Below are 56,981 nucleotides of genomic sequence, written 5' to 3' on the forward strand. Positions count from 1 at the left end.
GGCTCTTGCGTTCGGGGTCCGGTATCGGTCTCGCGACCGCTTGGCGCGGGTTTACCCGACAACCTTGATGTTGGACGCCTGCAGGCCTTTCTTGCCCTGGGTGACCTCAAAGCTTACCTTTTGGCCATCCTGCAGCGTTTTGAAACCTTCAGCCTGGATCTCGGAGAAGTGTGCGAATAGATCATCGCCACCATCTTCCGGAGAGATGAAGCCGTAGCCTTTGGTGTCGTTGAACCATTTGACAGTGCCAGTTGCCATTGCGAATTCCTTAACTTGCGAAGTAGCGTTGCGGGCCGACCGATGGACGACCATGGTACGTGGTTAAGACAAGGGGGGAATGCGCAAGGGACATCGAAGATTCGATTAACAACTGACGACATTCGACTTGCAAACCTACGCAGCGGAGAATGCATTGGCTCAGGAGAGGCGTCGAGTTATCGCCGAGGAGCCTTTCCCGGTATCATCTACCGCATATGCACCATAGATCGAAAACTCGGGGGCGTCCAGAACGTCGACATGTTCGCTGCGGATACCCTGTGATGTCTTGATCGAGAGCATCATGTCGTTGCTTGAGTCGCGCTGGTTTCATTCTGGAGGAGTTATCTCGTGTCCCATACCGCTGTCGCCGCGAACGACACGCATAGTAAGGTCGTAGGCTACTTGTTGTGGATATTCGGCTTTACCGGTTCGCATCGTTTCTACTATGGCAAGCCCATCACCGGCACGATCTGGTTTTTCACTCTAGGCTTGCTGGGCATCGGCTGGTTGATCGACTTCTTTCTGATCCCGCTGATGGATCGTCAGGCGGATCTGCGTTTTCGGTCGGGCCCCACCAGCTACACGCTAGCCTGGATATTGCTGACGTTTCTGGGCATTTTTGGCCTGCACCGCATGTATATGGGGAAATGGCTGACCGGTTTGCTATATCTCGTCACTGGCGGGTTGTTCTTGCTGGGGGTTCTGTACGATTTCTGGACGCTCAATGAACAGATATCGATGAAGCATGCCAAGCGTGGCCTGTTTGGCTGATCGTAAGCGCTCTTCTACTGTTCGAGGGCGTTATCAACCGCTCCCAAGGAGAAATCGCGCATGGAATCGCGCATCAGTTTGACCCAGATGCTGGAAACGCTCGACGATGCCAATGATGGCAAGACCATCCGTTTGCAGGATGTCGTCGAGACGTTTCGCTCACGGGGCTTTGGGCCCCTGATGACGCTGCCTGCATTGCTGGCATTGTTACCCACCGGCGGCGTGCCCGGCGTGCCTACGCTATGTGCCGTTTTCATCGTCTTGATGGCAGTACAACAGTTGCTGGGGCGGCAATCCCCCTGGCTGCCGAGAAAGTTGCGCGAGCGGGGCATCAGCCATGACAAGTTGCACCGTACCGTCAAACGCGTGCGTCCCTGGACGCAGCGTATCGACAAGCTGCTGGCTCAGCGCCTGGAGATATTGCTGCAGCCGGTTGCGCGTCGTCTCATCGCAGTACTGGTCATCGTGCTTGCGCTGGGCATGATCCCCCTGGAATTGCTCCCCTTCGCGGCGGCGATGCCGGCGCTGGCGATCACCGTCATCGGGCTGGGCATGACCGCAGACGATGGCCTGCTGCTGTTGATCGGTCTGCTGTTGACGCTGGGCATAGCCGTATGTGCCTTCTGGCTCTGGTAAGAAGTACGCCACGCGGGGTGTGCCCGGAGCCTCTATTGCGTCTTTCCAGGCTTCTACTGTTCACCACGCTTAGACTCAGGAAACAGGTATGTTCTTTGACGCGCAGTTCTGGCCGTTTCTGGTGGCCATCACACTGCTCACGCTGACACCGGGCGTGGACACGCTGCTGGTCATTCGCAATACCTCGCGCGGGGGCGTGCGCGATGGCATCTTGACCAGTGTTGCGATCTGCTCCGGTCTGTTCGTGCATGCCACCGTCTCGGCGCTAGGCATCTCGCTGATCCTGCTGCAATCGGCATGGGCTTTCAACGCGCTCAAGTTGCTCGGCGCGGGGTACTTGATCTGGCTAGGGCTGAGAAGTCTGGCCAGCGCCCGAGGGGGAGGCCTGCCGGTAGCCGACATGGGCGTGAGCAAGGAGCGAGTAAGCGCTTGGGTGTCCTTGCGTGAAGGCTTTCTCTCTAATGTGCTCAATCCCAAGACGGTGGTGTTCTACATGGCGTTTCTGCCACAGTTCATCGCGCCGGGTGACCCCGCCTTGGTCAAGTCGTTGTGGTTGGCGGGCATACACTTCGTGATCGCCAATATATGGCAGATCGGCATCGTGTTCATGGTGGGAAGCGCCGCCAGATGGCTGGCCAAGCGCTGGGTGTCGCGCATGATGGAAGGGGCTACCGGCACGGTGCTGGTACTCTTCGGCATCAAGCTGGCACTGGCTCAGCGCCCCTGAGAACGTCCGAAATCTTGGTGATGCGCCGACGCCCTCAGGGGCGTCGGCGCTTGCGTTTACGGGTTGCGGGTCAGCAGTGTGGTGTCGTAAATACCTTTACGCTCGGCCTGGGTCAGCAGTGCGACGCCTTGCGAATCGCCTTGTTTGGCGAGGCTCTCGAAGATGACTCGATATGTCAGCACAGCCTGCACATAGGCGCGGGTCTCGCGATACGGAATGCGTTCCACGAACAGGTCGAAATCGCCGGAAGCCTCGCGAAGCCAGCGGTCGACACGATTAGGGCCAGCGTTGTAGGCCGCCGCAGCGGCGAGACGATTGCCCTTGTAACGCTCCATCATGTCGCGGATGTAAGCGCTCCCCAAGCGAATATTGGTGGTCGGTTCGAAGAGCTCGCCGAGGCTTGGCGCGTCGATGTCCAGGTCGCGACTGACATGCGTTGCAGTGCCCGGCATGAGCTGCATCAGTCCGCGTGCGCCGACCGGTGAAACCGCTTGGCGGTTGAAGGAGCTCTCCCGCCGGGAAATCGCCATCAGCAGATAGGGATCGACGCCATTGCGCTGGCCCCACTGATCGAAGTCCGCTTTGTACGCGGGAGGGAAACGCCACGCCAGGGCATCCCATTGCTGAGCCATGATCGCCCCGTGTACGGCCAGATCGTACCAGCCCCTTTCGAGTGCATAGGCATTGAGCGCGGTAGCATCGGAGGCGTTGGCTTGGCCGATGGCGTGGAACCACTCGCTACGCGCCAGCCCCGGTTCGCCGATGCGACGCAGGGCCTCGCTGCGCTGGACACTAGGCCGCATGGCGGCCAGCTCGCCTTGCAGCGGCGTGATGTCCGGCATGTCCATGTTCAAGGCATAAGGCTGGCCGAGCTTGTCGGCGGCTGCGAAGGCAAAGAACCCGCGTTCCTGGGCGGCAAGTTGCCAAGCGGCTTGCGCAGACTCGGTGTCGCCGCGCTGATTGAGTGCGCGGCCCAGCCAGTATTGCCAATGTGCCTTCTGGCGGGTGGCTTCCGACATCGCATCGATCCAGTCGATGACCTCGCCCCAATCCTGATCGGCCAAAGCATTGCGTACCCGCAATTCGAACAGGTCGGCATCCGCAAGACGGGGCAAGGCGTCGTCGGTCCAGCCAAGGTTGTTGTCGACGTCGCGGACCATCGAATAGAACGCCAGATCATGCTCGATCGTTTGGCGCTGCGTGTCGCTCAATGAGAGGTGGGGCGCGATCTTGCGCCAGGCCTCGAGCGCGGCTTCTGTGTCGGCGCGCGTGAAATTGTGCATGGCGGCGGTGAAGAGTGCGCCGCTGCCTTGTCCTTGGGGACCGATATCGGTGGGAATCTCGGTAATGGCCGCATAGTTGCCGCGCAAACGCTCGAGTGCGTCGATACCTGCGTCCCAGTCGCTGTCGAGCTGGTCTTCCAGGTAGTCGACGAGGCGACTCTCGCCGCCTTGCCAGGCCAGTGTCAGCCGTGTCCAGATATCGCCCTCGTCGATATCGCCGCGTTCGCGCAAGGTATCGAACAGCCGGTCGCAGGCATCGGGTTGTGAATGTCCGACCCGCCATAGTTCGCGTCCGCCTTGTGCGGCTTCTTGTGGTCGACGATCGAGCAGGGCGGTGTAGTAATAACATTGCCGGATGGTGCCCGGGGGCTCGCCATCGCTGATGGCCAACAGATCATCGAAGCGGCCGTCGCGGCCGAATGCGGTCTGTGCCTGGCCGCGCATCCAGTTCGAAAGAGGCGAGTCGGCATGCCGCGCGATATAACTTTGTATTTCCACCACCGGGGCGCTCGATAGATGCGCCTTGAGGCGGTGGTACTCCACGTAACCGGCCAGCACATGATCGTCAATGGCGGCGTCATCGATGCGTGACCAGCGATGATCGCGAGCGGCACCGAGGGCGTCTTTCATGGCGCGATCTGCGGCGTCGAGCGCCTGAGTGTCGGATTGTGCCTGGGCGGCGGTGACCTGTAACGCAAGTCCTAGCGAGGCCACCGATAATAGTGACAGCCAGCGTTGGCTAAGCCGCGATGCGAGCATCTTCCATGTCTCCTTGCTTGCCTGGCGAGATAATGATGTGATCATCCTCGCTCAGGGGACACGCCTTGGGTAGTGTTGCCGAATGGCGACACTCATGCATGATGACGCCAGCAGGCACGCAACGCCAAGGAGGCATGCCATGAAGTTCATGCGAGGACTGGCCCGGTGGTCGCGGCTCAAGCAGCGCAGCGGGGCATTGATGCGCATCGCCCGCGCGCTGCGTGTGTTCGTGCCCATGCTGGGTGATGTGACAGCCGGTCGCTATCGTCCTGTGCCCTGGGCGGCCTGCGGTTGGATGACGGCGGCGGTGGCCTATTTAATCATGCCCTTCGATCTCATCCCCGATTTCCTGATGCTCATCGGCGTGGTCGATGACGTCTTCATCGTCGGCTGGTTGCTGACCCGCGTCGACCATTCGCTAGCGCCTTACCGCCGCTGGAAAGGCATCGATCCGCCCGATACCGCACCCTGAGGTTGAGGCCCTTGGCCATCGAGCACCTATGCTGAGTCGCAGGTGCTTGAAAAGTCTCGTGCGGCCCCCATATCGATGCGCATGACGACATCTATCGTCACATTCTTCACCGTTTAACATGCATCCGTTATGGCCACAGGGGAATTTCGACCATGACTACCGCCGCTCAAGCCGAAACAATGGGCTTCCAGACTGAAGTCAAACAGCTCTTGCAGCTGATGATTCACTCCCTGTATTCCAACCGGGAGATCTTCCTGCGCGAGCTGATTTCCAATGCCGCGGATGCCTGCGACAAGTTGCGCTACGAGGCGTTGGACGATGATACGCTGTACGGCGATGACAGTGAGTTGCGCGTCGAGATCGAGCACGATGCTGAAGCAGGCACCGTCACCGTGCGTGACAACGGCATCGGCATGAGCCGCGACGAGGTGATCCAGAATTTGGGCACCATCGCACGCAGTGGCACGGCGGAATTCCTCCAGGAGCTCTCCGGCGAAAAGCAGAAAGATGCCAAGCTGATCGGTCAGTTCGGTGTGGGCTTCTATTCCGGCTTCATCGTCTCCGACGAGATCACCGTGCGCACGCGTCGAGTCGATCAGGAACAGGGTGTGGAATGGCATTCCCGCGGTGAAGGCGAGTTCGATATCGCGGATATCGACAAGCCCGAACGTGGCACCGAAATCGTGCTGCACCTGAAGGAAGATGCCAAGGAATTCGCCGACGCCGAGCGTCTCAAGCATCTCGTACGCACCTACTCCGATCACATCGAAGTGCCGGTGCGCATGCCCAAGGTCGAGAAGGCCCAAGATGAAGAGGGCAACGAGATCGAGGGGAGCGAAACCGTCACCTGGGAAACCGTCAACGAAGCGACCGCGCTGTGGGTGCGGCCCAAGGAAGAAATCAGCGAGGACGAATACAAGGCATTCTACAAGCATGTGGCGCATGACTTCAGCGACCCGTTGACCTGGAGCCACAACAAGGTCGAAGGCACGCTCGAATACACCAGCTTGCTGTACGTGCCGGGTCGCGCGCCATTCGATCTCAATCAGCGCGAGGGCGTGCGTGGGCTCAAGCTCTATGCGCAGCGCGTATTCATCATGGACGACGCCGAGCAGTTCTTGCCGCTCTATCTGCGTTTCATCAAAGGCGTGGTCGACTCCAAGGATCTGTCGCTCAACATCTCGCGTGAATTGCTGCAGAAAGATCCCCAGGTCGACAAGCTCAAGTCCGCCCTGACCAAGCGCTCGCTGGACATGCTCAAGAAGCTGGCCAAGGACGAAGAGGCTTATCAGACGTTCTGGAACGCCTTCGGCAACGTGCTCAAGGAAGGCCCTGCAGAAGACTTCGCCAACCGCGACAAGATTGCCGAGCTGTTGCGTTTCTCCTCCACGCACACCGACAGCGCCACGCAGGATCAGTCGCTTGCCGGCTATGTCAGCCGAATGCAGGAAGGCCAGCAAAAGATCTATTACCTGGTGGCTGACGGCTTCAATGCGGCAAGCCACAGCCCACACTTGGAAATCTTCCGCAAGAAGGGTATCGAGGTGCTGCTGCTGCATGATCGTATCGACGAATGGCTGATGAGCCATCTCAACGAATACGACGGCAAGACCCTGGCCGATATCACCAAGGGCGATCTCGACCTCGACGAGATGGCCGACGAGGAAGAAAAGAAAGCCCAGGAAGAGACGTCCAAGGCCAAGGCGCCGCTGCTCGAGCGCGTCAAGGCCGCGCTGGGTGACGAGGTGCAGGAAGTCCGTGTGACGCATCGCCTGACCGATTCACCGGCGTGTGTCGTGCTTTCCGAGCATGATATGGGCTATCAGATGCGCCGCCTCATGGAAGCGGCCGGACAGCCGTTGCCGGAGGTCAAGCCAATCCTCGAACTCAACCCCGAGCATGGGTTGGTGACACGCCTGGAAAGCGCCGACGATTCTCGGTTCGATGACCTTGCGCGGATCCTGCTCGACCAGGCGATCCTCGCCGAGGGCGGGCATCTCGAAGACCCCGCTACCTATGTCCAGCGCCTCAACAAGCTCTTGAGCAACTGAGCCGCGTTGGCGTTCGCTCACCGGGCCGGCCGCATGGGCCGGCCCGGTGCGTTTTGATGGCGGCAATATTGACTCAACATGGACGTCCGTTGTTGCTAGACTGACGTCTTCATGTTCAAGGAGTCGTCTCATGCCGATTCGACACGACTTGTTCTTTTCTTGGCGGTGGCGTGGCGTTATCGCGGCGACATTGCTGGGGGCGCTTGGCGTGACGGTGACGCCGCTACCCCTGGATGTCCACGCCGCGTCTCCCTCGCGAGACGTGCGGACACTCGAAAGCAACGTCGATACGCCGGCTCTCGATCCCGTCGAGGAGATGCCGGACCTGCGCGACTATGCGGCCGGGCCCGAGCGCAAGACGGCATTTCTCGAACTGCTGGTGCCGCTGGTCGAAGCCGAAAACGCCAAGATCCAGGCCCAGCGTGATTGGTTGCTCGACGCGCGTGAGCGCCAGGATTCGCTGAGTGATGCCGAGCGGTCGCATCTACAGCGATTGTGCGGTAGTTATCAGATCGAATGCGGCACATCCAACACGTTCGAGTACCTTCTCTCCCGTGTCGATACCCTGCCGTTGGAAATGGTGGTCATCCAGGCCGTCGAAGAATCGGGGTGGGGCACGTCGCGCTTCGCTCGCCAAGGCAACAATTTGTTCGGCTTACGTTGCTTCAGCGAGGGCTGCGGCTTGGCCCAGCAAGGGAGTAGCCGCCGTTACCAGCACTTCGATAGCGTCCAGGCGAGCATCGAAGCGTACCTGCATAATTTGAACACGCACCGTGCTTATCTTGCGATGCGTCAAACGCGGGCCGCGGAGAATGAAAAGGGAGAATCCGTCAGCGCCGAGTCACTGATTCGCACGCTGGATAGCTACTCTGTGCGCGACAATTATTTCGACGTGCTGTTGGCGCTGTTGCGCACCAACGCCGAATTGATTCGCGAGCACAGCAGCGACGACGCCGAAGACAGCCCGGCTTGAGGCGTTGTCTCCGCCGTATCTCGACGCCGCCTTCGGGCGGCGTTTTCGATCGTCCGGCACGCTTTTATCGGTCGTTGCCGGACGTGTAAAGTAGGTTCATATGCCCCTTCGCGAGGTCACCATGACACTCGATGCGCTGCGCTTCGACAATGCTTGGGCGCGTCTGCCCAACGACTTCTTTACTCGGGTCAGCCCCGCAACCTGGCGAAACACGCGACTGGTGGATATCAGTCCGCGCGGTTGTCGTGCGCTAGGCCTCGCCCCCGAGCTTTTCAACGACGATTCCCCATCGCGCGAGACGCTGCGACAAGTCTTGGGTGGCGAAACCGTATTACCGGGGATGGACCCTCTGGCGCAGAAATACACCGGCCATCAATTCGGGGTCTATAACCCCGCACTTGGTGATGGGCGCGGGCTGCTGCTGGGAGAAGTGGCGACCGACGACGGCTTCTGGGATCTGCATCTCAAGGGGGCCGGGCAAACGCCGTATTCGCGTTTCGGCGATGGCCGCGCGGTGCTGCGTTCGACGATTCGCGAATATCTCGCCGGTGAGGCCATGGCGGGCCTGGGCATTCCCACGACGCTGGCGCTGGCGTTGTCGATTAACGACGAGAAGGTCCAGCGCGAGCGGGTCGAGCCCGGCGCGACCCTATTGCGCTTGGCACCCAGTCACGTGCGCTTCGGGCACTTCGAATGGCTGTATCAGGCGCGCCGCAACGATGACCTTCAGCGTCTCGTCGAGCATGTCATCACGCGCCATCGCCCGGCCCTGGCGGAAAGTGAGTCGCCGGCGGAGGCGCTGTTCGGCGATACGGTCGCGCGCACGGCTCACTTGATCGCCGCCTGGCAGGCATATGGGTTCGTGCATGCAGTGATGAACACCGACAACATGTCGATTCTGGGATTGACGCTGGATTATGGGCCCTATGCCTTCATGGATCGTTACGAGCCCACTCTGGTGCCCAATCATACCGATACCGGGGGCCGTTACGCCTTCGATCAACAGCCCGGGGTAGGGTTGTGGAATCTCTCGGTGCTGGGTCAGTCACTGACGCCGCTGGCCGACCCGGAAGCGCTGCGAACGCAACTGGCGGAGTACGAACCGGCGCTGCAGCAGGAATATGCGCGCCTGATGCGCGCGCGTCTGGGGCTCGAGCAGGTGCAAGAAGGCGATGCCCAACTGGTTCAGGACTGGCTGACGCTGCTGGCCGATGCCGGTGCCGACTATCATCGCGCCTTTCGCGCCCTGGGTGAATGGGCCGTCGATGACGGTGCATGGTTGCATGAAGAGGTGCCGGCCGACGATCTGGCGGCCTGGCTGTCGCGTTATCAGCAGCGCCTCGAGGATGAATCACGCGATGCCGCGTTGCGCCGTGACGCCATGCACGCGGTCAACCCTCTCTATGTGCCGCGCACACACCTCATTCAGCAGGTTATCGAGGCAGCAGAAGCGGGCGATACGGCGCCGCTGGCTGAATTCCGCACCTTGCTCGACGATCCTTTCACGCCGCAGCCGGGCATGGAGCATTGGGCGGCCGCCCCGGCGCCGGAAGCCTCGGTGATTTGTCTTTCCTGCTCGTCGTAACTTTTATCGTCAGCAATGACGCGACAGCGCCTTCGCACCTCTATCCTTGCACTCGTCATGATATATCAGGCCATAGTCATGACGAGTGTCGTTAGCTCGTGTGCAGTCGTTATACCGCTTTCAATATGCGTGAGACTTAACTAAGCAATAGCACGGATAATGCATTGTTTATGGATGCTATAAGAAATTATGTAGGTGACATAGTTTTAATAATTCCAAGTTAAAACAATGATTTGTGCGTCACTTGAAGTATAAGAGCTATGTTATGCCTGCTATAACCCAGTGATTATGGTTGAAATTTTCTTGTTTTCTGTTGATTTTAAAGACGTTTTTAATTAAAAAAATGAGACTCTTTTATCCGAGATGCATCGAGGTTCCCGGTGCATGACGACGTTATTTGCCTGACTATGTTCCAATGCATCGATATGCCACAAGATTTCATGATGAAGAGCCCTATGCGACGCGCAAGGAGTCAAGGATGAACACCATCGAATATTTGGCAAGCGGTGCCTGGCAGGGCGCCATTCGACAAGAAACAGGAGGTGTGGCATGAGAATTGGGGCTCCCAGGGAGCGTGCCCAGGGCGAGGCGCGCGTGGCGCTGACGCCGGAAAGTGCTCAGCACATCCAGAAACTCGGCCATGAATGCGTCGTCGAGTCGGGCGCCGGGCGGGGGGCCGGTTTCGACGACGATGCCTACCGCGACGCGGGCGTCGAGGTCGTCGATGGCGGCGCGGCGTTGTGGTCGGCGACCGATGTCGTCATCAAGGTGCGCGAACCCAGCGAAGAGGAAGTCGGTTATCTACGCGAGGGCCAGACGCTGATCGCGTTTTTCTGGCCGTCCCAGAACGAGGACCTGCTCGAGCGCTGCAAGGCGACCGGTGCCACGGTGATCGCCATGGACATGGTGCCGCGTATCTCACGTGCCCAGAAGATGGATGCGCTTTCCAGTACCGCGAACATCGCCGGTTATCGGGCGGTGATCGAGGCCGGCAATCAGTTCGGGCGCTTCTTTGCCGGGCAGGTTACGGCGGCGGGCAAGGTGCCGCCGGCCAAGGTGCTGGTCGTGGGGGCGGGCGTCGCCGGCCTCTCGGCCATTGGCACCGCGACCAGCCTGGGTGCCGTGGTGCGTGCCTTCGACGTACGCCCCGAAGTCGCCGAGCAGATCGAATCGATGGGTGCCGAGTTCCTGTTCCTCGACTTCGAGGACAGCCAGGATGGCTCGGGCTCCGGCGGTTATGCGGCCCCTTCCAGCCCCGAGTTTCGCGAGAAGCAGCTGGCGCTGTTCCGTGAACAGGCGCCTGAGGTGGATATCGTCATCACCACCGCGCTGATCCCGGGCAAGCCGGCACCCAAGCTGTGGCTCGAGGACATGGTCCAGGCCATGAAGCCGGGCTCGGTGATCGTCGACCTGGCGGCCGAGAAGGGCGGCAACTGCGATCTCACCGTACCCGACGAGCGTATCGTCACCGACAACGGCGTGGTCGTCGTCGGCTATACCGATTTCCCCTCGCGCATGGCGACGCAGGCATCGTTACTCTACGCCACCAATATTCGCCACATGCTTACCGATCTGACGCCGGAAAAGGATGGCGTGATCGTTCACGATATGGAAGACGACGTGATTCGTGGCGTCACCGTGACGCATCAGGGCGAGACCACCTTTCCGCCGCCGCCGCCCAAGGTCAATGCCATCGGGCAGTCGGCGCCCAAGGAGAAACCCAAGGAGCCCACCGCTGAAGAGAAGAAGGCTGCTGAGCATGCCTCCTTCCTCGCCCAGACCAAGCGTCAGGTGGGCATGCTGGTAGCCGGCGGCGTGGTAATGGGCCTGCTGGGGCTGGTAGCGCCGGCGTCGTTCATGCAGCACTTCATCGTGTTCGTGCTGGCCTGTTTCGTGGGCTTCCAGGTGATCTGGAACGTCAGTCACTCCTTGCATACGCCACTGATGGCGGTGACCAACGCCATCTCGGGCATCATCGTGCTTGGTGCGGTCCTGCAAATCGGATCGGGTAGTTGGCTGGTAGGTTTGTTGGCCGGTATTTCGGTGCTGATCGCCAGCATCAATATCGTGGGTGGCTTCCTGGTGACGCGCCGGATGCTTGCCATGTTCCAGAAATCCTAACGCGGCGGAGAAAAGACGATGTTGAGTCAAGGATTGGTGTCCGCCGCAGCGGTGGCGGCAAGTGTGTTGTTCATCCTCTCGCTAGGGGGGTTGAGCAATCAGGAAAAAGCCAAGCGTGCCGTCTGGTATGGCATTGTCGGGATGGGCCTGGCGGTGGTCTTCACCATGTTCGGCCCCAATGTGGGCGGCTATTGGTGGATGATTCCGATGATGGTGATCGGTGCCGGCATCGGCGTCTATGTGGCCAAGAAGGTCGATATGACCGAGATGCCCCAACTGGTCGCGGCGCTGCATAGCTTCGTCGGCTTGGCGGCGGTGTTCATTGGCTTCAATGCCGATCTGGAACGTCGGCGTGTCATGGCCGCGCAGGCCAGCGAAGGGTTTTCGGCTTTCGCGGCACTGGTGGCCGAGAAAACCCCGGCGGAGCTGACCTTTCTGCAGGTCGAAGTGGTGCTGGGCGTGTTCATCGGCGCGGTGACATTTACTGGATCGGTGGTTGCCTTCGGCAAGCTGGCAGGCAAGGTGGACGGCAAACCACGCCAATTGCCGGGCGGGCATCTGCTCAATGCCGGGGCGGCGATCGTCTCGCTGCTGCTGGCGATCGCCTACCTCAACGGTGCCGGCTTCTGGACGCTGTTGCTGTTGGCGCTGTTGGCGTTCTTCATCGGCTATCACCTGATCATGGGCATCGGCGGCGCCGACATGCCGGTGGTGGTGTCGATGCTCAACAGCTATTCCGGCTGGGCGGCGGCGGCCATCGGTTTCACGCTGTCCAACGATCTGTTGATCGTGACCGGGGCGCTGGTGGGTTCGTCCGGGGCGATTCTGTCCTACATCATGTGCAAGGCGATGAACCGCAACTTCGTCAACGTGATCCTGGGCGGCTTCGGGGGTAGCAAAGGACCGGCTGCGGAGATCGAGGGCGAGCAGATCGCCATCGATACCGGTGGTGTGGCCAGCGCACTCAACGATGCCGACAGCGTGATCATCGTGCCCGGCTATGGCATGGCGGTGGCGCAGGCGCAGAATGCGGTCAGCGAGCTGACCCGCAAGTTGCGTGCTGCCGGAAAGACCGTGCGTTTCGGTATTCATCCCGTGGCGGGGCGTCTGCCGGGGCACATGAACGTGTTGCTGGCCGAGGCCAAGGTGCCGTACGACATCGTGCTGGAGATGGACGAGATCAATGACGATTTCGCCGAAACCGATGCGGTGATCGTCATTGGTTCCAATGACATCGTCAATCCCGCCGCCGAGGAAGATCCCAACAGCCCCATCGCCGGCATGCCGGTGCTCAAGGTGTGGGACGCCAAACAAGTCTTCGTTTGCAAGCGTGGCCAGGGTACGGGCTACTCGGGTATCGAGAATCCGCTGTTCTTCAAGGAAAACACGCGCATGCTGTATGGCGATGCGAAGTCGAGTATCGATGCCTTGCTGCCGTTGGTGGAGTAAACGAGCTCCCTCCGAAGGCTGAGGACGAAAGTAAATGCGACGACACCGCCCGAGGGCGGTGTCGTCGTTTGCAGGCAGGGGATGATCGGACGTGCGTGACACGTCAGGTTCGCTACAATGGCGTCATTTCGCAGGCCATCAGGAAACGTCCATGACCGACGAACGTCTTCAAGTCGCCGTGCTTGGCGGCGGCAGCTTCGGTACTGCTATCGCTAGCATCGCTGCCGACAACGGAGCCCGTGTGCGCCAGTGGATGCGCGATCCGGCCCTGATCGAGCAGATCAACCGCGAACACTGCAATGCACGCTACTTGCCGGATTACGCCATGAATCCCTCGGTGGTCGCTTCGGACGATATGCGCGCCGTGTTGGAAGGTGCCGAGGTGGTCTTCATTGCCATTCCCTCGAGCGCTTTTGCCGCCGTTGTCCGTCAGGCTCGGGCGTGGCTCAAGCCTTCGCAAATTCTGGTCAGCACCACCAAAGGAATCCATGAAGAAGGCTTCAAACTGATGAGCCAGATCCTCGAAGAGGAGACCGGCTTTCCGCATATCGGCGTGCTCTCGGGCCCCAACCTTGCCTCCGAGGTTGCCGAGAAACAGCTCACGGCGACGGTCATCGCCAGTGACGATCCCTATACCCGGGCACGGGTACAGTCGGTACTCGGCTGCGATTATTTTCGTGTTTATGCCAGCAACGACCGCTATGGCGTCGAATTGGGCGGTGCGCTGAAGAACATCTACGCCATCGCTGCGGGGATGGCAGCGGCGCTTGGCATGGGCGAAAACACGCGCAGCATGTTGATGACACGCGCGCTGGCGGAAATGAGCCGTTTCGCGGTGGCGCTGGGCGCGAATCCGCTGACCTTCATCGGATTGGCGGGCGTGGGGGATCTCATCGTGACCTGCTCGTCGAAGCTCTCGCGCAATTATCGTGTCGGGTTTGCGCTGGGAGAGAACAAGACACTCGAAGAAGCCATCGAGTCGCTGGGCCAGGTGGCGGAAGGCGTCAACACCGTCAGTCTGGTACGCGAGAAAGCGCGTCGTGAAGACATTTACATGCCCTTGGCCGAAGGGCTTTACCAAGTGCTATTCAACGGCGTACCGGCGCGGCAGATGGCGCAAATGCTTATGCAGCAAGAGCAGAGCAGCGACGTTGAGTTCGTCCTGCCGCGACAGGATGTATTCGAGGCCCGCCGGATGGAACCCGGCGCTGAGGAGAATTGAGCGTGTCGAGACTTTATATCATGCGCCATGGCGAAGCCGCGCCAGGCATGCCGGATAGTGAGCGATCACTGACTAAGCAGGGCGAGATGGAGTCGCGAGCCATGGGAACATGGCTGGACAACATGCTTGCCAATGACGTGCGCACGACACTGCGTATCGTCGCCAGCCCCTACCGGCGTGCTCAGCAGACCGCGCAGTGGATGGCGACACCCCTGGGATGCTCTGTCGAAACGCTGCCGATCATCACCCCGGAGGATCCGCTGGAGCCGCTCATCGACTGGTTGCAGCAAGAAGCCGCACATACGCCGTGTCTGCTGGTCAGCCACATGCCGTTGGTCGGTGCGTTGGTCGGGCGACTGGTAGAGGGCGATATGCGAGCGTCGCAGCCCATGCCGACGGCCACCATCGCCACCCTGGAGGCCGATATCTGGGCGGCAGGCTGCGCAACGCTCAAACACTGGCAGTCGCCACGTGAACTGCTTGGCTAAAGGAGAGAAACGGATGAGCTATATCGTCATCAACCGTGTTTTCGTCAATCCGGGGTATGAAGCCGAGTTCGAGCGCCGGTTTCAGCAACGCGCCAGCGAGGTCGACAAACAGCCTGGCTTCAAAGCCATGCGGGTATTGCGGCCCCAAGGCAACCAAGCTCCTTATCTCGTCGAGACGGAATGGGACGACCAGGAGGCTTTCCGCGCCTGGGTCGGCAGTGACGACTTCAAGCAAGCCCACGCCAACCCCATGCCCACCGAAGCCTTTTCCGAGGGCGGCGGGCTTGAGCAATTCGAGATCGTCGAGGGTACTCAAGCTTAACCTGTTATTGCACGCCGCTATCGTGACCACGGTAGCGGCACGCCCTATGCTGAGAGCTTCCTTCTTCCTTCTTCCTTCTTCCTTCTTCCTTCTTCCTTCTCAATGCTCACTGCTTGCTCTTTATACTTTGGTTTTATCGACCATTGTCGATGTTGTACGACAGCCGGCATATGTTTATCTTCTAGCTGTATGATGTATGACATAAAGGCTTTATGTCATCACGCTCAACAAGACATATGCGAGAGGTATGACGGTGAATTTCTCCAAAGAAGAAACGATAGAAGCGGTTGGCGATGGCCTGCTTTCCTTCCCGGTCACGGACTTCGATTCAGCAGGTCGCTTCGATGAGAAGAGCTACCGCCAACGGCTTGAATGGTTCGTTAGCCATGACGTCTCTGCCGTCTTCGTGGCAGGTGGAACGGGCGAATTCTTTAATCTTTCTTTGGATGAGTTTCGTCATATCGTGCGCGTCGCGGTCGATGAAATCGGTGGTAAGGTACCGGTCATCGCAAGTGCAGGGTTGAGTGTGGAAAGCGGTAACTCCTTTGCCAGCGTTGCTGAAGAAGCCGGTGCCGATGGTGTTCTGCTGATGCCTCCCTACCTGACCGAATGTCCACAGGAAGGTCTGGTCGAGTACGCGCGCCAGATCTGCGATAGCACGTCGATCAACGTCATTTACTATAACCGTGGCAATGGTGTCCTCGAAGCGCCGGCGGTCCAACAGCTTGCCGATAAATGCCCTAACTTGATCGGGTTGAAAGACGGTAAGGGCGATATGCAACTTCTCAACAAGATCGTCAAGACGGTCGGCGATCGCCTGGTCTATGTCGGCGGTGTCCCGACGGCTGAAATCTTCGCCGAGGCGTATCTATCCATCGGCGTCAATACCTACTCCTCCGCTGTATTCAACTTCGTGCCGGAGTTGGCGTTGAAGTTCTACCGCGCCTTGCGTGCAGGCGATGGCACTACGGTAAAAAAGATTACTCAAGAGTTTTTTATTCCTTTCGTCGATCTGCGTGATCGTAAAAAGGGATATGCCGTCAGCCTTATCAAGTCAGGGGCTGACATCATCGGTATGCCGGCGGGAGATGTACGTAAACCGCTGACGATGCCGACGCCAGATGAAAAAAAGCAATTAGAAAAGCTGATTGAATTCGCCAAAGGGCTCTAAAAGCCCGACATTCACCCAATCTGAATAAAGACACCAAGAGGTGAAACATGAGTATGCCCAGCATTTCCAAGACACTCGGGACTTCCATCATGATGGCCGGCATGGCTTTTGGCAGCGCTACTGCCATGGCCGCTGATGGTCCGCTGCGTGGCAACGTTCGAGTTGTGATTGGCTCGACTTCAACGGGAGGTGATACTTATCAAAACTCCAATATTGTCGTCGATGCCCTGGCTGAGAAGCTTGATATCAACATGAAGGTTGACGCCGTGGGTGCGAGCTCCGCTTTCCGGACTCTGGATCGCGATTCTCGTGGAAATACCCTGATGATCTTCCATGACCAGTCTTATCTCGGCTATCTCTATGGCGTTGAAGGCTATGAGGATATATTCGAGAAATACACGATTGGACCGACTGTAGCGATCAATCCGGGGAATGCCTACTTGGTCCCTAAAGATTCTCCCTACGAGAATCTTAATCAAATCATTGAGGCTGCCGGTAATGGTGAAGAAATCCGAGTCGCCATCCAGCCGGGTGGAGTTTCTGAAATTGGCTTTAGTGCCCTGAAAAATGCTATTTCCATTGAGTACCCTGGTCAGGAAGATAATCTTGTCGCTGTGAACACAGGTTCTCAGTCGGACAAGAACCAGCAGCTTTTTGACGACCAGGCGGATCTTATCAATGGTACTGTCCAGGCCAATGAGCAGTACACCCGCCTACCGGAAGACGATCAGAAAGCCATGCGTTTCGTATGGTTGACGGCACGGCAGGGTACTATCGAACAAGCCCCGGAAGAAGGACTGGGGCAGACGTCTCGCGAGCAGTTGCTTCAGTATGTTGAACCTAACGTGAATGTCACGATGGGCGATAGTGAATCTTTCACTTTCGATAAGGAATTCTTCTTTCTCTACAACAAGGATATGGACCCGGCCATCGTTGATCAGATCGACGAGGCTCTGGTCGAAATCTATCAAGAGGGGGATATCCAGGAAACTCAGAAGAAGTCGTTCTTCATTCCCGACTTCAAGCCTTCCGAAGAAGCTTCGGAGTATTTGAAAGAGAAGATGTCTCGCTACGAAAGTATTATAGAAAATATTAAGTGAATAGTTGGGCGTTAGTGGATTAATCCGCTAACGCCTTCACTAGTATATGTAAATTTAAATAGAGAAGAATAGGCTGGAGTTCTTTGTCGCCTATACCGGAGCCGCTATGGAATCAGGTCTGACTAGTCTGCTCAGCGTTTCGATTGATTTTGAAACCTCTCACCTGTTATTCCCGAGGATTGTTCACTGGGTAATGGGGATTCTTTTCGCCATTATATTGGTTACGAAAACTATTCCTTTTCTGGCTGCAGTGAAACGCGGAGAGCGTACTATCCCCATCGTGGGAGAGTCCATGGATGGATTCCGCTTTTTCGGAACCCTTGCCTTGATAGTTGCGTACTTTTATTTGATGGCGGTAGTGGGCAATCTTTTCCCTTATACGGGATATGGCTTCCTATTTGTCTCAATGGTATTCGTTTTTCTAATGTCACTTATGTATATGCATGAGTGGACTAAGAAGGGCGTGATCATCGTATTGGTCAACGCCATTGTCGCGCCCAGTTTGGTCTGGTTTATCTTGGCCAAACTGTTCAAAATCACCCTGCCGTGACTCGAAGCGAGTGCCACTATGGAATTTTTGTCATTTCTTGACTTTAGCTTCTTTCTGCTCGCCGGATTCGGTGCGCTAGTCGGCATCATTTTTGGTGCCATCCCTGGCATGACTGCGACTATGGCAGTGGCGGTATGTCTGCCATTGACATATGCCTTGGGGCTGCACCATGGCCTGGCACTCTTGCTGGGCCTCTATGTGGGCGGTATTTCTGGCGGGATGGTGCCGGCAGTTCTTCTCAATATCCCGGGTACACCGTCCTCGATTACCACTACCTTCGATGGCTATCCGATGGCCCAGAAGGGGGAAGGTGAGAGAGCGCTGCGGGTCAGTGTTATCGCCTCCGTCATCGGTGGGTTGATCAGCGCGGTTGTGCTTTTCCTGTTTGCCCCCTTGCTGGCAGATTTTTCCATCAAGTTCTCTTATGTGGAAAAGTTTCTGATTATCCTGTTGGCTTTGAGCGTGATAGCTTCGCTCTCGAGCAATATGCTGGTAGGTATCTTCAGCGGTGTGATCGGTATCTGGTTGAGTCTGATCGGTACTTACAGCATTTCGGATGGAGGCAATGGTCATACGCGGCTGATGTTCGATTTCATGGAGCCCTATTTGTTCGAGGGCTTCTCTCTGCTTCCGGTATTGATCGGTATCTTCGGCATCTCCACCATCCTGCTCGAAGCTGAGAAAGGCGTGAGGAGCGAATTGGCTAGTGAACGTGTCAAACTGGGTAAGAGTTCCCAATTCTCGTTTTCTATCTTTAAGGGCCGCTTGACCAATCTGGTCCGCTCTTCCTTCATCGGAACCTTCGTCGGTATGCTGCCGGGGGTCGGAGGTAGTGCCGCCTCGGTTCTAGCCTATACTCAGGAGAAAAACCTATCGCGTGACTCAAGCGAAATGGGGAAGGGAGCGCCCCAAGGGTTGATGGCATCAGAGTCTGCCAATAATGCTCTGACCGGTGGCGCATTGATTCCGCTTTTATCGCTTGGTATCCCGGGCGATTCTACTACTGCGGTACTGATCGGGGCTTTTACCCTACAAGGTATTCAAGTCGGACCTCTATTCATTCCAGAGAATACTGATACCTGGTATATCATGATGACGGCTTTAGTTTTCGCCAATTTCGTGATGTTCTTTGTTATGTTTTATGCGATCAAACATATTGCCAAAGTTGTCATGGTTCCCAAATACATTCTCTATCCGCTGATCGTGATGATGTGTGTCGTGGGTGGGTATGCGATCAACTACGGAATCATGTTCGATGTCTGGACACTGCTGATCTTTGGCTTACTGGGCTATTTGGTACAAAAGGTCGGCCTCGAGGTGGCGCCGCTTATCATTGGCTTCATTCTGGGAGGCCAGGCAGAGGTCTATTTCGTCAAGAGCCTGGAATCCTTCGGTACTTACTCGATCTTCTTCACCAAAAGCCCCATCGCGGTGGTGCTCTGGTTGCTGATCGCGGCCTCGGTCATCTTCTCCGTGGTAATGGGGCTGAAGAATCGCAAAGCTAGCCGCGAGGAGGCCTCACAGTGAGATCTATCCAGCTGTATATAGTGGAGGTTCGGCAATGATGCAGGTCAATCGGTCGCCTCGGGTGATTCGTATTCACCCTGCAGATAATGTTGCCGTCGCTGTCGCTCAGGATGGACTGACTGCTGGTGAGCGTCTCGACGATGGGATCGAGCTCACGGTGAATGTTCCTCAGGGGCACAAGGTTTCCTTGGTGTCTCTCGCCGAAGGCGATGCAGTGATTCGCTACGGCGAGGTGATAGGAACGGCCGTCGTGGCGATTCCTTGTGGCGGTCATGTTAATGAGACCAACTTGCACATGCCCACTCCGCCGGCACTGGAAGATTTACCGCTGGCCACACGCTCGGCGCCGGTGTCGGAACCGCTGGAGGGATACACTTTCAAGGGATTCCGTAATGCCAACGGCAGTGTCGGGACCAAGAACGTGCTTGGCATCACCACCAGCGTGCAGTGCGTGGCTGGGATCGTGGATCATGTGGTGCAGCGCATTAAAAGTGAGCTGTTGCCCAAGTTTCCCAATGTCGATGATGTGGTGGGACTCAATCATAGCTATGGCTGTGGCGTGGCAATCAATGCGCCGGCCGCTGTGGTGCCCATTCGTACGCTCAAGAATCTGGCCCAGAACCCCAACTTCGGCGACGAAGTGATGGTTATCGGGCTCGGCTGCGAGAAACTACAGCCGTCCACTCTGGTTGATGATCGGCCGGTGAGGATCTATGAAAACACCGAGGCCGCCGATCCCCAGGCCAACGTGCTGAGCCTGCAGGATGAGTCCTTCGAGAGCTTTGCCGATATGGTCGAGGGCATCATGGCCATGGCGGAGCGTCACCTGGAGCGTCTCGACAAGCGCCAGCGTGAAACCTGCCCGGTTTCCGAGCTAGTAGTGGGCATGCAATGTGGCGGTAGCGACGCCTTCTCCGGGCTGACGGCCAATCCGGCGGTGGGGTTCGCTACTGATCTGATCGTGCGCGCGGGGGGCAGCGTGATGTTCTCCGAGGTAACCGAGGTACGCGATGCTATTCATCTGCTGACGCCGCGCGCGGTGGATGCGTCGGTCGGCCAGGCACTGATCGACCAGATGGCCTGGTACGACGATTACTTGTCTCAGGGGCAGGCGGATCGCAGCGCCAATACGTCGCCAGGCAACAAGAAGGGTGGGCTCTCCAATATCGTCGAGAAGGCGCTGGGCTCGGTGATCAAGTCCGGCAATTCGCCAATCGTCGATGTCATCGGCCCTGGTGAGCGGCTGCGCAAGCGTGGCCTGACCTTTGCCGCCACCCCGGCCAGCGACTTCATTTGCGGCACCCTGCAGGCAGCTGCGGGCATGAACTTGCAGGTCTTCACTACCGGGCGTGGTACGCCCTATAACCTGCCGATGACGCCTGTAATCAAGGTGTCCACCAACTCTACTTTGGGAAAGCGGTGGCACGATCTGATCGATCTCGATGCCGGGCGTATCGCGACTGGTGAGGTTTCTATCGAGGAGGTGGGCTGGGAGCTGTTCCATCTGATCCTCGATGTGGCTAGCGGTCGCCGCAGGGTGGCCGCTGATCGTCTCGGTTTGTACAACGATTTGGTGCTGTTCAATCCTGCGCCAGTGACCTGACTCCCTTTCAATCATCAATATGAGTACAGTTTTATGTTTCCTAAGATCAAAAAAATGCGCATCGTTCCCGTGGCCGGCTACGACGGTTTCCTGCTCAACTTGAGCGGTGGTCACGCGCCCTGGTTCATCCGCTGTGTCGTCATCCTCGAAGATGATGCCGGTAACCAGGGCGTGGGCGAAATTCCTTCGAGCGCTGGCATTCTCAACGGGTTGGAGCAGTGCCGGGAACTGGTCGAGGGATCGTGTGTCACCGACACCAAAAAGACGCTGAATCAAGTGAAACAGCGCTTGGCAAAGAATGGACGTGAAGAGCGTGGCCGTCAGACCTTCGATTTGCGCGTGGCGGTGCATGTGCTCACGGGTATCGAATCCGCGCTGTTCGACTTGCTGGGGCAGGCGTTGGGTATGCCTGTAGCGGATTTGCTGGGTCAATACGGTCGCCAGCGCGACGAAGTCGAGGCATTGGGGTACCTGTTCCTGCTCGGCGATCCGGACAAGACCGACCTGCCTTATCCCAAGGCCGAGAACCCCCAGGATGACTGGGATGAAGTGCGTCGCAAGGAAGCGCTGACGCCTGAAGCCGTTGCCAATCTGGCCAAGGCTGCTTTCGATCGTTACGGCTTCAAGGACTTCAAGCTCAAGGGTGGCGTACTGCGCGGCGAGGAAGAAGCTGATTGCATTCGTGCGTTGCACGAGGCGTTTCCCGAGGCTCGCTTGACTCTGGACCCTAATGGCGCCTGGTCGCTCGAGGAAGCCGTGCGTGTCCTCGAGCCGGTCAAGCACCTGATGAGCTATGCTGAAGATCCCTGCGGTCAGGAGGAAAGCTATTCCGGTCGCGAGACCATGGCGGAGTTCAAGAAGCGCACCGGCCTGCCCACCGCGACGAACATGATCGCCACTGACTTCAAACAGTTGCAGTATGCCGTGCAGCTCAACTCCGTCGATATCCCCCTCGCGGATTGCCACTTCTGGACGATGCAGGGCGCGGTGATGGTTGGCGAACTGTGCAATGAGTGGGGCATGACCTGGGGGTCGCACAGCAACAATCACTTCGATATTTCGCTGGCGATGATGACGCATGTGGCGGCGGCCTGTCCGGGTGAGATCACTGCCATTGACACCCATTGGATCTGGCAAGACGGACAGCGCATCACCAAGGAACCGTTCAAGATCCGGGACGGCAAGCTCAAGGTACCGTCCGCGCCGGGGCTCGGCGTCGAACTGGACGAGGACAAGTTGATGGAAGCTCATCAGCTTTACAAGAGCCTCGATGTGACACAGCGCAACGACGCCATGGCGATGCAGTATCTGATTCCAGGGTGGGAGTTCGATCCCAAGCGTCCGGCCTTGGTACGCTGAATGAACAATGAATGGTTATCCATACAAGCGACGCATGAACTATGAACTCACTTGGCGTTAAACGTGTCTCCCAGCAAGGGAGCTTGTCTCGACAAGTCTCTCAGCAGCTCGAGGCGATCATTGTGCAAGGCAATATTGCGGTAGGAGATAAGCTGCCTCCGGAGAGTGGCTTGTGCGAAATGTTTGGCGTCAGCCGCACGGTCGTGCGAGAGGCGATTACTCATCTCAAGTCGCTGGGTCTGGTCGAGACGCGGCGCGGGATCGGCACGCGTGTGCTGCGCGCGGCGCCAGAGGAGGCGTATCCCGCCAAGCGGATCAGCTTGACCACGGTCGAGGATATCCTGGGAATTCTCGAGTTGCGCTTGACGCTGGAACCGGAAGCCGCTGCTCTCGCGGCGTTGCGGCGCGACGATATGGATATCGCGGGCCTTCGTCAGGCCCATGAGCGCTTCATCGAGGCGTTTCAGCATCAGTCCCAGGCGCGGGAAGAAGACTTCTCCTTCCACTTCGCGGTGGCCCAGGCCACGCATAATCCGGCGTTCACTACGGTATACGAGCAGTTGAACCTGGGTGCGATTCCGCGCGCCAAACTGCTTTCAGTCGAGCTCGATACGGCGGCGACGCACCGTTATCTGGAGCGTGTCGCCGAGGAACATGCCGACATTCTCGAAGCAATTATCGCTGGCGACGCGGACGCGGCACGCGCGGCGATGCGCCATCATCTGAACCGTGCGAGCAATACCTACGCCTCCTATCGGGAGTGACGTTTATTGCTTACTGATATACGCATTCAATCCGCACAAGGAGTGGATCATGACACCGGAAGGTAACTTATTGATCGGCCAGCAGGCCGTGCGTGGTCCCGGGGCCGCGATTCATGCCATCAATCCGACCACGGGCGAGACACTCGAACCTGGCTATGCGGCCGGCAGTCAAGCCGAAGTCGAGCGCGCCTGCGAACTTGCCTGGACGGCGTTCGATACCTACCGTGAAACCCCTCTGGAGACTCGTGCAGCGTTTCTGGAAGCCATTGCCGATGAAATCGAAGCCATCGGCGACGCCCTGACCGAGCGCGGCATGGCCGAAACCGGGTTGCCGCGTGCGCGCCTCGAGGGCGAGCGCGGGCGTACCTGCGGGCAGTTGCGTCTGTTCGCCAGCGTAGTGCGTGCCGGCGAGTGGCTGGACGTGCGTGTCGACCCCGCATTGCCCGAGCGAGCCCCGATGCCGCGCCCCGACCTGCGTCAGCGGCATGTAGCACTGGGCCCGGTGGCGGTCTTCGGTGCCAGCAATTTCCCGCTGGCATTCTCCGTCGCCGGAGGGGATACCGCCTCGGCGCTGGCGGCCGGTTGCCCGGTGATCGTCAAGGCGCACTCGGCACATCCCGGTACCGGCGAATTGGTGGGGCGCGCTGTGCAGGCCGCCGTCGCCAAGTGCCAGTTGCCCGAAGGAGTGTTTTCGGTGCTGTATGGCTCCGGCCGGGAGGTAGGGCAGGCCTTGGTCCGCGATGCACGCATCAAGGCAGTGGGCTTCACCGGTTCGCGCGGTGGCGGGACGGCGCTGGTACACGCGGCCCAGTCGCGTCGCGAGCCGATTCCGGTCTACGCCGAGATGAGCTCGATCAACCCGGTGTTCCCCCTGCCGGCGGCGCTCAAGGCGCGTGGCGAGGAAATGGCCAAGGCGTTCGTCGGCTCGCTCAACATGGGCGCGGGACAATTCTGCACCAATCCCGGCCTGATCATCGCCGAGAAGGGCCCGGCGCTTGACGGCTTCATCGCGGCTGCCGGCGAGGCGCTCAAGGAAAGCGCCAGCCAGACCATGCTCACACCGGGCATTCATGATGCCTATACCCAGGGCGTGGAAAAGCTTTCCCGGCACGGCCAGGTGCGTGAAGTCAGCCGCGGCAAGAGTGGCGAAACTCCCAACCAGTGCCAGTCGGCGCTGTTCGTTACCTCCGCCGCCGATTTCCTCAAGGATGAAGTGCTTCAGGAAGAGGTGTTCGGGGCTTCCTCGCTGGTCATCGAATGTGCCGATGCCAATGAAGTGAAACAGATCGCCGAGCATCTGGAAGGCCAGCTCACCGTTACGCTGCAGATGGACGATGCCGATCTCGACGCGGCGCGTACGCTGCTGCCGACACTTGAGCGCAAGGCCGGTCGCATTCTGGTCAATGGCTGGCCGACCGGCGTCGAAGTGTGCCACGCCATGGTCCATGGTGGCCCGTATCCGGCGACCTCGGATTCGCGCACGACCTCTGTGGGCAGCGCGGCGATTTTCCGTTTCCTGCGTCCAGTGTGCTATCAGAACCTCTCGGATGCGCTGCTTCCCGAAGCACTCAAGGAATCGAACCCGCTGGCCCTGCGCCGCCTGGTCGACGCTAAACGCGAGAGCTGATTCCCGGCGTCGCTACCGACACCTTTCGGGTACTCAAGGCCACTCTTCGGAGTGGCTTTTTTGCTGGTGTGTCGCGTACTAGAGGTCGTATCGCTCTGCGCGACCACAGGGTCTGCAATCGTTCGGTCGGGCTAGAGATCGTTCCCGTGACGTTGTGGTCGATGGGTATTCAGGAGCTGTGTTGTGCAATTAGAGGATGACGCTGACGTCGGTCGTGGCTAGCGCGTACAATGCCGCTTCGACATAGATTGGGGCTCGTTCCGCCGGGTCCGCCGTCGCTTCATTCACGCCGTTTCCCGCGAGAACCTAGATTTTGCTCTCTACCGCCAACATCACCATGCAGTTCGGCGCCAAGCCGCTATTCGAAAATGTCTCCGTCAAGTTTGGAGAGGGCAACCGCTATGGCCTGATCGGTGCCAATGGTTGCGGCAAGTCTACCTTCATGAAGATTCTGGGTGGCGACCTGGTGCCTACCAACGGCCAGGTGATGAAGGACGCCACCACGCGGCTCGGTAAGCTGCGTCAGGACCAGTTCGCGTTCGAGAACGAGCGTGTCATCGACACCGTGATAATGGGTAACACCGAGCTGTGGGAGGTGACCGCCGAGCGCGAGCGTATCTATTCGCAGACTGAGATGTCTGAGGAAGATGGCATGAAAGTCGCCGACCTTGAGGTGCGTTTCGCCGAGCTCGACGGTTATACGGCAGAGGCACGCGCGGGGGAGTTGCTGCTCGGCCTCGGCATCCCTCTTGCGCAGCACACCCAGCCGATGAGTGTGGTAGCGCCGGGCTGGAAGTTGCGCGTACTGCTGGCTCAGGCACTGTTCAGTGATCCCGACGTGCTGTTGCTCGACGAGCCGACCAACCACTTGGACATCAATACCATCCGGTGGCTGGAGGAGATTCTGCGTTCACGTAGCTCGACCATGATCATCATTTCTCACGATCGTCACTTCTTGAATAGCGTCTGCACCCATATGGCGGATCTTGACTACGGTGAGCTGACGCTTTTCCCAGGTAACTATGATGATTATATGACCGCTGCTACCCAAGCGCGGGAGCGCTTGCATGCCGAAAACGCCAAGAAGAAGGCGGAGATCGCCGAGCTGCAGCAATTCGTCAGCCGCTTCTCGGCCAACGCCTCCAAGGCCAAGCAGGCTACATCGCGGCAACGCAAGATCGACAAGATTCAGCTCGATGAGGTCAAGCCGTCGTCACGCGTCAGCCCGTTCATTCGCTTCGAGCAGACCAGGAAGATACACCGCCATGCGCTGAACGCGGAGAAGCTCTCCAAGGCGTGGGATGACAACGTGCTGTTCGAGCGCCTGGATCTGCAGGTCGAAGCCGGCGAGAGAGTCGCTATCATCGGGCCCAACGGGATTGGCAAGACCACCCTGCTCAACTGCCTGGTTGGCACGATGACGCCGGATGCCGGCGAGGTGAAATGGACCGACGCCGCCGAGGTGGGCTACTTCGCTCAGGATCACGCTGATGACTTCGAAGGCGGCGAGACGCTTTTCGAATGGATGCAGCAGTGGACCACGGAAGGTGAGCAGACCGTACGCGGTGCGCTGGGCCGGATGCTGTTCTCCAACGATGACATCGGTAAGTCGGTCAAGGTGATCTCAGGGGGCGAACAGGGGCGGATGCTGTTCGGTAAGCTTGCGCTGCAAAAGCCCAACGTGCTGGTGATGGACGAGCCCACCAACCACCTGGATATGGAGTCGATAGAAGCGCTCAATCTGGCGCTGGAAAACTATCCCGGTACCTTGATCTTCGTCAGCCATGACCGCGAGTTCGTCGGTTCCTTGGCGACCCGTATCATCGAGATGAAGGACGATGAAATCGTCGACTTCAGCGGCAGTTATGATGATTATCTGCGCAGCCAGGATATCTACGCTTAAACGCCAAGGTCGCTCTTCCTAGAATCTTTCCGGCGGCGACTCGGGGCCTCGGGTGCCCCGGGGGCAACATGTTCATTCGAATGCCTGTGGGTAGCGGCGCTTGGCGCGGGCCAGTCGGTAAATGGTGATGGCGTTGGTGACGAATACCAGCGCTTCTGCCAGCATACCGCCCACCGAGCCTACCAAGGCGTGGCTGAGAAACCATGACAATGCCGCCAGCCCCAGGCCGATGCGCATGGCAATGCCCTGAAACAGAAACATGCCCACCGTTCCCGCCGCCATGGCCACGACGGCAGGTAAGTCCGCCCAACCTTGCCAGGTCAAAAGCGCCGCCACACCGCTGGCAACCAGCACGCCTGTCATGATGCTCTTGCTCCCCGGGTAGCGCCGGGCTAGCGCGATGCGCACGATCACCAGCACCGTCAGCGCCGCCGCCGTCCAGCTCTCGAAGAGGATGAACTGTAGCGCGAAGGCGACATTGGCGGAGAGCAGCAGCCCCATCAGCCGCTCGTCTCGCTTGCTGGCAAAGGCCAGCAGGCAGAGTATCAGCGAGATAACGCCAAAGAATTGCCCGGCGAGGGCGCTATAACTGTCAAGCATGCAGTGGCTGACTCCTTGTCAATGCTATATCCGCTCAATCCAGGCTGCCGCCGCAATGGCCGCAAGATCTAGGCAAATTTAGATCCAGCCCACCAATTTCAGTATGAACACCCCGGCGCTGAGGGTGAACAGTGACGCGACAGTGGTGATCACGATGATATTGGCGGCGAGCTTGGCATTGGCATTGACCGCCTTGGCCATGACGAAGCTCGCGGCGGCGCCGGGACTGCCGAAGAAGAGAAAGAGAATGCCCAGCTCACGCCCTCGGTAGCCCAGTGCGAAGGCACCGAGCACCCCGAGAAGGGGGAGCCAGACGACCTTCCAGAGGCTGGCATCCAGCGCCAGACCGCTGCTTCGCTTGACGGACGTGAACGACAGCGTGCCACCGATGCAGACCAGGGCCAGCGGCAGCGACATGGCGCCGAAATAGTCGCCCGAGGTGAGCAGCCATGCGGGTAGATCGATTTGGAAATACGCAAAGGGAATCGCCAGCAAGACCCCCAGAATGAGCGGGTTCTTGGCGATATGCTTGAGAATCGCCCCGATGCCCGAGCGTGCGCCGTCACTGTAATAGGCAAGAATGATCGCTGCCAGTACGTTGTAGACGATGATGATCCCGCCGACCAGGATGCTCCCCAGCGAGAGGCCGTAGTCGCCGTATTGGTTGGCGGCAAGCGCCAAGCCGACGATCCCGCAGTTGCCGCGAAAAGCTCCCTGCGTGAACACGCCGCGCTCCTCGTGAGGGCAGCGCCAGATGGCCCAGCCCCAGGCGAGAAAGAAACTGAGAACCGAAAAGCCCAGGAAATAGACGATCAGTCCCGGTTGCAGGGCGACGTCCAGATCGGCGCGAACGATGCTCAGGAAGATCAGTGTCGGCATGGTAGCGCGAAACACCAATGCCGACGCCATGGAGATGAAATGCGCGTCGATCCAACCGATGCGCTTGAAGACGATCCCCAGAAACACCATGGCGAAGACGGGCAGCGTGACTTGCAGCGTATGCGAGAAAACGGCCAGCAGGTCCATGCGCGATCAGTTTCCTTGTCTTGCTAGTACGAAGCCTACGATGATGGCGGCGGCCACGACGAGCCAGAAGAGTGTATTGCGCAGGCGAGTGGGGCGGGATGGTCGAGATCTTGGCACGCAGGATTCCTTGTTCCTTGGTCGGCTTGGGAAGCGAAAAGGTTTATGGTAAACCCGTTAGCCTGCTAGGCCCAGTGCCGCGCTTCAAATGTGTCATGACCGTCGACACCGGTGGCGTGGCGAGCAGGTCATCGATCATCAACTAGGCACCAGGAGCCTTCATGCGCGAAGTAGAATCTCTGAATCTGGCCCATGGGCGCCTCGCGGCCCTGGCGTGGGGCGATGCTGACGCGCCCGTGTGGTTGGCGCTGCATGGCTGGCTGGATAACGCCGAGAGCTTTTCGCGCTTGGCACCGCTATTGGCCGAGCGTTTGGGGATTCGCATCGTCGCGATCGACTTCCCCGGTCACGGGCGCTCGCAGCCGCGCGCCGAAGGCGGCGATTATCCGATCTGGGAATATACCCTGGACGTGTTGGACGCCCTCGATGCGCTGGGTCTCGAGCGCGCGCCGCTGCTGGCGCATTCGATGGGCGCGGCGATCGCGTGTCTAGTGGCAGCCGCGATGCCGGAGCGTGTCGCGCGGTTGGTGCTGATCGACGGCCTGGGCACCTTGACCACCGAGGTCGATGACACCGCCAAGCAGTTGCGCATGGGCTTGATCCAGCGCCGTCGTTCGCGTTCCTCGGTGCCGCGTTATCCCGATGAGGCTACCGCCATCGCGGCGCGCGTGGCGGGCGGCGTGACGCCCATCGATGCCGACACGGCCGCGCCCTTGGTGCGCCGCAATTTGGATACGGACGACGATGGCCACGTGCGCTTGCGCTCCGACGCTCGCTTGCTGCGTCCATCGTTGGTGCGCTTTACCACCGAGCAGATGCTGTCGCTACTGGGCAGCATCGAGGCTCCGGTGCTGTTGCTTGAAGGCGAGCAGGGCATTCTCGCCGAGCGCGCCTACGCCCAGCGGGCTCGTGACGCCATCGCTCGGCTTACGCGGGTGATGCTGCCCGGTGGACATCATCTGCATCTCGAAGCGAATGCCGTCGACGCCGTGGCTGAGGCCATCGTCGCCGACTCGGATAAGACGACGAAGCGTAATGCGTGAAGGAGAGCGCTGACATGGACAAGCGAGTTGCGCTGGTACTGGGTAGCGGTGGCGCGAGAGGCTACACGCATATCGGCGTGATCGAGGAATTGGTCGCTCGCGGCTATGAGATCGTCGCCATTTCGGGCTGCTCGATGGGGGCCCTGGTGGGCGGCATCTATGCCGCCGGCCAGCTCGATGCCTACCGTGACTGGGTCTGCCAGCTAGATTATTTCGATGTGCTCAAGCTGGTCGACGTGACCTGGAGTCCGATGGGGGCGATGCGGGCCAGCAAGGTCATGAACAAGCTCGAGAGCCTGATCGGGGATATCCGCATCGAGGACTTGAGCATTCCGCTGACGACCGTCGCCACCGACCTCAACCGACAGAAGGAAATCTGGTTCCAGAGTGGGCCGCTATTGCGTGCGATCCGTGCCTCCATCGCGGTCCCCGGCATCATCACGCCGGTGCATCTGGATGGGCATGTTCTCGTCGATGGGGGCTTGCTCAACCCGTTGCCGATCATCCCTACCGTGGCAGTCCACGCCGACCTGGTCGTGGCGGTCAATTCCACCGCGCAGACCTCCCGCCAAGTGACGCTTGAAGAAATGCTGCCGCCCGAGGAAGCCGCCCAGGAAGAGGCACGCGAGCGCGAGCGCGAATCCCGTGGGCAAGGGTTCGGCAGTTGGCTGGGCGGCGTGCGCGAACGTGTGCAGCACATGTTCAGCAACGGCCACGGACCGGAAGGCGGCGAAGAGGGTGAATCCTCCGAGCAAGCGGCTACCGAACGCGCCTGGAGCAAGCTCGATATGATGCTGGCGTCGTTCGATATCACCCAGGCGGCATTGGCCAAGTACAAGGTGGCCGGTTATCCGCCCGATGTCCTGATCGAGGTCCCCAAGAGCGTGTGCGGTGCCTATGAGTTTCACCGTGCCGAGGCGCTGATTCAATTGGGCCATCATCTGGCCGCCCAGGCCATCGACCGTTACGAGGGGAAGCGCGACTTGACCGAAACGGGAGGGGATTTGACTGAGGCCAAGCATTATCCGCTGATGACACCCGCCAGGCGCAAGCCGAGTTGAAGCCTGGGACGTTAGTTGAAACCTTAGAAGCTAGTTGAAACGTCGATGTTCGTGGCCGGTGGCGGTCGTTTATAACGTATCGCCGCGCCGACGGAGAAGGATATACACTGCCCCGGTACCGCCATCCGCATCGCGTGCCGAGCAGAAAGCGAGTACCGCGGGCCATTCGCGCAGCCAGGCATTGACGTGGCTCTTGATGACCGGGTAATCGTCGTCCTTGCCGAGCAGCGATGCACGGGCCTTGCCGTGTACCACGAGCACACAACGCCAGCGTTGTCCGTGGGCGTCGTGAAGGAAGGTTTCGAGTTGCTCGCGTGCCTCGCTGACGGTGTAGCCATGAAGATCCAGCCCAGCTTCCCACTCGATATTGCCGCGCTTGAGTTGTGTCCGCGTTCGGTAGGGAAGATCGGGAACCGCGAATTCCAGTGCCTCGCTGGGACGTACCGGCTCGACGCGTCCATCGCTAGTGCGGCTGGTGGGCGCTTGGATGTCGGCGCTGGTGGCGGCCGCGCGGCGCTCCGCCATGGCATCGTCGTCGTGGCGGCGCGGGCGCCCGATATCGGCGCGGTTGCTGTGCAGGCGATGCACACCGGCGTCTTCCAGCGCTTGACGAAACGCGTTGATATCGGCGTCGTCGGGCTGGCCACGGCGTCGGCTCATGACGAAACTCCCCAAGCGGCACGGTCGGTTGAAAGGCCTCCCAGTATAGCGACTTGCTCACGGCTGTGAACCGGCGCGTGCTGCGGGTACAATCGTCGATTCCATGGAACCGCTTAACAGGATGCTTCGTGCCTGCTTCCCGACCGACCGACGTTTCCACGCTGACCCTCGATGACGCGTCACTGGCCGAAGGGCTGGTGTCGCTGCGTGACTGCCTGCGCTGGGCAACCAGTGAATTCAATGCGCACCGCTTGCATTTCGGGCATGGCACGGCCAGCTCGTGGGATGAGGCGGTGGGGCTGGTACTGGGTGCGTTGCATCTGCCCTGGGATACCGATCCCGCAGTCCTCGATGCCCGCCTGTTGCCGATCGAGCGTCGTCGGGTCGTGAGCCTGGTGCGCCAGCGCATCGAGCAGCGCATGCCATTGCCGTATCTGCTGGGCGAGGCCTTCTTCGCCGGCCACCCCTTCGAGGTCGATGAACGGGTGCTGATTCCGCGCTCGCCGATTGCGGAGCTGATCGAGGACGGCTTTGCGGCCTGGTTCCCCCAGTGGTCGCCGACGCGGGTGCTGGATTTGTGCGCGGGCTCCGGTTGTATCGGCATCGCTACGGCGCTGTACCTGCCCACGGCCGAGGTCGACCTGGTCGATATCAGCCCCGAGGCCCTGGCGGTGGCCAAGGCCAACATCGTGCGTCACGATGTTGGCAAGCGCGTTCGCGCGGTGACCTCGGATTTGTTCGCCGGTGTGGCCGGGCAACGCTATGACCTCATCGTTTCCAATCCGCCCTATGTGGACGCGCGTGATCTGGCGGGCATGCCGGCCGAGTTCCGCCACGAGCCGAACCTGGCCTTGGCGGCGGGTGATGACGGTCTGGATATTGTGCGCCGTATGCTGCGCGAGGCGCGTGAGCATTTGACCGACGATGGTGTGTTGATCGTCGAAGTGGGCAATTCCGCGCGGCATCTCGACGCGGCGTTTCCCGAGGTTCCGTTCTTGTGGCTCGAGTTCGAGCGCGGCGGCGAGGGCGTGTTTGCGCTGACCGCTGCCGAGCTCGACCAATACGCGACATCGTTCGCCTGATCGTTGAGGAGCGCGGAATGTCCGGCAATACGTTTGGCAAGTTATTCACCGTCACCACCTTCGGCGAGAGCCACGGCGAAGCGTTGGGCGCAATCGTCGACGGATGCCCGCCGGGGCTCGAGCTCGATGTCTCGGATTTACAGCATGATCTGGATCGGCGGCGACCGGGCACTTCGCGGCATACCACGCAGCGCCGCGAGCCCGACCAGGTGCGTATCCTCTCAGGGGTTTTCGAGGGCGTTACCACCGGCACGCCGATTGGCCTGCTGATCGAGAATACCGACCAGCGCTCGAATGACTATTCGAAGATCAAGGATCAGTTCCGCCCTGCGCATGCCGACTACACCTATCATCACAAGTACGGGATTCGTGACTATCGCGGCGGTGGGCGCTCCAGTGCCCGCGAGACGGCCATGCGTGTTGCCGCCGGGGCCATTGCACGCAAGTACCTGGCGTCGCAGGGTATCCGCGTGCGTGGCTACATGAGTCAGTTAGGCCCCATCGGTATCGACTTCAAACAGTGGGAGGCGGTCGATAGCAACCCGTTCTTCTGCCCCGACCCGGATAAGGTCCCTGAACTCGAGGCCTTCATGGATCAGTTGCGCCGCGACCAGGACAGCGTTGGAGCGCGGATCACCGTCGTCGCCGAGGGGGTGCCGGTGGGGCTTGGCGAGCCGGTCTTCGATCGCCTGGATGCCGAGCTGGCCCATGGCTTGATGAGCATCAACGCCGTCAAGGGTGTGGAGATCGGTGATGGCTTCGCCGCCGTGGCGAGTCGCGGCAGCGAGCACCGCGATGAGATGACGCCCGAAGGTTTCCTCTCCAATCATGCCGGGGGCGTGTTGGGCGGGATCAGTTCCGGTCAGGCACTGGTCGCGCACTTGGCGCTCAAGCCGACCTCCAGCATCACCCAGCCGGGACGTTCGATCGATATCCACGGCGATCCCGTCGAGGTCGTCACCAAGGGGCGCCATGACCCCTGCGTGGGCATTCGGGCCACGCCCATCGCCGAGGCGATGATGGCGCTGACGCTGATGGATCACTTCTTGCGCCAGCGCGCCCAGAACGCGGGTGTCGAGGTGGAGACCCCATGCCTGACGTAAGCGTTGTCGTGTGAACGTCGTTGTATCGGAAAGTTGCTTAACAGGTGCTACGTGCTCGACCTGCGTCCGGATAACTCGCTGGTGAAATGGCTGGTGGCGCAGGGGCATACGGTACTCGGGCGAGGGCGACATGGGGTCTTGAGGTCGGCCTATTTTCTCGGCGTTTAGTTCTGCTGGCGACGCCTTCATGCATGTCGAGGCGTGCCAGCCAGCGAAACGCGCAGGCCAGTTGTTCGCGTGGGTTGCCGAGATTCAAGGCAGTCATTTGTCCTCCTCTTTGTATGAATGGTGTGCACTCGATAACGATGCTAGCGCGCTACGGTTCAATTCAGCCAGTGCCTGGCGTGGCGGTCGCGGTCATCATCCAGCATCTCTAGCATGGCCCTGGCGGCGTTGGAGAGGGTACGGCTCTTGTGAAACAGGTAGCCCAGCGGACGCTGGATGGGGCGGTGGTCGATGGGCAGAATCTGGATGTCGTCGTCGATCATGGTCTCGGGCAGTACGCTCCAGCCCAGCCCGATGGCGACCATCATCTTGAGCGTCTCGAGGTAGTTGGTGGACAGCGAGACGTTTACCTTGAGGCCGTCGCGGGCGAAGGTATCCACCACGATGCCGCGGGTGAAGGTCAAATGCCCTGGCAGCACGGCGTCGTAATCGGACAGTGCCGACAAGGCGAGCTCTTCGCGGCCGGCAAGGGCATGCTCGCGTCCGCAGACGAAACGCAACTGGTCGATCCACACCGGCACGACCGTCAGCGCCGGATCGGGCACTGGCGCCAGCGTGACTACGGCAAGCTCCAGTTCGCCATCCAGCACACCCTGATAGGCCTGCTCGGAATCCAGGAAACGCATGTCCATGCGCACCTCGGGATGCGCCTGGGTATAGGCCTTGAGAATCGGCGGTAGGCGATGCAGGCCGACATGATGGCTGGTCGCCATGGTCAGGCTGCCGCTGACGTCGCCGGCGAGGTTGGAAAGCGCGCGACGGCTGTCGTCGAACATCACCAGGATCTCGCGGGCACGGGGCAGTAGCGTGCGCCCGGCTTCGGTGAGCGTCACGCGGCGGTTGATACGGTCGAATAACTGTGCCCCGACCTGAGCTTCAAGCCCCGCGATCCGCTTGCTGACCGCAGGCTGGGTAAGATGCAGTTGCTCGGCGGCGAGCGAGAAAGAACCATTGTCGGCCACGGCGAGAAACGCTTGCAGGCTTTGTGTGTCCATGGCGGTGCTCTATTCGGTTTCTATTCTATAAAGGAATGCAAAGCATAAATAACATGAATTGCTTTTATCCATAGTCCCCCTTAGGCTCATGGATATCAAGGTTGCGCCGGTTATCGCGGCGCATTGCAAAGCGGCATAGATCGCTATCGCCCAATCTTCCCGGTCGGGGAGGCACGAGTGGAGGAGATTCCATGGCAGGCCAGACTCTTTACGACAAGCTTTGGTCGCGGCACCTGGTAAAGGAACGCGACGATGGCACGGCGTTGATCTACATCGATCGTCACCTGCTGCACGAGGTGACCTCGCCCCAGGCCTTCGAAGGGCTGCGTCTCGCCGGGCGCAAGCCATGGCGGCTGGACACCAACCTCGCCACGCCGGACCATAACGTGCCGACCACGCTCAAGGAGCGTGCCGAGGGCAACGCCGGTATCGTCGATTCGGTCTCGCGCATTCAGGTCGAGACGCTGGATGACAACTGCACCAGCTTTGGCATCGAGGAATTTCGCATCAACGACGCGCGCCAGGGGATCGTGCACGTCGTGGGGCCGGAGCAGGGTGCCACACAGCCCGGTATGACGGTCGTCTGCGGTGATTCGCATACCGCCACGCACGGCGCCTTCGGGGCCTTGGCGCACGGCATCGGCACCTCCGAGGTCGAGCACGTGCTGGCGACGCAGTGCCTGATTCAGCAAAAAATGAAGAACATGCAGGTGCGCGTCGAAGGTGAACTGGGTCTCGGCGTGACGGCGAAGGATATCGTGCTGGCCGTGATCGGCAAGATCGGCACGGCCGGCGGTACCGGCTACGCCATCGAGTTCGCCGGCAGTGCGATTCGCGAGCTGTCCATGGAAGGTCGTATGACCATCTGCAACATGGCCATCGAGGCCGGCGCGCGCGTGGGCCTGGTGGCGGTCGACGAGACCACGGTCGAGTACCTGCGTCGGCGCCCCTTCGCGCCCAGCGAGGAATACTGGGATGCGGCGGTCGCCGACTGGCGCGAGCTGGTCTCCGATGGCGATGCGGATTTCGACAAGGTCGTCGAGCTCGATGCTGCCGCGATCGAACCGCAGGTTACCTGGGGCACCAGTCCGGAAATGGTCGCGGGCGTCGGTGCGCAGGTACCGGATCCGGCCGCCGCCGGCGACGAGACCGTGCAGAAAGGCGTTTCGCGTGCGCTCGAGTACATGGGGCTTTATTCGGGCCAGCAGATCACCGACATCCGGCTCGACAAGGTCTTCATTGGCTCGTGCACCAACTCGCGCATCGAGGATCTGCGCGAGGCGGCCAAGGTCGCCAAAGGCCGCAAGGTGGCGGATACCATCCAACTGGCGATGGTCGTGCCCGGTTCCGGGCTGGTCAAGCGCCAGGCCGAGGAGGAAGGGCTGGACAAGATCTTCCTCGAAGCGGGCTTCGAATGGCGTGAGCCGGGGTGCTCCATGTGTCTGGCGATGAACGCCGACAAACTGGGGGCCGGCGAGCACTGCGCCTCGACCTCGAATCGTAACTTCGAGGGGCGCCAGGGCTTTGGGGGCCGCACGCATCTGGTGAGCCCCGCCATGGCGGCGGCGGCGGCCATCGCCGGTCATTTCGTCGATGTGCGCGACTTCGGTGCCGAGCGCGCCGCCAACGACGACAGCCAAGTACAGGAGGCGTGAGCATGCGACAGTTCGACCGCCATCAGGGCCTCGTGGCGCCCATGGATCGCGCCAACGTGGACACGGACCTGATCATTCCCAAGCAGTTTCTGAAGTCGATCAAGCGTACCGGCTTCGGCCCCAATCTGTTCGACGAGCTGCGTTACCTGGATGAAGGTTATCCGGGGCAGGATGTCGCGAATCGCCCGCTCAATCCGGACTTCGTGCTCAACCAGTCGCGCTATCAGGGCGCCAGTGTGCTGCTGGCGCGCCGCAACTTCGGCTGCGGCAGTTCGCGCGAGCATGCGCCCTGGGCGCTGGAAGATTTCGGCTTCCGCGTGATCATCGCGCCGAGCTTTGCCGATATCTTCTTCAACAACGCCTTCAAGAATGGCTTGTTGCTGATTACCTTCGACGAAGCCACGGTGGATCGCCTTTTCCAGGAAGCCGAGGCCGAGGAGGGCTATCGTCTGGATGTCGATCTGGAAAGCCAGCAGATCATCACGCCCCATGGCGAGACACTCACCTTCGAGGTCGATTCGTTTCGCAAGCAATGCTTGCTCGAAGGGCTGGACGATATCGGCTTGACGCTCAAAGACGCCGATGCCATTGCGGATTTCGAGCAGCGCCATCGCCAGGCGCGGCCGTGGCTATTCCGTCAGGCCGGATGACGCCTGCAACCCCTGAATAACAACAACGCTGGACACAACCCACAGGGAGGATCCGGCCCCCGGGTCGGGATGGCAGGGAATGCCCATCTTCTCGTGGTCGGCGTCGCGGCGCCGGCCACCCATGAACCATCAGTCACGTCATCCACGATGATGTGTCGAGCAGCGAGAGAGTACGCCATGAGTCGCAAGATTCTCGTTCTACCGGGCGACGGTATCGGTCCGGAAATCACCCGCGAGGCGGTCAAGATCCTCAACGCATGCCGCGAGACGGGGCTGGACGTCGACCTTGAGGAAGGTCTAGTCGGCGGGGCGGCAATCGACGCCCAGGGCGTACCGTTGCCCGATGAGACGCTGGCGCAGGCCAAGGCGGCTGATGCCGTATTGCTGGGCGCCGTGGGCGGTCCCAAATGGGACAAGATCGAAGATCTGGCCAAGCGGCCGGAGAAAGGCCTGCTGGGCCTGCGCAAGAACCTCAACCTGTTCGGCAATCTGCGCCCGGCGCTGCTCTATCCGCAGCTCGCCTCGGCCTCGAGCCTCAAGCCGGAGATCGTCGCGGGGCTGGATATCATGATCGTGCGCGAGCTTACCGGTGGCATCTACTTTGGCCAGCCGCGCGGTATCGAGGAGCGCGATGGCGAAAAAGTCGGCTTCAATACCTACGTCTATGCCGAGCACGAGATCGAACGCATTGGCCGGGTCGCCTTCGAAATGGCGCGTGCGCGCAGCGGCAAGCTCTGCTCGGTGGACAAGGCCAACGTGCTCGAGGCCACCATCCTGTGGCGCGAGGTGATGGAGCGCCTGGCCCCGGAGTATCCGGATGTCGAGTTGTCGCACATGTACGTCGACAACGCCGCCATGCAACTGGTGCGCGCGCCCAAGCAATTCGACGTCATCGTTACCGGCAACATGTTCGGTGATATCCTCTCCGACGCGGCGGCGATGCTGACGGGCTCGATCGGCATGTTGCCCTCGGCATCGCTCAACGAACAACGTCAGGGTATGTACGAGCCTTGCCATGGCAGTGCGCCGGATATTGCCGGCCAAGGCATTGCCAATCCGTTGGCGACGATCTTGTCGGTGGCCATGATGCTGCGTTATTCCCTCGAGGCGCCGGTGCTCGCCGAGCGTATCGAGCGTGCCGTGGGCACGGTGCTTGACCAGGGATTGCGTACCGCCGATATCGCCTTCGAGGGCACTGCGCCCGTCTCGACCCAGGCGATGGGCGATGCCGTGTTGGCGGCATTCCAGGCGCAGTGAGTGCGGCTCACGTATCATGGCCATACGCCCATTCGTAGATTTCAGGAGGACGACACATGCTTAGAGTCGGTTTTGTCGGTTGGCGGGGAATGGTGGGGTCCGTCCTCATGCAGCGCATGCACGAGGATGGCGATTTCGCCGGCCTCGAGCCAGTGTTCTTCACCACGTCCCAGGTGGGTCAGCCGGGCCCCGACATCGGGGTCGAGGTACCGCCCCTCAAGGACGCACATGATCTGGAAACGCTCAAGACGCTCGATGTGATCGTGAGCACTCAGGGTGGCGATTACACCGAGAAGGTCTACCAGCCCCTGCGTGAAGCGGGCTGGCAGGGCTATTGGATCGACGCCGCCAGTACGCTGCGTATGGCGGACGAGGCGACGATCGTGCTCGATCCGGTCAACCGTCATGTCATCGAACGCAGTCTCGCCAACGGCGGCAAGACGTTCGTAGGCGGCAACTGCACCGTCAGCCTGATGCTGCTGGGCCTGGGGGGCTTGTTCGAGGCCAACATGGTGGAGTGGATGACCTCCATGACCTACCAGGCCGCGTCCGGCTCGGGCGCCAAGCACATGCGCGAGCTGCTTTCCCAGATGGGGGCCCTGCACGGTGCTGCAGCATCCTCGCTGGCGGATCCGGGCAGTGCGATCCTGGATATCGACCGTCAGGTGACGCAGGCCATGCGTGGCGGCGATTTTCCCACCGAGCAGTTCGGTGAGCCGCTGGCCGGCAGCCTGTTGCCGTGGATCGACAAGGCGATGGAAAACGGCCAGAGCAAGGAAGAGTGGAAAGGCGGTGTCGAGAGTAACAAGATTCTCGCTACCGGCGATTCACCGATCCCCATCGACGGTTTGTGTGTGCGTATCGGGGCGATGCGTTCGCATAGCCAGGCATTCACCATTAAGCTCAAGCAGGATGTGCCGCTTGACGAGATCGAAGACCGTCTGGCCAAGCACAACCAGTGGGCGAAGGTGATTCCCAACGACAAGGACGCGACCTTGCAACGCCTGGCACCGGCGGCCGCCACCGGCACGCTGGATGTCCCGGTGGGGCGCCTGCGCAAACTGGCCATGGGCGGCGAATACCTCTCCGCCTTTTCGGTGGGCGACCAATTGCTGTGGGGGGCCGCCGAGCCGCTCAAGCGGATGCTAGGCATTCTCCGCGAGCAGCGCTGAACCGCACGCCTTGTAACGGCACACATGAAAAAACAATACCAAGGGCGCCGCATGGCGCCCTTGGTGTTTTGTGGGGTTCGTTTCCCGGGGTTGGTGTGTGAGGTTAGCGCTAGAATTGCGACTCTTCGGTGGAGCCCTTGAGTGCGGTCACCAATGATACGCCGCCTTGGATGATGTTGGTCATGTCGTCGAAATAGCCGGTACCGACTTCCTGCTGGTGGGCGACGAAGGTGTAGCCGCGCTCGGCCGCTTCGAATTCCGGCTGCTGGACCTTCTCGACATAATGCTTCATGCCTTCGCCTTGGGCATAGGCATGGGCGAGATCGAACATGTTGTACCACATGTTGTGAATGCCGGCTAAGGTGATGAACTGGTAGGTGTAGCCCATCTCGGCCAGGGCTTTCTGGAAGCCGGCGATCTCGGCGTCGTCTAGATTCTTCTTCCAGTTGAACGACGGCGAGCAGTTGTAGGCCAGCAACTGATCGGGGTATTCGCGGTGGATCGCATCGGCGAAACGCTTGGCCTCGTCAAGGTCCGGCTTGGCGGTTTCGCACCAGATTATGTCCGCGAAGGGCGCGTAGGCCAGGCCTCGAGCGATGGCCTGATCGAGCCCGGCGTTGACCCGGTAGAAGCCCTCGGCGGTGCGTTCACCGGTAATGAAGGGTTTGTCGTAGTCATCCACGTCGGCGGTAATCAGGTTGGCGGCATTGGCATCGGTGCGTGCGATGACCAGAGTGGAAGTGCCCGCTACATCGGCTGCCAGGCGTGCGGCGACCAGCTTCTGCACGGCTTCCTGGGTCGGCACCAGCACCTTGCCGCCCATGTGGCCGCATTTCTTGACTGCGGCGAGCTGATCCTCGAAATGCACGCCGCTGGCGCCGGCGCGGATCATCGCCGTCATCAGCTCAAAAGCGTTGAGCACGCCGCCGAACCCGGCCTCGGCATCGGCGACGATGGGCGCGAAGTAATCGACGAAGTCTTTATCGTCGGGGTTGGCGCCTTTTTGCCACTGAATCTGATCGGCGCGGCGGAAGCTATTGTTGATGCGCTCGACGACCTTGGGCACCGAATCCACCGGGTAGAGCGACTGGTCGGGGTACATCGACAGGTAGCTGTTGTTGTCGGCCGCGACCTGCCAGCCCGAGAGGTAGATCGCCTCGATACCCGCCTTTACCTGTTGCATGGCCTGGCCGCCGGTCAGCGCACCGAGACAGTTGACGTAGCCCTTGCGGGCCTCGCCGTTGACCAGGCGCCAGAGCTTTTCGGCGCCTAGCGTGGCGAGCGTATTCGCTTCATTGACGCTGCCGCGAAGCCTGACCACTTCCTCGGCGCTATACGGACGCGTGACGTCCTTCCAGCGCGGGTTCTCTTGCCAATCCTTTTCCAATGCGGCGATTTGCTGTTCGCGTGTCTGGGACATGTCACTTGCCTCTTGGTCGTCGTGAGCGTTCAGAGCGTGCCCGATAGGGCATTTCACGTTCAGCCGAAGTGCGATCATTTCCGCTGCGCTACGCGGTATGACGCGGATATTGCGCTGCAGTAAAACAAGCGTTTTAACTTCGGCTTTACGAAAAATATGACGCACACAAGCGAGGCGAACAATTGCTAGTTAGGCGCAGGAAGCGTTGTAGTTTGACGACATGACGCCTGAATCACGCGGCGTCATGTAGTGTTTTTCCGAGAGGTGAGAAAGGCCCGAGACAACTTATTGAAAAAGCAGGTTATTGAAAATGCAGGCTCATATGGTAGTGCGGGATATTGGCATCGAGGAATTCATCACCATGGGCGATAAAGCCTAGACGTTCGTAGAAGGGGATCGCGTAGGTCTGTGCATCCAGATGCACGACGTGGTGGCCGGCTTCGCGGGCCGCCACCAGCGTCGCTTCCATCAGATACAGGCCAAGCCCCTGGCCGCGCGCTTCCTCGAGAATCGCCACGCGTCCGATATGGCCGTCCGGCAAGAGGCGCGCCGTGCCCACGGCGCGGTCATCGACATGCAGCAAGAAATGCAGACACTGCGGGTCGCGGCCATCCCATTCTTCCGCCTGGGGGACGCTTTGCTCCTCGATGAATACGACCTTGCGGATCGCGCCGCACGCCGAGCCCAGCGTCTGCCAATCGCCGCTGGTGACCTGCCACTCACTCATCGCCGTTGTCCTGAGTTTCGTCTTCCTGCGTCTCGTCTTGCCAGTGGAGGCTGCCACGATTGACCAGCTCGGCGAGCAGTGTCAGGGCCTGATCGTCCAGGTGTGTGGCCAGCGTGGCGGCATGCAGTGGCGTGGTGTCGGCCAGCAGACGCGCGAGCCCTGACGGGCAGGCATGGCCGTCGCCATCCGCGAACAGCGTGGTGTGGCCGTTATCTTCATGAAACGCGAAGCGCGAGCCCAGGGCACGTTCCAGGTAGCGCCCTTGTGCCAGCGCCTCGGCGATGACATCGCTGCCCAGCGGCGTCTCGAGAGGCGCGAGCTGGTCGGCATACTTGGGCTGGGTCATCACCCGCCCGAACCATTGCGTCATCTGCTCAGGGTCGTCGATCACCGAGAGCATCAAGGTGCGCAGGCGCGCGATGGCGTCGTCATCGAGACGGCCGGCGTGTTCGATGGGGCGCAGGTCCGGGTCGGTGTAGCGCGAGGTGTCAGGCTGCATTTCACCGAGATAGTCGGCGAAAGAAGTGATGATCTCGTCGGTGGACGGCGCGCGAAAGCCGATCGAATAGGTCATGCAGTTGGCGCTCTGGCTGACGCCGTGATGAGCGATGCGCGGCGGCAGATACAGCATGTCGCCGGGTTCGAGCACCCAGTCCTCGCCGGGAGTGACCTCGAAGCGTTCGAGCATGCGCAGGTCGATGCCCGAGACGATGGGGGCATCGTCGGGCTGCTCGCCACCGAGTTGCCAGCGACGTTGACCGCTGCCCTGGAGCAGGAAGACATCATAGCTATCGACATGCGGGCCGACACTGCCCTGGGGCGGCGCGTAGCTGACCATGACGTCGTCGAGGCGCCAGCGCGGCAGGAAGTCGAAGGCTTCGAGTAGCGCTGCTACTTCGGGCACGTAATGATCGACGGCCTGGACCAGCAGGGTCCATTCCCGGTCGGGCAGGCGTGCGAAGGTGGCATCATCGAAAGGCCCGTGGCTGACTTGCCACGGCTTGTCGGGACCATTTGCCTCGACAAGCCGGGCCTCGATGCCGTCTTCGCAGGCCAGGCCAGCGAGTTCCTCCGGTGCGAGCGGTGACTCGAAATCGGCGAAGGCGCCGCGAATCAGCAGCGGTTTTTTCTGCCAGTAGTCATGCAGGAACTCGGCGGCGGTCAAACCGCCGAGTATCACGAGGGGCGTATCGGTTGACATAAGGATCTTGGGACTCGAAAGGGATGAATGAGCAATCGGGCCATAGTGTGAAGCTCGAAGAGCCGGGCTTTGCCCGGAGCTGGAAGAAAAGACTTGATGCCTTAGGTGGCGAGTTCATGCTGCCTTCCAGCTTCCAGCTTCCAGCTTCCAGCTTCCAGCTTCCAGCTTCCAGCTTCCAGCTTCCAGCTTCCAGCCTACAGTCCGCGCGCTTGTTCGGCGGCATTGCCGATGTAGGCCGCCGGGGACAGCGCCTTGAGTTCGGCCTTGACGTCGTCGGGCAGTTCCAGAGAGTCGATGAAGGCCGCGAATCCGGCCTGGTCGACCCGTTTGCCGCGCGTCAGGGTCTTGAGCTTTTCATAGGGCTTTTCGATCCCGTAGCGGCGCATCACGGTCTGGATCGGCTCGGCGAGGACTTCCCAGTTTTGATCGAGATCCTCGTCGAGGCGGGCCGGGTTGGCTTCCAGCTTGCTGACGCCCTTGAGTGTGGCTTGATAAGCGATCAGGCCGTACGCCAGCCCCACGCCGAGGTTGCGCAGCACCGTGGAATCGGTCAGGTCGCGTTGCCAGCGGGAAATTGGCAGCTTCTCGGCGAGATGGCCGAGCAGGGCGTTGGAGAGCCCGAGATTGCCCTCGGAGTTCTCGAAATCGATGGGATTGACCTTGTGCGGCATGGTCGAGGAGCCGATCTCGCCCTCGACGGTCTTCTGCTTGAAGTAACCCAGCGAGATATAGCCCCAGACGTCGCGATCGAAGTCGATCAAGATGGTGTTGAAGCGCGCGATGGCGTCGAACAGCTCGGCGATGTAGTCGTGCGGTTCGATCTGCGTGGTGTAGGGGTTGAAACTCAGCCCCAGCCCTTCGACGAAGGTGCGGGCGTTCGCGACCCAGTCGATTTCCGGATAGGTGGTGAGATGAGCGTTGTAGTTGCCCACCGCGCCGTTGATCTTGCCGAGGATCTCGGCGGCCTCGATCTGCTTGAGCTGGCGGCGCAGGCGATACGCCACATTGGCCATTTCCTTGCCCAGCGTGGTGGGACTGGCGGTCTGGCCGTGGGTGCGCGAGAGCATGGGTTGCTCGGCGTGCTCATGGGCCAGGTGTTCGACCGCGGTGACGATCTCGCGCAGCGTGGGTAGCAGGGTGTCGAGACCACCACGCAGCATCACCCCGTGGGAGAGGTTGTTGATGTCCTCGCTGGTGCAGGCGAAGTGGATGAACTCGGTGATCGCATGCAGTTCCGGGAAGTCGGCGACCTTTTCCTTGAGGAAGTATTCCACCGCCTTGACGTCATGGTTGGTGGTGCGCTCGATATCCTTGATGCGCTCGGCGTCGGCGACCGAAAACTCACTCACCAGTTGGCCGAGGAAGGCCGTGGCCTGTGCCGATAGTGGTGGGACCTCGGTGATCTGCGGATGTGCGGCGAGGCGTTCCAGCCAGCGGACTTCGACGGTTACGCGGGCACGAATCAGGCCGTACTCGCTGAAATGCTCGCGCAGGGCGACGGCCTTGGCACCATAGCGACCATCGACGGGGGATAGGGCGGTGAGAGCGGAAAGTTCCATGGATGTCGTCTTCCGAGTCGTGAATCGAATCGCGCGGCGAAGACCGTCAGCGGTCGTCGAGGGCATTGAGTGATTTCTTGATGGACTGACGCTGAAGCAACAGCTTCCAGCGGCGGCCGCCTTGCTGGTGCCAGAGCAGGGCGAAGCGTACGCCTGTCAGCAAGGCGGCGCGCACGCGTTCTGGCATCATTCGGCTTTGAAGCAAGCTGGGATCGCCCTGCACGACGATGCGGTAACGAAACGTGGACAAGGTGTCCTGATAAAGCTGACCTAGGCTGGCGATCACGTTTTCATGGGTTTCGCCGAAGTGCTCGGCCTGACCCTGAACGCGCGTCAGGCGCTCTCCCAGCGAGGCCAGCATGGCATCGTCCTTGCGCAGCTTCTGCATCAGCAGCACCAGCGAGAAGCCGTAACGCATCACGGCGGGATCGTTGCGCTGGCGATCCATCACTGCGCTGAGGGTATCAATGCCCAGGCGCAGGTTGTTGTGGTGACCGCCGTAGATGGCCGCGAAGCTTTCCGGGTTGGTCTCTAGCGTGGCATGAAGCAGCGTGTTCCAGGCGCGTTCGTCGCACTGCCCGGTACGTGCCATCTCATCGACCACAGCGGCGGCCTGGAAGACGCCGGCTAATGCCAGCGCCTGGCGAGCGACGGCGCTTTGTGGTGCGCTTTGGATCGGGGTGGGCGTCATGCGGCGTTGTCTCCTTGGCGCGCGTGTCGGTTCCATGTCTCGCGAATGACGCCGCCGCCCAGGCAGATATCATCTTCGTAGAGCACCAGCGACTGGCCCGGCGTGACGGCGCGCTGGGGATCGTCGAAGAATGCTTCGACACCGCCGTCCTCGAGTACGCGCACCTGACAGGTGACGTCCTGCTGACGGTAGCGGGTCTTGGCCTGGAGACGTGCCTGCGGTGCCGGCGGTTGTCCGGCGACCCATTCCACGGGCTCGGTGCTCAGGCTGTCGGTGTACAACAGCGGATGGTGCTTGCCCTGCACGGCGACCAGGACGTTACGTTCGAGATTCTTGGCGGCCACATACCAGGGCGCGTCGGGATGGTTGGGCAGCCCGCCGATGCCCAGGCCCTGGCGCTGGCCGAGGGTGTAATACATCAGCCCCATGTGCTCGCCGATGACCTCGCCCTCGGGCGTTTCGATCGTGCCGGGCTGCGCGGGCAGGTACTGCTTCAGGAAGTCGCCGAAGCGGCGCTCGCCGATGAAGCAGATACCGGTGGAATCCTTCTTGCGCGCGGTGGCCAGGCCATGGCGCTCGGCGATGGCACGGACCTCGCTTTTCTCCATCTCACCGACCGGGAACAGCGTACGTGCGATGGCGACTTCCGGCACGGCGTGCAGGAAGTAGCTCTGGTCCTTGTTGGCATCCAGGCCCTTGAGCAGGCGCACGTGACCGTCGCGCTCGGCGTTGCGCACGTAATGCCCTGTGGCGATGCGTTCGGCGCCGAGCATTTCGGCGTATTCGAGGAATACCTTGAACTTGATCTCGCGGTTGCAAAGGATATCCGGATTGGGTGTCCGGCCGGCCTTGTACTCGGCGAGAAAATGCTCGAAGACGTTATCCCAGTACTCGGCGGCGAAGTTCGCGGTGTGCAGCCGAATGCCGAGCTTGTCGCACACGGCCTGGGCGTCGGCAAGATCGTCCTTGGCAGTGCAGTACTCGGTGCCGTCGTCCTCGTCCCAGTTCTTCATGAACAGGCCTTCGACCTCGTAGCCCTGCTCCAGCAGGACGAGGGCGGTCACGGACGAGTCGACGCCGCCCGACATGCCGACGATGACTTTGCACGCGGTAGCGGCCCCCGTGGCGGAGGATTCCGTAGCGTGAGACATGGTCACTCTCGAATGGGTTGAGGATGGATTGCTGTTCGGGGCGCTATTATACCTGAAACTGGCTTGGTGCTTCGAGCTTGAGCCATCAGCGCTTGTGAAGTGAGCCATCAGCGGTCGTGAATCACATCGAGCGGAAACTGGCGTCCAGCGATGGCGTCGCGAATGCGCTTGAGCACCAGGGGGCTGCGCAGACGGTGCGCACGCTCCAGTGCCTCGATTTCGTCGAGCGTGAGCCAATGCGTGGCGACGATGCCGCTATCCAGCGTATTGCCCAGGTGCGCCAGGGGAATCCCCACGAAGGCGTGGCTGTGAAACGTCACCTCGTCGGGCGCGGTATACACATAAAGCCCCAGATAGCCGGTCAACGTGATGTGCCAGGCGGCTTCCTCGCGGGTTTCGCGTTCGGCGGCCTGGGTCAGGCGCTCACCGGGCTCGAGGTGGCCGGCGGGTTGGTTGAAGAGGCTGAACGGGCCGCCCTTGTCCTCCTCGACGAGGAGGTAACGGCCGGCGCGCTCGACGACGCTGGCAACGGTGACGTGCGGTGTCCAACGGCTCATCGACGACTCCGGTGGCGCCTGACCGGTGTAGAGGCCTTGCGGCGCGGAGCATGCAGGGTTTCCTTGCGCCAGTTGCCCGGCGCCAGATCGTCGAGGTGCCAGGCGCCGATGGCGACGCGAATCAGACGCAGCGTAGGGTAGCCGACATGCGCGGTCATGCGGCGTACCTGTCGGTTGCGGCCTTCGCCGAGGACGATTTCGAGCCAGGCCGTGGGAATGGCATTGCGGTGGCGTACCGGCGGCTGGCGCGGAGCGATGCCTGCGATACCGGACGCCTCGAGGCGTCGCACCTGGGCGGGACGCGTCGGGCCATCCTTCAGCGTGATGCCGCGACGAAGTGCATGCAGGGCCGCTTCCTCGGGCTCGCCCTCGACCTGCACCCAGTAGGTCTTGGGCTGCTTGTGGCGCGGATGGCTGATGCGGTGCGCCAGGGCGCCGTCGTCAGTCAGCAGGAGCAAGCCCTCCGAGTCGTAATCGAGCCGCCCGGCGGGATAAATGCCGGGAACATCGATGACGCTGGCGAGCGTTGCCCGACCTTGCGTATCGGTAAACTGCGAGAGCATTTGATAAGGTTTATGCAGCAGATAAAGTGAACTCATGGGCGGTCTCGGGCCTTTCGACAAGCGGCGGCTATAGGCAAAGCCTACTCCGCACGCGGGGCGCGATGCCATACTTAACGCTATCAGGCACGGGCTTTTTCATGGCGCCTACCTTGCATCCATGCCCTGCCGACCGCACATTGAATGAACCGGCGATAGGCAGCGGTGCTTGCCTTCGGGAGCGTCGTCCTGCCTATCCGGCGCGCACTTACGGACATTTCCATCTATGTTTGAATCAGCAAGCCCATTCGTACACCGAGCGCCTGATGAGGCGGTCATCCTTGGTATGACGCGACCGCCCGGCGAGGATCCCCACGAAGACCCGGAGGGCGACGTATCGGTCCAATCGGCGGACCCGGAGCTGGCCAAGCCGCCGATGTACAAGGTCGTGTTGCACAACGATGACTTCACTCCCATGGAGTTCGTCGTCGAGGTGCTGCAAACCTTCTTTGCGTTGGAGCGGGAGAAAGCCGTGCAGGTCATGCTTGTCGTGCATACGCATGGCAAGGCGACTTGCGGCATATTCACCCGTGATATCGCGGAAACCAAATGTCATCAAGTCAATGAGTACGCACGCGAATGCCAGCATCCGTTACTGTGCGATATCGATCAGGCGGACTGAAGCGGCACTACTGCGTTGGATCGCGGTCCAAGGTAGCACTTGCATAACCTCCGTTTGTGCCCGATTGTGAAAGTGCCGACAGACGCCATAGGCGGCTAAAAGGGGATTGCCATGTTGAGCAAAGAACTTGAACTCACCCTAAACACGGCCTTCACCGTGGCGCGATCCAAGCGCCATGAGTTCATGACCGTGGAACATTTGCTGCTGGCGTTGTTGGACAATGCCTCTGCGGCCGATGTATTGCGAGCCTGCGGCGCCAATCTCGAAAAGCTGCGCGCCGATCTACAGGACTTCATCAATTCCACTACCCCGTTGATTCCCGACGATCAGGAAGATCGTGAAACGCAGCCCACGCTGGGTTTTCAGCGCGTACTGCAGCGTGCCGTCTTCCATGTACAATCCTCGGGGAAATCGGAAGTCACGGGGGCCAACGTCCTGGTGGCGATCTTCTCCGAGCAGGAAAGCCAGGCCGTTTACTTCCTCAAGCAACAGAATGTGGCGCGCGTCGATGCGGTGAATTACATCGCGCATGGCATTTCCAAGGTCGCCGGACATGGCCAGTCTCCCTCCTCGCATGAAAGTGAAGAGGCCGAAGAGGCCGTGTCGGAGGGGAGCCCTCATCCGCTGACGGGCTATGCCACCAACCTCAACGAACAGGCCCGTCTGGGCAAGATCGATCCGTTGATCGGGCGCGATCACGAACTCGAGCGCGTGATTCAGATCCTCGCGCGGCGGCGCAAGAACAATCCGCTGCTGGTGGGCGAGGCGGGTGTCGGCAAGACCGCCATCGCCGAAGGGTTGGCCAAGCGGATCGTCGAGGAGGACGTCCCCGATGTGATCAGCGACGGTGTCGTCTACTCGTTGGATATGGGCACCTTGCTGGCCGGCACCAAATATCGGGGGGACTTCGAGAAGCGGCTCAAGGGGCTGCTGGCCGAGTTGCGCAAACAGCCCAACGCGATCCTGTTCATCGACGAGATTCATACCGTGATCGGGGCCGGCGCGGCATCGGGTGGCGTCATGGATGCCTCCAATCTGCTCAAGCCGTTGTTGTCCTCGGGCGAACTGCGTTGCATCGGCTCGACTACTTTCCAGGAATATCGCGGCATCTTCGAGAAGGATCGGGCCCTGGCACGGCGCTTCCAGAAAGTCGACGTGCCCGAGCCGACGGTGGACGACACCATTCGCATCCTCAAGGGGCTGCGTGGGCGCTTCGAGGAGCATCATGCGCTCAAGTACACCGATGGGGCGCTGGATAGCGCAGTACGCCTGGCGGACCGTTATATCAACGATCGTTTCCTGCCGGACAAAGCCATCGATGTGATCGATGAGGCGGGGGCGCATCAGCGATTGCTGCCGCCGGAAATGCGCGTCTCGACCATCGATGTCGATCAGGTCGAAGCGGTGGTCGCCTCCATCGCGCGGATTCCGCCGAAGAGTGTCTCCAATTCGGATCGCCAGCTGTTGTCGAATCTCGAGCGCGATCTCAAGATGCTGGTGTTCGGTCAGGATGAAGCTATCACCAGCCTCTCGGCGGCAATCAAGCTGTCGCGTGCCGGTCTGAAATCGCCCGACAAGCCGGTGGGGAGCTTCCTGTTCTCGGGTCCGACCGGCGTCGGCAAGACCGAGGTGGCACGCCAGTTGTCGCAGTTGATGGGCATCGAGCTGGTGCGCTTCGATATGTCCGAGTACATGGAGCGCCACACCGTCTCGCGTCTGATCGGCGCGCCTCCTGGCTATGTGGGATACGACCAGGGCGGCTTGCTGACCGAGGCGATCACCAAGCAGCCGCATTGCGTGCTGTTGCTCGACGAGATCGAGAAGGCGCACCCCGAGGTCTTCAACCTGCTGCTGCAGGTCATGGACCATGGCCGTCTGACCGACAATAACGGTCGCGAGGCCGACTTCCGCCATGTGATCGTGGTCATGACGTCGAATGCCGGGGCCGAGCAGATTGCGCGTCGCTCCATCGGCTTCCAGACCCAGGATCACTCCACGGATGGCATGGAAGTGTTGCGCAAGACCTTTTCACCCGAGTTCCGCAATCGCCTGGATGGCATCATCCAGTTCCACGGTCTGGAACCCTCGGTGGTGCGCAACGTGGTCGACAAGTTCCTGGTCGAACTACAGGCGCAACTCGACGAGAAACGCGTTCAACTGGACGTCGACGAATCGGCGCGAGCCTGGCTTGCCGAGGAGGGTTACGATCCTGAAATGGGCGCGCGTCCGATGGCGCGTGTCATCCAGGAGAAGCTCAAGAAGCCGCTTGCCGAGATGATTCTGTTCGGCGATCTCGCCGAGCACGGCGGTGTGGTGCATGTCACCCTCGAGGAAGGCGAGCTTCACCTGGAGACGGAGGCGGCCGTGGCTTGAGGGCCCCTCTGCTCATGCCCGTAACGCCGCACGCTTCACGCCCTGTCGTCATGACGGGGCGTTTTTCGTGGGGCGCAGTGACAGGCCAACAGCGCGAGTGCGCCGTTAGGGTGGCTCAGCGGGCGCGGTAGACGATGCGACCCTTTGAAAGATCGTATGGGGTCAGCTCGACCTTGACCTTGTCGCCGGTCAGAATGCGGATATAGTTCTTGCGCATCTTGCCGGAGATGTGGGCCGTCACGACGTGACCGTTTTCCAGTTCGACTCGGAACGTGGTGTTGGGAAGGGTATCGACTACGACACCTTCCATTTCAATATGGTCTTCACGTGCCATATTAGGCGTTTCCTCGTATTGCGTTGAAAGCTTCTTCGACAGTGCGCCACGATCTGCATTGCCGTTGCCAGCACTCATTACCGACCGTGGCCAGCATCGGTTTTGAAGATAGCCCGATATTCTGCCGCATGCCGAGGGTTAAGGCAAAAATCATGTGCATGATGTTGCGCTATCGTTATGACAAGGGAGTATCGGCCAGGGGGATTCGGCGCCGCCAATATCGACCATCGAGGTATTCTAGAGGCTGAAAATCCTGCTTGTAGCGCATCTTGCGAGACTGACGAATCCAGTAGCCGAGGTAGACGTGGGGGAGTTCGAGCCGGCGCGCGAGCTCGATCTGATGAAGAATCGAATAGGTGCCGAGAGAGCGGCGCTGGAATTCCAGGCCTGGGTCGAAGAAGGTGTAGATCGCCGATACGCCATGGCTCAGCAGGTCCGTCGCCGCCACGGCGAGCAACTGGTCTTCCAGGCGAAACTCGATCAAGCGAGCGTAGGGGTGATCCAGGGTCAGGAAGGTACGGTATTGCTCGTGGCTGGGCGGGAACATGTCGCCATCGGCGTGGCGGGTACGAATGTAGCGTGCGTAAAGTGCATAATGTTCTTCGTGAAAAGCTGCCGGCCGGATGCGTGTTTCGAGGTCGGCGTTGCGCGACATCAGCTTGCGCTGCGTACGGGAGGCGGTGAAATCTTGCACCGGGATACGCACCGAAATGCAGGCCCGGCATCCCTCGCAGTGGGGGCGGTAGAGATGTCGGCCACTGCGCCGAAAGCCCAGCAACGACAGCGCGTCGTAGACGCCTTGACCGGGCTGTTCCTGAGGGTCCAGAAATAGCGTGGTCGCTTCGCGGTCCGGTAGATAGCTGCATCCATGCGGGACCGTGAGGAAGAAACGCAGATCTCGCGTGAGTTGGGACGGCGTGTTGCTGCTCACGTTGGCTTCGGCTCTTCGACTGGGAGGTGATGGGGCGTAGAGGACGGCCACAGCATCGGTGCCCCGCAGCCCTCTGCATACTGGTCAAGATAGTCGATGAACGTTGAGCGGGCGATGCTGCGTGCGCCAAGACTGGCCAGATGGGGCGTATGCACTTGGCAATCGATCAAGCGTCCGCCGTGTACCGCCATATGCCGGGCAAGATGCACCAGTGCCACTTTCGACGCATCGGCGATGCGGCTGAACATCGATTCGCCGAAAAATACGCCGCCCAGACCGATGCCATAGAGTCCGCCGACCAGTTTGCCATCGCGCCATACTTCCACCGAATGAGCAACGCCTTCGGTATGTAAACGGCAGTAAGCATGACGCATCTCCGGGGTGATCCAGGTGCCTGCGTGGTCATCGCGCGGCGCGGCGCAGGCGTCGATGACGGCACGGAAAGCGTGGTCGAAGGTCACCGTGAACCCAGCGTTACGCAGGCGCTTGGCGAGGCTGCGGCGCACATGGATCTCGTCGGGGAACAACACCAGGCGCGGGTCGGGACTCCACCACAGGATGGGTTCGCCTGGTGCGAACCATGGGAATATGCCGCGTCGATAGGCGCAGCGCAGCCAGTCCGGGGAGAGCCCGCCACCGGCAGCAAGCAGTCCGTCAGGCTCGCGTAACGTTTGTTCGACGGGTGGAAAACCGACCCGGTGAGGAGGTAGCCAAGGCAACATGGGCACGCGTCTCTGCTGATATCGTCCAAGGGGAGTTTCAGCGTACTCCAGGTGCGGGATCGATAACTACCCGCTTCGCCTGCCGGCCGCGTGGCGTCGCCCTTTCGCGACAATGCGAGGTGTGGTTTTTCCCCTGTGACGCAGCGCATGGGGTGGGTATGATGGCAAACCAGAAAAGCCCATCGGATGAGATGCGAACCGTTCTCTCGCACGTGAATGACAGGGACGGCACGCGTCGGGCAGTGTCGGCAACATTAGACCTCGCCATACGTGGCGCAAGGGGGATGGTTACTTGAGTGTCAATGGAAAACGCAACGAGCGCGGACAAACGGCGTCCCAGGCCAAGGAGCAGGCACGCCGGGTCGTGATGCATTTGCAGGGGGTGACGCGCGAAGGCGCGGCCATCGTGCTGCTGGCCATCTGTGTCTTTCTCCTGTTGTCGCTTTTCAGCTATGTGCCTGGAGATCCTGGCTGGTCACATAGTGGCCCCGATCAAACGATCAATAACTGGATGGGCCCTGTGGGAGCGTGGCTGTCGGATGTGCTGTATTCGCTGTTCGGTGCCAGCGCTCTGTGGTGGCCGGGTATGTTCGGCTTCGCGGCCTGGCGGATGCTGCGTGCGCGGGAAGTGAATATCGCCTGGGACCCGACGGCGCTTTCGGTACGCACCAGCGGCCTGGTACTTCTATTGCTGAGCACGACCACCTTGGGGGCGCTGCATTTCTATCATCCCGACAGCGAGTTGCCCTATGCGGTGGGCGGTATTCTCGGCGAAGGGCTGGTCGGTGCGCTACAGCCACTGCTCAACGTGCAGGGTACTACCCTGGTGTCGCTGGTCGCCTTCATGTGCGGCTTTACCCTGTTCACCGGCATGACCTGGCTGGCGGTCATGGATGAACTGGGGCGTGGTATGTATCGCCTACTGGCGTGGAGCATCGCCAAGTGGCACGGCAGTCGACAGCGTCTGGCCCAACGGCGCGATGCTTATGACGATGATGACATGGATGCCGCCGAGGCTGGTGCGGCATCGGAGGAAGACGAGGCGCCGGCGGATGAGGAAAAACGCCCTTCGTGGTGGCAGCGCTGGCGGGCGTCACGGCGTGCCCCTCAACTGGCGGGCGCGACCGCGGAGCCGTCGTATGCGACGGCCAGTGAACGCCGTGTGGAACCGTCCTTCGAGACCGCCGAGCCCACGCTCGGGACATCAGCGTGGCGCAATGACGGCAAGACCGATATTCCCTGGGATGTTCCCGAGCACACGCCTTCAGCCAAGCGTCCGGATGCCGCTTATACGGCCCGCCAACGTGCCGATGATGAGCGCGACGGTTCCGCTACCTCTGATACGCCACAGCGCCATGCGGCCACTTCTACCGCGTCGCATGACGAGTCTCGCCACGAACCTGGCGAGAGCGAGGAACCTCGTCCCTCGATGCCTGCCTCTGAGACGCCCGATACGTCGTCTCAGACGCCGTCTCAAACGGATGCCAGCTCCACGGCGGCGATGCGTGCCGATGTCACCCGGCGGCGTATTCCCGAACCCATACCGGAACCGCTGACGGCCGACGACGATGACGATGTACCGCTCGGTGAGTGGGGTATCCAGGCACGCCGTGACGATGACGACGTCGAGGTGGCAACGCCTCACACGACCAGTGAGGGCGAGGGGCATTCGGTCTCGCCGACCTCTGCTGAAGCCCCTGCATCGCCGCAAGCGCCCACTCCCGAAGAAGAGCCGGCGCAAACGCGTCCGCGCATCAGTTGGGACGACGACGCCTTGGACGACGGCTCGTCCGTTGCATCATCAGCCTCTTCCTCAACGATGCCCGACGCCGAGCCCGATGCCGTTGAAGACGAGCGAGCGGCCACACCGCAGGCGCCTGTGCGTGGTGCAATGGAAAAAGCGCCGGGTGAGACGGACGATGTGCGCGCTACCGAGCCATCCATGAGAGAGCCGGCGAGCGGTGATGAGACCCCCGCGTTGTGGACGGTGGAGCACTTACAGAACCAGCGTCCCGAGGCCGTCCCTTCGACCGAGCCAGAAGGGGCATTGCCCACGTTGCGGCTGTTGACGCCTACCGGTGAACAAAAGCCCAACTATACCGATGAGCAACTGGCCGACATGGCCGAGCTTCTGGAGACGCGGCTGCGTGAGTACGGGGTCAAGGCCGAGGTTGTCGACACCTGGCCAGGCCCGGTGATCACGCGCTTCGAGATCAAGCCCGCCGCCGGGGTCAAGGTCTCCAAGATCAGCAACCTGTCGAAGGACCTGGCGCGTTCGCTGATGGTCAAGAGCGTACGCGTGGTGGAGATCATCCCCGGGCGCCCCACGGTGGGGATCGAGATTCCCAATCCCAACCGCGCCATGATCCGGCTGCGTGAAGTGCTCGACTCGGATGTCTATCAGCAGGCCGACTCTCCGCTCACCATGGGGCTGGGGCAGGATATCGGCGGCAACCCGGTGGTCGCCAACCTCAACAAGATGCCACACCTGCTGGTGGCCGGGACGACCGGCTCGGGCAAGTCCGTGGGCGTCAATGCCATGCTCATCTCGATGCTGCTCAAGGCGACGCCGGACGAGGTGCGCATGATCATGGTCGACCCCAAGATGCTGGAGCTGTCGGTCTACGATGGCATCCCGCACTTGCTGGCGCCCGTGGTCACCGACATGAAGGAAGCCGCCAATGCGCTGCGCTGGTGCGTGGCGGAAATGGAGCGACGCTACAAGCTGATGGCAGCGATGGGCGTACGTAATCTGGCGGGCTTCAACGCCAAACTCGACGAGGCCGAGCGTCATGGCGCTCAGGTCGCCGATCCGCTTTGGGAGCCGCAGCCGTGGGAGATGCATCAGCAGCCTCCGGTGCTCGAGAAGCTGCCCTACATCGTGGTCGTGATCGACGAATTCGCTGACATGTTCATGATCGTCGGCAAGAAGGTCGAAGAGCTCATCGCGCGTCTGGCGCAAAAGGCCCGTGCTGCGGGGATTCATTTGATCCTCGCCACGCAGCGGCCCTCGGTCGACGTAGTGACTGGTCTGATCAAGGCGAATATTCCCACGCGCATGGCGTTTCAGGTGTCCTCCAGGGTCGATTCACGCACTATCCTCGATCAGGGCGGAGCGGAGAACCTGCTCGGTCACGGCGACATGCTTTATCTGCCGGCCGGTGCCGGCATGCCGACGCGCGTGCACGGCGCGTTCGTCGATGACGATGAAGTGCACCGCATCGTCGAAGACTGGAAGCGGCGAGGCGAACCGGAATACGTCGATGAAATTCTTTCGGGAGGCGTCTCGGCGGATGCCCTGACCGGTCTCGAGTCGGAAGGTGCTGAAAACAACGATCCCGAGCGGGATGCACTCTACGATGAAGCCGTACAATTCGTTACCGAGTCACGCCGTGCCTCGATCTCGGCGGTACAACGTCGTTTCAAGATTGGCTATAACCGGGCCGCACGCCTGGTCGAGGCCATGGAGTCGGCAGGTGTCGTGTCGTCGATGGGCACCAACGGGGCCCGCGAAGTGTTGGCATCGCCGCCCGCCGCCGATCATTGAATGCGCTCGAGCAAGCGCCTCGATGCCAGTAAAAAGTGCAAGGACGGTGGATGTCGCCCTGAGCGGCGCAACTTTTTCCCCCGAGGCGGCGTCACACCGTATAACGCAGGATGAGTAAACAAGGAGTGGTAATGAGAACATTCAAGCTGGCCTTGGCCTTAGGTGCGGCACTCGCGTTGCCGAGTATGGCGCAAGCGGATGGTGTGGAGCGTTTGACGAATCTATTGGAGCCGCTGGAAAGCTACTCGGCGGATTTCGAGCAGCAGATTCTCGATGGTAGCGGCCAGCGTCTGCAGAAGGTCGAAGGCCACATGTGGTTGTCCCGCCCCGGCAAGTTTCACTGGGAAGTCGACGCGCCGTACCAACAGGTCGTGGTCTCCGATGGCGATAAGGTGTATCTCTACGATCCTGACCTGCAACAGGTCAGCGTGCGTCCGCTCGATACGCGGGTGACGCACACGCCAGCGTTGTTGCTATCGGGCAGCGCCGAGGCTCTGACGGAGAACTATGAGGTGGAAAGCCGGCAAGACGCCGGTATTGAAACCTTCACGCTCGTCCCCAAGTCGCCTGACACGTTGTTCGAGAGTCTCGAGCTTACCTTCGAGGATGACCGCCTGGAGGGCTTGGAGATGGAAGACAGCACCGGGCAGCGTACCGCGATCAACTTCGATGATATCGACGTCAACGATGACATTTCGGCATCGCGTTTCGAATTCGAGGTCCCCGATGGGGCAGATGTTATCCGCGAAGGCGGTTGATCGGGCGTGGCCTACTGATACGCCAGGTCCGCGTGGCCTGGCGTTTTGCGTTTCATGGTGCGCTTGCCGAGGGTTGTCGAGGCAGGCGAGCGTCAAAGACGAGGAGGAAGTGCCATGCATGTCATTGTCGATCTATGCGTCGTGCCGCTGGGCGTGGGCGTTTCGGTGGGGGAGCATGTTGCGGCCTGTCAACGCGTCATAGAGGCTTCAGGCCTCGAGTACCGCATGCACGCCTACGGCACCAACATCGAGGGGCCATGGGACGATGTCATGGCGGTGGTCAAGGCGTGCCACCAGCGCGTGCATGAGATGGGCGCGCCGCGCATTACCACCACGCTGAAGATGGGCACGCGTACCGACCGTGAACAGCATATGGATGACAAGGTGGCCAGCGTCGAGCGGCATCTGCAGTCATCCTGATT

General features: G+C 60.5%; 51 protein-coding genes. 34 read left to right on the forward strand and 17 right to left on the reverse strand.

Going from position 1 to position 56,981, the window contains the following annotated elements; genetic code table 11:
• Nucleotides 1-51 precede the first annotated feature (51 nt).
• A complete protein-coding gene (locus tag L1073_RS14750; RefSeq protein WP_040242353.1) occupies nucleotides 52-258 on the reverse strand; it encodes a cold-shock protein in 207 nt (68 codons plus the stop codon).
• 348 nt (nucleotides 259-606) lie between these two features.
• On the opposite strand from L1073_RS14750, the gene L1073_RS14755 reads away from it, so the two are divergent.
• From L1073_RS14755 to L1073_RS14765, 3 genes are all read left to right on the forward strand, one after another.
• Complete coding sequence (locus L1073_RS14755; RefSeq protein ID WP_246900458.1) at nucleotides 607-1,029, forward strand: NINE protein; 423 nt, start codon at nucleotides 607-609, stop codon at nucleotides 1,027-1,029.
• A 60-nt stretch (nucleotides 1,030-1,089) separates the two neighbouring features.
• The gene (locus L1073_RS14760) at nucleotides 1,090-1,665 is read left to right on the forward strand and encodes an exopolysaccharide biosynthesis protein (protein ID WP_246900459.1); all 576 of its coding nucleotides are present in this window, start codon (nucleotides 1,090-1,092) and stop codon (nucleotides 1,663-1,665) included.
• A gap of 88 nt (nucleotides 1,666-1,753) precedes the next feature.
• On the forward strand, nucleotides 1,754-2,392 hold the full coding sequence (locus tag L1073_RS14765; protein ID WP_246900461.1) for a LysE family translocator: 639 nt from the start codon (nucleotides 1,754-1,756) through the stop codon (nucleotides 2,390-2,392).
• 56 nt (nucleotides 2,393-2,448) lie between these two features.
• Here L1073_RS14765 and L1073_RS14770 read toward each other — a convergent pair whose 3' ends face one another.
• Nucleotides 2,449-4,434 carry a transglycosylase SLT domain-containing protein gene (locus L1073_RS14770; RefSeq protein ID WP_246900462.1) on the reverse strand — a complete coding sequence of 662 codons (1,986 nt, stop codon included), beginning with the start codon at nucleotides 4,432-4,434 and terminating at the stop codon, nucleotides 2,449-2,451.
• Between the two features lie 139 nt (nucleotides 4,435-4,573).
• Here L1073_RS14770 and L1073_RS14775 point away from each other — a divergent pair, with 139 nt between their 5' ends.
• The 18 genes from L1073_RS14775 (at nucleotide 4,574) to L1073_RS14860 (ending at nucleotide 26,721) form a co-directional block, all read left to right on the forward strand.
• The gene (locus L1073_RS14775; RefSeq protein WP_246900464.1) at nucleotides 4,574-4,906 is read left to right on the forward strand and encodes a YkvA family protein; all 333 of its coding nucleotides are present in this window, start codon (nucleotides 4,574-4,576) and stop codon (nucleotides 4,904-4,906) included.
• Nucleotides 4,907-5,058: 152 nt separating this feature from the next.
• Nucleotides 5,059-6,957 carry a molecular chaperone HtpG gene (gene htpG / locus L1073_RS14780; protein ID WP_246900466.1) on the forward strand — a complete coding sequence of 633 codons (1,899 nt, stop codon included), beginning with the start codon at nucleotides 5,059-5,061 and terminating at the stop codon, nucleotides 6,955-6,957.
• Between the two features lie 130 nt (nucleotides 6,958-7,087).
• Nucleotides 7,088-7,930 carry a protein bax gene (locus L1073_RS14785; RefSeq protein ID WP_246900467.1) on the forward strand — a complete coding sequence of 281 codons (843 nt, stop codon included), beginning with the start codon at nucleotides 7,088-7,090 and terminating at the stop codon, nucleotides 7,928-7,930.
• A gap of 121 nt (nucleotides 7,931-8,051) precedes the next feature.
• Nucleotides 8,052-9,515 carry a protein adenylyltransferase SelO gene (locus L1073_RS14790; RefSeq protein WP_246900469.1) on the forward strand — a complete coding sequence of 488 codons (1,464 nt, stop codon included), beginning with the start codon at nucleotides 8,052-8,054 and terminating at the stop codon, nucleotides 9,513-9,515.
• A gap of 549 nt (nucleotides 9,516-10,064) precedes the next feature.
• A complete protein-coding gene (locus L1073_RS14795; RefSeq protein ID WP_246900470.1) occupies nucleotides 10,065-11,636 on the forward strand; it encodes a Re/Si-specific NAD(P)(+) transhydrogenase subunit alpha in 1,572 nt (523 codons plus the stop codon).
• Nucleotides 11,637-11,654: 18 nt separating this feature from the next.
• Complete coding sequence (locus L1073_RS14800; RefSeq protein WP_246900472.1) at nucleotides 11,655-13,085, forward strand: NAD(P)(+) transhydrogenase (Re/Si-specific) subunit beta; 1,431 nt, start codon at nucleotides 11,655-11,657, stop codon at nucleotides 13,083-13,085.
• Nucleotides 13,086-13,236: 151 nt separating this feature from the next.
• Nucleotides 13,237-14,307: an NAD(P)H-dependent glycerol-3-phosphate dehydrogenase gene (locus tag L1073_RS14805; RefSeq protein ID WP_246900473.1), complete on the forward strand. Its 1,071-nt coding sequence runs from the start codon at nucleotides 13,237-13,239 to the stop codon at nucleotides 14,305-14,307.
• 2 nt (nucleotides 14,308-14,309) lie between these two features.
• A complete protein-coding gene (gene sixA, locus L1073_RS14810; protein ID WP_246900475.1) occupies nucleotides 14,310-14,795 on the forward strand; it encodes a phosphohistidine phosphatase SixA in 486 nt (161 codons plus the stop codon).
• Between the two features lie 13 nt (nucleotides 14,796-14,808).
• A complete protein-coding gene (locus L1073_RS14815) occupies nucleotides 14,809-15,117 on the forward strand; it encodes an antibiotic biosynthesis monooxygenase family protein (RefSeq protein ID WP_246900477.1) in 309 nt (102 codons plus the stop codon).
• A 247-nt stretch (nucleotides 15,118-15,364) separates the two neighbouring features.
• The gene (gene kdgD, locus L1073_RS14820; RefSeq protein WP_281506114.1) at nucleotides 15,365-16,288 is read left to right on the forward strand and encodes a 5-dehydro-4-deoxyglucarate dehydratase; all 924 of its coding nucleotides are present in this window, start codon (nucleotides 15,365-15,367) and stop codon (nucleotides 16,286-16,288) included.
• 47 nt (nucleotides 16,289-16,335) lie between these two features.
• Nucleotides 16,336-17,388 carry a type 2 periplasmic-binding domain-containing protein gene (locus L1073_RS14825; RefSeq protein ID WP_246900479.1) on the forward strand — a complete coding sequence of 351 codons (1,053 nt, stop codon included), beginning with the start codon at nucleotides 16,336-16,338 and terminating at the stop codon, nucleotides 17,386-17,388.
• A 106-nt stretch (nucleotides 17,389-17,494) separates the two neighbouring features.
• Complete coding sequence (locus tag L1073_RS14830) at nucleotides 17,495-17,938, forward strand: tripartite tricarboxylate transporter TctB family protein (RefSeq protein ID WP_246900481.1); 444 nt, start codon at nucleotides 17,495-17,497, stop codon at nucleotides 17,936-17,938.
• 18 nt (nucleotides 17,939-17,956) lie between these two features.
• Complete coding sequence (locus L1073_RS14835; RefSeq protein WP_246900482.1) at nucleotides 17,957-19,465, forward strand: tripartite tricarboxylate transporter permease; 1,509 nt, start codon at nucleotides 17,957-17,959, stop codon at nucleotides 19,463-19,465.
• A 34-nt stretch (nucleotides 19,466-19,499) separates the two neighbouring features.
• Nucleotides 19,500-21,068 (forward strand): galactarate dehydratase, encoded by a 1,569-nt coding sequence (gene garD, locus L1073_RS14840; protein ID WP_246900483.1) that lies wholly within the window; start codon nucleotides 19,500-19,502, stop codon nucleotides 21,066-21,068.
• Nucleotides 21,069-21,101: 33 nt separating this feature from the next.
• On the forward strand, nucleotides 21,102-22,427 hold the full coding sequence (locus tag L1073_RS14845; RefSeq protein WP_343322513.1) for an enolase C-terminal domain-like protein: 1,326 nt from the start codon (nucleotides 21,102-21,104) through the stop codon (nucleotides 22,425-22,427).
• Between the two features lie 41 nt (nucleotides 22,428-22,468).
• Nucleotides 22,469-23,191, forward strand: coding sequence for a FadR/GntR family transcriptional regulator (locus L1073_RS14850; protein WP_246900487.1), 723 nt, complete (start codon nucleotides 22,469-22,471; stop codon nucleotides 23,189-23,191).
• Nucleotides 23,192-23,240: 49 nt separating this feature from the next.
• Nucleotides 23,241-24,818 carry an aldehyde dehydrogenase (NADP(+)) gene (locus tag L1073_RS14855; protein WP_246900488.1) on the forward strand — a complete coding sequence of 526 codons (1,578 nt, stop codon included), beginning with the start codon at nucleotides 23,241-23,243 and terminating at the stop codon, nucleotides 24,816-24,818.
• A 313-nt stretch (nucleotides 24,819-25,131) separates the two neighbouring features.
• Entirely contained in the window at nucleotides 25,132-26,721 is a 1,590-nt protein-coding gene (locus L1073_RS14860) for an ABC-F family ATPase (RefSeq protein ID WP_246900489.1), read from the forward strand.
• 72 nt (nucleotides 26,722-26,793) lie between these two features.
• Here the strand turns inward: L1073_RS14860 and L1073_RS14865 are convergent, their stop codons facing one another.
• Complete coding sequence (locus L1073_RS14865) at nucleotides 26,794-27,321, reverse strand: YgjV family protein (RefSeq protein WP_246900491.1); 528 nt, start codon at nucleotides 27,319-27,321, stop codon at nucleotides 26,794-26,796.
• Nucleotides 27,322-27,399: 78 nt separating this feature from the next.
• Complete coding sequence (locus L1073_RS14870) at nucleotides 27,400-28,347, reverse strand: AEC family transporter (protein ID WP_246900492.1); 948 nt, start codon at nucleotides 28,345-28,347, stop codon at nucleotides 27,400-27,402.
• A gap of 278 nt (nucleotides 28,348-28,625) precedes the next feature.
• Here L1073_RS14870 and L1073_RS14875 point away from each other — a divergent pair, with 278 nt between their 5' ends.
• Nucleotides 28,626-29,507, forward strand: coding sequence for an alpha/beta fold hydrolase (locus tag L1073_RS14875; protein ID WP_246900494.1), 882 nt, complete (start codon nucleotides 28,626-28,628; stop codon nucleotides 29,505-29,507).
• 14 nt (nucleotides 29,508-29,521) lie between these two features.
• Nucleotides 29,522-30,568 (forward strand): patatin-like phospholipase family protein, encoded by a 1,047-nt coding sequence (locus L1073_RS14880; protein ID WP_246900496.1) that lies wholly within the window; start codon nucleotides 29,522-29,524, stop codon nucleotides 30,566-30,568.
• Between the two features lie 69 nt (nucleotides 30,569-30,637).
• Here L1073_RS14880 and L1073_RS14885 read toward each other — a convergent pair whose 3' ends face one another.
• Nucleotides 30,638-31,228: a Smr/MutS family protein gene (locus tag L1073_RS14885; protein WP_246900497.1), complete on the reverse strand. Its 591-nt coding sequence runs from the start codon at nucleotides 31,226-31,228 to the stop codon at nucleotides 30,638-30,640.
• A 128-nt stretch (nucleotides 31,229-31,356) separates the two neighbouring features.
• Here L1073_RS14885 and prmB point away from each other — a divergent pair, with 128 nt between their 5' ends.
• Nucleotides 31,357-32,310, forward strand: coding sequence for a 50S ribosomal protein L3 N(5)-glutamine methyltransferase (gene prmB, locus L1073_RS14890; RefSeq protein ID WP_246900499.1), 954 nt, complete (start codon nucleotides 31,357-31,359; stop codon nucleotides 32,308-32,310).
• 17 nt (nucleotides 32,311-32,327) lie between these two features.
• Nucleotides 32,328-33,413, forward strand: a complete 1,086-nt coding sequence (aroC, locus tag L1073_RS14895) for a chorismate synthase (RefSeq protein WP_246900501.1) — start codon at nucleotides 32,328-32,330, stop codon at nucleotides 33,411-33,413.
• A gap of 323 nt (nucleotides 33,414-33,736) precedes the next feature.
• Here aroC and L1073_RS14900 read toward each other — a convergent pair whose 3' ends face one another.
• Nucleotides 33,737-34,633 (reverse strand): LysR family transcriptional regulator, encoded by an 897-nt coding sequence (locus tag L1073_RS14900; protein WP_246900502.1) that lies wholly within the window; start codon nucleotides 34,631-34,633, stop codon nucleotides 33,737-33,739.
• A gap of 191 nt (nucleotides 34,634-34,824) precedes the next feature.
• Here L1073_RS14900 and leuC point away from each other — a divergent pair, with 191 nt between their 5' ends.
• The 4 genes from leuC (at nucleotide 34,825) to asd (ending at nucleotide 39,367) form a co-directional block, all read left to right on the forward strand.
• Entirely contained in the window at nucleotides 34,825-36,288 is a 1,464-nt protein-coding gene (gene leuC, locus L1073_RS14905; protein WP_246900504.1) for a 3-isopropylmalate dehydratase large subunit, read from the forward strand.
• A gap of 2 nt (nucleotides 36,289-36,290) precedes the next feature.
• On the forward strand, nucleotides 36,291-36,938 hold the full coding sequence (gene leuD / locus L1073_RS14910) for a 3-isopropylmalate dehydratase small subunit (protein ID WP_246900506.1): 648 nt from the start codon (nucleotides 36,291-36,293) through the stop codon (nucleotides 36,936-36,938).
• Nucleotides 36,939-37,115: 177 nt separating this feature from the next.
• Entirely contained in the window at nucleotides 37,116-38,195 is a 1,080-nt protein-coding gene (gene leuB, locus L1073_RS14915; protein WP_246900508.1) for a 3-isopropylmalate dehydrogenase, read from the forward strand.
• A 56-nt stretch (nucleotides 38,196-38,251) separates the two neighbouring features.
• On the forward strand, nucleotides 38,252-39,367 hold the full coding sequence (gene asd / locus L1073_RS14920; RefSeq protein ID WP_246900510.1) for an aspartate-semialdehyde dehydrogenase: 1,116 nt from the start codon (nucleotides 38,252-38,254) through the stop codon (nucleotides 39,365-39,367).
• Between the two features lie 109 nt (nucleotides 39,368-39,476).
• On the opposite strand, the gene aceA is transcribed toward asd, so the two are convergent.
• From aceA to L1073_RS14960, 8 genes are all read right to left on the reverse strand, one after another.
• Nucleotides 39,477-40,787, reverse strand: a complete 1,311-nt coding sequence (aceA, locus tag L1073_RS14925; RefSeq protein WP_246900512.1) for an isocitrate lyase — start codon at nucleotides 40,785-40,787, stop codon at nucleotides 39,477-39,479.
• 301 nt (nucleotides 40,788-41,088) lie between these two features.
• Entirely contained in the window at nucleotides 41,089-41,514 is a 426-nt protein-coding gene (locus L1073_RS14930; RefSeq protein ID WP_246900514.1) for a GNAT family N-acetyltransferase, read from the reverse strand.
• A complete protein-coding gene (locus L1073_RS14935; RefSeq protein ID WP_246900516.1) occupies nucleotides 41,507-42,715 on the reverse strand; it encodes a cupin domain-containing protein in 1,209 nt (402 codons plus the stop codon). Before L1073_RS14935 ends, L1073_RS14930 begins: the two co-directional genes overlap by 8 nt.
• A gap of 194 nt (nucleotides 42,716-42,909) precedes the next feature.
• Nucleotides 42,910-44,274: an adenylosuccinate lyase gene (purB, locus tag L1073_RS14940; RefSeq protein WP_246900517.1), complete on the reverse strand. Its 1,365-nt coding sequence runs from the start codon at nucleotides 44,272-44,274 to the stop codon at nucleotides 42,910-42,912.
• A gap of 46 nt (nucleotides 44,275-44,320) precedes the next feature.
• Nucleotides 44,321-44,965: a high frequency lysogenization protein HflD gene (gene hflD, locus L1073_RS14945; protein WP_246900519.1), complete on the reverse strand. Its 645-nt coding sequence runs from the start codon at nucleotides 44,963-44,965 to the stop codon at nucleotides 44,321-44,323.
• Nucleotides 44,962-46,116 carry a tRNA 2-thiouridine(34) synthase MnmA gene (mnmA, locus tag L1073_RS14950; protein ID WP_246900521.1) on the reverse strand — a complete coding sequence of 385 codons (1,155 nt, stop codon included), beginning with the start codon at nucleotides 46,114-46,116 and terminating at the stop codon, nucleotides 44,962-44,964. Before mnmA ends, hflD begins: the two co-directional genes overlap by 4 nt.
• A 107-nt stretch (nucleotides 46,117-46,223) precedes the next feature.
• Nucleotides 46,224-46,673 (reverse strand): NUDIX hydrolase, encoded by a 450-nt coding sequence (locus L1073_RS14955; protein WP_246900523.1) that lies wholly within the window; start codon nucleotides 46,671-46,673, stop codon nucleotides 46,224-46,226.
• On the reverse strand, nucleotides 46,670-47,272 hold the full coding sequence (locus L1073_RS14960) for a pseudouridine synthase (RefSeq protein ID WP_246900525.1): 603 nt from the start codon (nucleotides 47,270-47,272) through the stop codon (nucleotides 46,670-46,672). The genes L1073_RS14955 and L1073_RS14960 overlap by 4 nt, the downstream gene beginning before the upstream one ends.
• A 286-nt stretch (nucleotides 47,273-47,558) precedes the next feature.
• Here L1073_RS14960 and clpS point away from each other — a divergent pair, with 286 nt between their 5' ends.
• Nucleotides 47,559-47,894: an ATP-dependent Clp protease adapter ClpS gene (clpS, locus tag L1073_RS14965; RefSeq protein WP_246900527.1), complete on the forward strand. Its 336-nt coding sequence runs from the start codon at nucleotides 47,559-47,561 to the stop codon at nucleotides 47,892-47,894.
• A gap of 111 nt (nucleotides 47,895-48,005) precedes the next feature.
• Nucleotides 48,006-50,267 carry an ATP-dependent Clp protease ATP-binding subunit ClpA gene (clpA, locus tag L1073_RS14970; RefSeq protein ID WP_246900529.1) on the forward strand — a complete coding sequence of 754 codons (2,262 nt, stop codon included), beginning with the start codon at nucleotides 48,006-48,008 and terminating at the stop codon, nucleotides 50,265-50,267.
• A 115-nt stretch (nucleotides 50,268-50,382) separates the two neighbouring features.
• On the opposite strand, the gene infA is transcribed toward clpA, so the two are convergent.
• From infA to aat, 3 genes are all read right to left on the reverse strand, one after another.
• The gene (gene infA, locus L1073_RS14975; RefSeq protein WP_246900576.1) at nucleotides 50,383-50,601 is read right to left on the reverse strand and encodes a translation initiation factor IF-1; all 219 of its coding nucleotides are present in this window, start codon (nucleotides 50,599-50,601) and stop codon (nucleotides 50,383-50,385) included.
• Nucleotides 50,602-50,776: 175 nt separating this feature from the next.
• Nucleotides 50,777-51,532: an arginyltransferase gene (locus L1073_RS14980; RefSeq protein ID WP_246900531.1), complete on the reverse strand. Its 756-nt coding sequence runs from the start codon at nucleotides 51,530-51,532 to the stop codon at nucleotides 50,777-50,779.
• On the reverse strand, nucleotides 51,529-52,254 hold the full coding sequence (gene aat / locus L1073_RS14985; protein ID WP_246900533.1) for a leucyl/phenylalanyl-tRNA--protein transferase: 726 nt from the start codon (nucleotides 52,252-52,254) through the stop codon (nucleotides 51,529-51,531). The genes L1073_RS14980 and aat overlap by 4 nt, the downstream gene beginning before the upstream one ends.
• Before the next feature lie 292 nt (nucleotides 52,255-52,546).
• Between aat and L1073_RS14990 the strand changes: the two genes are divergently transcribed.
• The 3 genes from L1073_RS14990 to L1073_RS15000 all read left to right on the forward strand — a co-directional run bounded on the left by L1073_RS14990 (nucleotide 52,547) and on the right by L1073_RS15000 (nucleotide 56,979).
• On the forward strand, nucleotides 52,547-55,801 hold the full coding sequence (locus tag L1073_RS14990) for a DNA translocase FtsK (protein WP_425531592.1): 3,255 nt from the start codon (nucleotides 52,547-52,549) through the stop codon (nucleotides 55,799-55,801).
• A gap of 131 nt (nucleotides 55,802-55,932) precedes the next feature.
• Nucleotides 55,933-56,559: an outer membrane lipoprotein periplasmic chaperone LolA gene (gene lolA / locus L1073_RS14995; protein WP_246900535.1), complete on the forward strand. Its 627-nt coding sequence runs from the start codon at nucleotides 55,933-55,935 to the stop codon at nucleotides 56,557-56,559.
• 114 nt (nucleotides 56,560-56,673) lie between these two features.
• Nucleotides 56,674-56,979, forward strand: coding sequence for an MTH1187 family thiamine-binding protein (locus L1073_RS15000; RefSeq protein ID WP_246900542.1), 306 nt, complete (start codon nucleotides 56,674-56,676; stop codon nucleotides 56,977-56,979).
• Nucleotides 56,980-56,981 lie beyond the last annotated feature (2 nt).

This window comes from Chromohalobacter nigrandesensis (assembly GCF_023061285.1).
Lineage (GTDB): Bacteria > Pseudomonadota > Gammaproteobacteria > Pseudomonadales > Halomonadaceae > Chromohalobacter > Chromohalobacter nigrandesensis.

Excerpts from the sequence above, each read along its gene's own strand:
- L1073_RS14750 (WP_040242353.1), bottom strand. The coding sequence starts at position 258 with ATGGCAACTGGCACTGTCAAATGGTTCAACGACACCAAAGGCTACGGC.
- L1073_RS14760 (WP_246900459.1), top strand. The coding sequence starts at position 1,090 with ATGGAATCGCGCATCAGTTTGACCCAGATGCTGGAAACGCTCGACGAT.
- L1073_RS14765 (WP_246900461.1), top strand. The coding sequence starts at position 1,754 with ATGTTCTTTGACGCGCAGTTCTGGCCGTTTCTGGTGGCCATCACACTG.
- L1073_RS14770 (WP_246900462.1), bottom strand. The coding sequence starts at position 4,434 with ATGCTCGCATCGCGGCTTAGCCAACGCTGGCTGTCACTATTATCGGTG.
- L1073_RS14775 (WP_246900464.1), top strand. The coding sequence starts at position 4,574 with ATGAAGTTCATGCGAGGACTGGCCCGGTGGTCGCGGCTCAAGCAGCGC.
- htpG (WP_246900466.1), top strand. The coding sequence starts at position 5,059 with ATGACTACCGCCGCTCAAGCCGAAACAATGGGCTTCCAGACTGAAGTC.
- L1073_RS14785 (WP_246900467.1), top strand. The coding sequence starts at position 7,088 with ATGCCGATTCGACACGACTTGTTCTTTTCTTGGCGGTGGCGTGGCGTT.
- L1073_RS14790 (WP_246900469.1), top strand. The coding sequence starts at position 8,052 with ATGACACTCGATGCGCTGCGCTTCGACAATGCTTGGGCGCGTCTGCCC.
- L1073_RS14795 (WP_246900470.1), top strand. The coding sequence starts at position 10,065 with ATGAGAATTGGGGCTCCCAGGGAGCGTGCCCAGGGCGAGGCGCGCGTG.
- L1073_RS14800 (WP_246900472.1), top strand. The coding sequence starts at position 11,655 with ATGTTGAGTCAAGGATTGGTGTCCGCCGCAGCGGTGGCGGCAAGTGTG.
- L1073_RS14805 (WP_246900473.1), top strand. The coding sequence starts at position 13,237 with ATGACCGACGAACGTCTTCAAGTCGCCGTGCTTGGCGGCGGCAGCTTC.
- L1073_RS14815 (WP_246900477.1), top strand. The coding sequence starts at position 14,809 with ATGAGCTATATCGTCATCAACCGTGTTTTCGTCAATCCGGGGTATGAA.
- kdgD (WP_281506114.1), top strand. The coding sequence starts at position 15,365 with ATGACGGTGAATTTCTCCAAAGAAGAAACGATAGAAGCGGTTGGCGAT.
- L1073_RS14825 (WP_246900479.1), top strand. The coding sequence starts at position 16,336 with ATGAGTATGCCCAGCATTTCCAAGACACTCGGGACTTCCATCATGATG.
- L1073_RS14830 (WP_246900481.1), top strand. The coding sequence starts at position 17,495 with ATGGAATCAGGTCTGACTAGTCTGCTCAGCGTTTCGATTGATTTTGAA.
- L1073_RS14835 (WP_246900482.1), top strand. The coding sequence starts at position 17,957 with ATGGAATTTTTGTCATTTCTTGACTTTAGCTTCTTTCTGCTCGCCGGA.
- garD (WP_246900483.1), top strand. The coding sequence starts at position 19,500 with ATGATGCAGGTCAATCGGTCGCCTCGGGTGATTCGTATTCACCCTGCA.
- L1073_RS14845 (WP_343322513.1), top strand. The coding sequence starts at position 21,102 with ATGTTTCCTAAGATCAAAAAAATGCGCATCGTTCCCGTGGCCGGCTAC.
- L1073_RS14850 (WP_246900487.1), top strand. The coding sequence starts at position 22,469 with ATGAACTCACTTGGCGTTAAACGTGTCTCCCAGCAAGGGAGCTTGTCT.
- L1073_RS14855 (WP_246900488.1), top strand. The coding sequence starts at position 23,241 with ATGACACCGGAAGGTAACTTATTGATCGGCCAGCAGGCCGTGCGTGGT.
- L1073_RS14865 (WP_246900491.1), bottom strand. The coding sequence starts at position 27,321 with ATGCTTGACAGTTATAGCGCCCTCGCCGGGCAATTCTTTGGCGTTATC.
- L1073_RS14870 (WP_246900492.1), bottom strand. The coding sequence starts at position 28,347 with ATGGACCTGCTGGCCGTTTTCTCGCATACGCTGCAAGTCACGCTGCCC.
- L1073_RS14875 (WP_246900494.1), top strand. The coding sequence starts at position 28,626 with ATGCGCGAAGTAGAATCTCTGAATCTGGCCCATGGGCGCCTCGCGGCC.
- L1073_RS14880 (WP_246900496.1), top strand. The coding sequence starts at position 29,522 with ATGGACAAGCGAGTTGCGCTGGTACTGGGTAGCGGTGGCGCGAGAGGC.
- L1073_RS14885 (WP_246900497.1), bottom strand. The coding sequence starts at position 31,228 with ATGAGCCGACGCCGTGGCCAGCCCGACGACGCCGATATCAACGCGTTT.
- aroC (WP_246900501.1), top strand. The coding sequence starts at position 32,328 with ATGTCCGGCAATACGTTTGGCAAGTTATTCACCGTCACCACCTTCGGC.
- L1073_RS14900 (WP_246900502.1), bottom strand. The coding sequence starts at position 34,633 with ATGGACACACAAAGCCTGCAAGCGTTTCTCGCCGTGGCCGACAATGGT.
- leuC (WP_246900504.1), top strand. The coding sequence starts at position 34,825 with ATGGCAGGCCAGACTCTTTACGACAAGCTTTGGTCGCGGCACCTGGTA.
- leuD (WP_246900506.1), top strand. The coding sequence starts at position 36,291 with ATGCGACAGTTCGACCGCCATCAGGGCCTCGTGGCGCCCATGGATCGC.
- leuB (WP_246900508.1), top strand. The coding sequence starts at position 37,116 with ATGAGTCGCAAGATTCTCGTTCTACCGGGCGACGGTATCGGTCCGGAA.
- asd (WP_246900510.1), top strand. The coding sequence starts at position 38,252 with ATGCTTAGAGTCGGTTTTGTCGGTTGGCGGGGAATGGTGGGGTCCGTC.
- aceA (WP_246900512.1), bottom strand. The coding sequence starts at position 40,787 with ATGTCCCAGACACGCGAACAGCAAATCGCCGCATTGGAAAAGGATTGG.
- L1073_RS14930 (WP_246900514.1), bottom strand. The coding sequence starts at position 41,514 with ATGAGTGAGTGGCAGGTCACCAGCGGCGATTGGCAGACGCTGGGCTCG.
- L1073_RS14935 (WP_246900516.1), bottom strand. The coding sequence starts at position 42,715 with ATGTCAACCGATACGCCCCTCGTGATACTCGGCGGTTTGACCGCCGCC.
- purB (WP_246900517.1), bottom strand. The coding sequence starts at position 44,274 with ATGGAACTTTCCGCTCTCACCGCCCTATCCCCCGTCGATGGTCGCTAT.
- hflD (WP_246900519.1), bottom strand. The coding sequence starts at position 44,965 with ATGACGCCCACCCCGATCCAAAGCGCACCACAAAGCGCCGTCGCTCGC.
- mnmA (WP_246900521.1), bottom strand. The coding sequence starts at position 46,116 with ATGTCTCACGCTACGGAATCCTCCGCCACGGGGGCCGCTACCGCGTGC.
- L1073_RS14955 (WP_246900523.1), bottom strand. The coding sequence starts at position 46,673 with ATGAGCCGTTGGACACCGCACGTCACCGTTGCCAGCGTCGTCGAGCGC.
- L1073_RS14960 (WP_246900525.1), bottom strand. The coding sequence starts at position 47,272 with ATGAGTTCACTTTATCTGCTGCATAAACCTTATCAAATGCTCTCGCAG.
- clpS (WP_246900527.1), top strand. The coding sequence starts at position 47,559 with ATGACGCGACCGCCCGGCGAGGATCCCCACGAAGACCCGGAGGGCGAC.
- clpA (WP_246900529.1), top strand. The coding sequence starts at position 48,006 with ATGTTGAGCAAAGAACTTGAACTCACCCTAAACACGGCCTTCACCGTG.
- infA (WP_246900576.1), bottom strand. The coding sequence starts at position 50,601 with ATGGCACGTGAAGACCATATTGAAATGGAAGGTGTCGTAGTCGATACC.
- aat (WP_246900533.1), bottom strand. The coding sequence starts at position 52,254 with ATGTTGCCTTGGCTACCTCCTCACCGGGTCGGTTTTCCACCCGTCGAA.
- lolA (WP_246900535.1), top strand. The coding sequence starts at position 55,933 with ATGAGAACATTCAAGCTGGCCTTGGCCTTAGGTGCGGCACTCGCGTTG.
- L1073_RS15000 (WP_246900542.1), top strand. The coding sequence starts at position 56,674 with ATGCATGTCATTGTCGATCTATGCGTCGTGCCGCTGGGCGTGGGCGTT.